Source organism: Robertkochia sediminum (assembly GCF_016786255.1).
Lineage (GTDB): Bacteria > Bacteroidota > Bacteroidia > Flavobacteriales > Flavobacteriaceae > Robertkochia > Robertkochia sediminum.
The window spans coordinates 173015-230685 of the sequence record NZ_JADMKT010000062.1; the positions used below are offsets into that span (position 1 = coordinate 173015).

A 57671-nucleotide genomic window follows, 5' to 3' on the forward strand; every position below is an offset into this window, starting at 1 on the left:
CTGAGATTGCATAGGATCTTTTCGCTTAGATTGCTCCTTCGCTTCAGATGACAAATCAACCTGGTCATCAGACGGCTCCTCCAAAGATGCATTCAGGTCAGAAACGATCTCGGTATTTGGCTCTTGAACCACTTGCAAAAAATTCCCCTCTTCGGGTTTTTCGATTTTTTCCAATAATTCCCACAGGGGTGCCATGGCCTTTTCCCGGTCCACATAGAAGGCATAGCCGCGAACCCGGAAGAACTGCCATCCACAACGCTCAAGCACCTTCTGTCGCATCATGTCACTTTGATACTTTTCCGGCCCATGCCAGCGATCGCCATCACATTCCACGGCCAGTTTGGTGCCATTAGGTAACACTATTGCCAGGTCGATAAAGTACATCCCATTGGCAACACTGTATTGAGGGATTACCGAATAGCCCTTAGCTACGATTTCGTTGTATACATGTACTTCAAACCAACTGTCAAAGGGGTTTGGAGGTGCTTCTTCTGATTGTTGTATTGGAGTATTAATAATCACGTCTTCCCGCGGACCATCCATAAAATGCCGTAATAACTTATACCGTAGATCCTCCTGATTTCCTAAATGATCAATTGTTACCGAGTGAAACAACCACATCTGCTCCTTTGCCCGACTCGCAGCCACATTAAATCTTCGTTTATCAGCGTCTGAAGAAAGCGCCCTTCTATTATGGTCATGCGCAGTTACCAGACTTAAGAACATGATATCGCGTTCATCCCCCTGAAAGGATGCCGAATTACCACAAACGATATTACGCTCCTGATAAGCCACCTCACCTATTTCCTGAATGAGAAGATGATCAATAAGCTTTGCCTGCTCATTCCCCTGTAAACAGATCACCCCAAAGGTCTTCCCTTCGTAGGCATCATCATCAATGAGTTCTTTGATCTTATCTACAATGGCTTGTGCTTCTGGCCTGTTGGTAATATTCGACCTTGATCCCGTTACATGCCCGTTTTCACAATACACACTTCGTAGGGGCTCTAATCGATTTTGGCTGTATTGTTTTAACGCATACAACGGCTTATTCTCAGGGGCATAAAAGTGTCTGTTGGAGAATTCAATAATTTCAGGCATACAGCGAAAATGCTCCCGTAAGACGGTCATTCCCCGACAAAAAGCGTGGGCATGATCAAAAAAGCTGAAATCGACGTTGTAATAATTCGAATAAGGAATATCGCTGAGATGATCCTTGATAAAAGGTTCCATGGTATCGTGACTCACCCCTACATATTCCGGAGAGGTTTGCTTGTCGTCTCCTACAATAATTATTTTTTTAGCGAGGAAAAACAATAAAATAGCATCGGGACCAAGCTGACTCGCCTCATCAACGATAATATAATCGTACAGCCCTTGTTGTGGGGTTACTGTTTCCACCACTTTATAAAGCGGCATGATCCAACACGGCACAGCCTCACGGCATTTTGGCATCTCTTTTTGAGCTTCCTTTCGGAACCTTAAAGCACGTTTTCCTCTGCCGGTCTTCCCAATTCTGCTCACTGCCTGAGACCACCGGGTAAGGCTTTGGCTCAATGCTGGTTTTTTACTTACCGTTTCTATAATACCCAACCATGATTTTATAGAAGCAAGTTTGGAGATCGTATCCTTTATCTTCAGCTCGATGGTTCGAATCTCACCCTCAATCACCGCACTCGGATTCGAAGCCGAGTAGTCCTCCACAAAGTTTTTGGCGTGGTTATGCAATATGGCATCACCCAATTCATCCTGATATTGTTGTGTATATGCTCCTTTTTCAATTAATCCGATTAGGGAAGGTGTCTGTTCTTTAATTTGGTCCTTGTCGTTCTTATAATTATCCCATTGCTCCTGGTGCTCTTCAAGTCCCTCCACTTCTTCAAGCAATGTCACGTAGGTATCCTTATCAAAATTATTTATCGCGCTAATGAGTTCATGTCTGATCTCATGTTCAACCTCTTCATTTAAATACTTAAGCACATCTTTTACAATGCTGTCAAACTTTTTCTTTTTCTCCTTAATATTGCTGTAATCCAATGCGAAAAGAACTTCATCTACATCCCCTACATTCCATGTATTAAAGGTAATCGCAGATGCATATTCAATTGCCTGCTTTCGTTTATTGGCCTCCCTAAGCACTTCAAGAAGTGCGCTAAGTTTAGCACAGAGGTCATCAAAGAAGCCTATAACCTGATGAGGCAATTTATCTTCGGGGTATTTAGACCATGCCTCCTTTAATTCCTGAAGATCCATTTTGATCTCCAAATCCTTTAACACAGCCTCAAATTCTTCAGTAGTATCGCAGGGGCTTCCATTGACCTTAACCTCTTTGATAAAGTACAGCCGTTCTTTAATTTCCGAAGGCCAGAATAACCGGTTCAGCTTAAAGCTTATCCCTTCAAAAGAATTCCCCTTTTTAAGATGCTGATACAACTTCATGGCATCTTGCTTTAGGTGCAGCAGCTTTCGTCCCTTAGGGTATTCGATATCTGTATTTCGATAAAAATCCTTAACCTCAAGATTTTTAAGGCGATCCAAAGGTTCTTGTAAATCCTTAAGTTTATTTTGCCATAACTTGAATTTGCCTTTTGCAATATCTTCAAGCACCTCATCCTTAAAACTCAGATACAGGGATGAAATTTGTTCCACATACTTCCGGAATTCCTCCAGCATCTCGATCAGGTCTTCCTTTTTATCAGCGGGAATATCATAATTAGCAACCTTGTCGGGATCTACCTCCTCAAGATGCTGATTACATTTTATATAATCGGAAAACTGCCTTTTGGTAAGCAGTTGAAAGGACTCCGGAATCGACCTTTTCAGGTTATCAAAGCCTATGGCATCTAACTCCTTATGTAACTCCCAAAAATCAGCTACTTTTTGAACCAATCCTTCGGGTGCATCGCTAGCGTAGGTGTCAGTAAACCATGAAAACTGTTCCCGCTCCTTTTCCAGCGTTTGGGCAATATCAGCGAGCTTACCCTCGTACTTTTGATTGATTGAAAATTCTCTTATAGAGTCTTCCTTAAGAGTGACCAATCGATTATTCTTTCGCGCCAAAGATTGTTTTAACTGCTCCAATTCAGCCTCAAGGTTCAAAATGCTTTTCTTATATTCTGAAACGCTGGCTCTTGAAATGGTATCCTGTATGGTGCTTACACTAGACTTCAAATCCAGCACCGAATCGCTATCGCCTCCCAGTAAATTCACGGAAAGCGGTTTAAAGTCATCGGGGAGCTTTTCCTTTAGGACTTCCAGCGCCCTTTTAGTATAGGCCGTAACTAAAACCTTATTATTTTCGGCCAGCAAATGACAAATAATGTTGGCAATGGTGTGTGACTTACCTGTTCCGGGAGGCCCTTGGACCAAAACCTTATCATGTATCAATGCTTTCTCGATAATCTCCCGCTGTTCGTCGTTGTATTCCAGGGGAAAATAAATGGTTTTATCTGCAATTGCATTGGCAAAGGCCTCATCAAAGTGTGGATTACCCCCCTCTGCTACTTTGGGATCTTTATAAATGATATCGTTTAGAATCGGGATATTCAGATCGTCTTCAGCAGCTTCCAGATTAGCAATAACACCCTCGAAAAAAGCCGTATAACTCCGCGTATTGCGCTTTCGTAAAATAATTGAAGGCGTATAACTTATGGCCGGAGTAGCACTGACTCTTTGTGGAAGATTAATCGTATGCGTATAAGTCCCATCAGAAGCCACCCGCTCTATAAACTTCTTTAGTTCTTCTTCGGGGATCTTAAAAATATCACCCGATTCCAAATCAGCAATAGCCTTCCCAAGTAGTTTCTCAGCCTCAAGCAGGGGCTCCGTTGGAAAAAGCTCTTCAAGATCCTTAATGGCCTCGGTTTCTATCTGAATTTCCGCTTCCGACAGGGGTTCAAGAACGATTTGAGAACGCCCTAATTTATGTTCATATCTCAGGTTGGCCTTTTGAGTAAGAATAGGCCTGTAAATCTTGTGGTGATCGGGACCTTTCTTGTAGTGCAGTAATCCAAGGCCCACAATGAGTTCATACTCTTCCCCAAACTTTTCAAACAAATTAGCCGTTTTGAATAAGTCGGCATAAAATTTATCTACAATCTCGTATTGCTTTCTATCTGCCAGGTACTGGAATACCTCTTGAGCGAAATCATATGCAATATCCTGCCACCTGCCCTCCTTGAAATCCTCAAAAGCCGCTTCAACTTCGGGATGATCCTCTAGCAATTCTCTCCTATTGCCCGTGGCTCGCAACTCCGACTTAATCTTCAATTCAGGAAATTCATTAAACAGGGCAAGATTATCAATCCAAGGTTCTAAAACCTTAGGTAATCCGCCAATTTTTGGCACCGCCGGAGGGGTCGGTTTTTTTATTTTCAGCCAGGTGTCATCAGTCTGCTCCTCATCGCCCAACACAACGTTGGCTATGCTGTCATCATCCGGAAACTCATGAAACCAAAGGGTTTTGGAATAGGTGGTAGCGTTTGTGATATCTCTTACCACCTTCGACCTCAGGTTAGAGAATTCCTTGAGGTATTTAAATATTTTTACGTACTTCTCCTTATTCGTCATTACACTATCAGGAATAGGTTTTCAATCTCATTTATGCTTCACAAAAGTCACCTCTGTGCCTTTACACCTTCTTCGTTCCTGTAGGTATTCACCGACATCAAACAGGCCTCCGGTTTTTTGCCAGATATCGAGACCACGGCCAAGGACAATTTTCCAGCCGTTATTCATGGTGATGGAGCGGTCGTGAATAGTATCGTCAAATTCGAAGGTAAAGTTGATGCCCAGGACTTCCATAGACTGGCCCATCTCTTCAAAAGATTCCTGGGCCTTATCCCGGTACTCTTCATCACTGGAAGTGACGAGATGAAGCTTAATCTCATGTCCTGGTTCCTTCTTCTCAGAAATGAGTTTGACGAACTCCATAAAATTACGCATTTGATATGGGAAACGAATGTATGGGTCGACCAAAGTATAGTCTGTTGCGCCAAGAAGATAAGCCCCGATCAAATTGTCGTAAGAGATCCCTGTCTGATTGTCGTGCACCAGTTTTTGACCTTCCTTTAATATTAAAGGTTCATCGGGTTCTGACGGAACAACTTCCTCTTTCTTTTCTTCCGCAGGAACAGGGGTAAACACCGCAGGCCTTGGGTTTCCAAATTCGATCTCCTCGAGGGTTTCCACCTCTACGCGTCTTCCGGTAGACTTTACCGTATAACTAAAATCGACCGCCTCAAAAGTCTCGTCCATCTTCTGGAGTTGCTCTTTAACCCGCTTCCGGTTTTCAATGGCAAAATCCAGCAGTTCTTTAGCTTCGGCTTCCGTCATATTCCCACCGGGATAGATCACCTTGGCCAGGCCGGAGAAAGTTTTGGTAATCGACGTTTTATCCCGGGTAGTAATACTATCCGACAGCTCAAAGAATTCAGCATAGTCGTGATTCCGGTCTTCCTTGCGCTGTTCTTTCAACACCTCTGCAAGGTAGTCTACAATAAAGCCGTAATCGGAGGTGAACATCTCATTACGCAGCTTCTGCACTTCCCATCCGGGAAGGTAGGCGTGGATACGATCCAGAAAGGCCGTATCGTAATAATCACGCGGCAAGGCATCAAAAAGGTTGGAGTGCTTCAGCATATAAGGCACCGAGTGGTCGGTATTCCCCACAAACACCATAGAAGCCGACGCCCCATAGATCTGGGTACCCCTGGAGAAGGACTTATTGGCCATATAGTTCTTCATGATATCCACGAGTCCGCGGTCGGCCTTTTTGGTTTTTCCTGCAAACTCATCATAGGCCACCACATCCCAATACCCTACCAGGCCGATATTGCCTGTACTATTATTCACAAAGAGTTTGGCCTTAGACACCTCCCCCCCTGAAATCAGGATGCCATGGGGTGACATCTCCGAATAAATATGCGATTTCCCGGTTCCCTTAGGGCCGAGTTCTATCAGGTTATAATTGTTTTCTACAAAGGGCACCAGACGGGTAAGCTGAAGCAGTTTGGACCGATCGGTAAACTCCTCCGGATTCAATCCGATGGATTGCAGCAGGACATCTATCCACTCTTCTTTTGAAAAGCCTTGTCTGGCCTGCTTGTACTCATCGACATCCACATTTGAGATCTGTATGGGCTTCAGGGATTCAATCACCCAGGGCGAACTGTGGTTATCATCATTCGAGAAATACCCTATCGTAAGTATGCACCATACCCCACCGGATAGCAGCTTTTGGTGTGCCTTTACAATCTCTTCGCCTATGGGGATCTTATTGAGCCCAAGATTCGCAAAACTGGCTTCATAGCGGTCCAGCTTATCATTGAGTTGTACCGCGATCTTATCAATAATACGGTGGGAGCCACGTTCCCTTATGGTCGATTTGATGATCTGCGCCTCGTCCCGGTGTACAAAGTGTTTTGCGATAATGCTTTTTACCGTTTCCACCCCCTCTTTAATGGTCTCCTCATCGTCGGTGGCGCAGTACTGCCCAAGCAGGTATTCCAATACGTATGTAGGTACAATGGCGTTCCCCTTAACCAGCTTGGTCAGGTCTTTACGCACTACTTTCCCTTCAAAATACCTGTTGAGTTTGGTGTCTAATGCCTTCATGAATTAAAAATCGTCAAAATCGTTGGTGAATGAGATGCTAAGCGTAAACGGGAAGGATTTATACGCCTTCCATTTGGAGGTGCCTTCTACGGATTCTTCAAGTTTCAGATGCACTCTTTGGTTCTTATACTTACCACTGGCTATGGCCATAAGCTGAAAACGATGCTTCACTTCCCGTTGCCGTTCAGTGCCTTCCTCAATATCAAAATTGTACTGAAACTGATCGCTCAATACGGTGTCATCGTCGGCATAAATGGCCGCACGGATCGTTCTGGGCAGGACCTTCTCAGAGATCAGATCACTCTGCAGGAAAGACACCGGCATGATATTGGTCGTGATTTTGTCGGTGGTTTTTATAATATCAATATCGACCTTAGTCACCGTATCCTTTTTCTTTTTATTGAGCTTAATCACGGGGACTACGATCTCCTGAGGCGAAGTACCTCCATGTACGAAACGGGAACCTGCCCCTTTTACCCGGAAGCGGTTAACCGATTTCGGGAAGAGCACTTCAGCTTCCCCTGCCAACCCGACCTGAGACGCTGAGAATTCCTTGGTAGAATTTTCTCCTTTAAGCCCTTTCCCCAATACAAAACGCCTGTTCTCTTTCCAGCAATCACCTTTGTATTCCGAAAGGGTAAAATCACTTTCCTCCAAAGCCATATGCTGATACAGGAATCCATGATCTGCCGTCACGAGGATGTTCGAGCCATTCACATTCATCACCTTTTTCACCACCTCCTTGAGGTGTTCGAACTCCTTTTCTACCGCTTCAAATACTTTCTGTTCAGAAATCTTATCATCGCCGGTTTTATCAATGGTATTGTGATAGATATAGATCAAGTCGTGCTCCTTGGCAAAAGTCCGTCCTTCAGATTTTGTTGGCATACTAAGAAAATCTTCAGCGGAGATCGCTGTAGACCGCACCCCGGAATTGGCTTCGAGGACTTTTTTGCGGTTTGGGGTGCCCGAAGTTGGCATCCCATCGGCCAGCACCTGATCGGTGCCCTCCTGCCAGCTGAGCTCTTTATGAGGCAACAAAGCAGCCATTCCCATCTGGGTGTAAGAGGGCACTGCACTTACCATATAATCCAGCTCGGCTTCTAAACGCTGAGCCCCCTGAAACTGCAAATAGAGCTCCTGAGCGCATTCATAACGCAGGGCGTCAGAGATGATTACAAACAACCGCTGATCCTGATTCAGATAAGGCTTTACGCGTGTGTCAAAAAATTTATGCTGACTGTTTAAGTTATCCGCCGGCCATGCTGTGAGGGTGTCTATCGATTTTTGCCATTGGTCGTTATAAGGGAGGAGCCAGTCATTGGCATACATTTTCCCCACCTTTTCCGTGAGGGCTGTAAGAAGGGGGTGTTGCTGACTATTACGCCAGAATACAATGTATTTACGATAATACTGATCGATAAGGTAGAAGGTGTCTGCATATCGCTTAAGGCCTTCTTCCATATCTTTAAAAGCCACCTCCTGCCAGGTGCGAATAACTGCTATCAGGGCAGAAGCATGGGACAACGCCTGATATAAATCGGCATATTTTGCATACCAAAACTTATTCTCGCGTTGTTTTACGTATAGCTGCAATTTATCGTCGGATATCTCTCCAGTACTAAGCAAGGCAGCGAGTTCGACAATGATTTTCTGCTCGGTGAGCTCGAAAAGGTCATTATCCATAATATCGGTGAGCTTTGCCTGTTGCAACATGGCTTCTACGCCAAGGTCTTCGGCTATTTTCCCGGACACTTCCTTAAAGCCTTCTTTGAATGCCACCGAATCTTTCCAGAGCTTCAGCATTAAACCCGCCTCTAGGGAAAGGTTGTGATTTTTTCCTTCACTAAAGTTATGCTCAAATACCTCCAGCATCAATTCATAGATCGAGCGGTTTTCGTCCTCCGCATTAAACTTAGCGGCGATCTGCTTCCAGTAAAAATCCTTGAGGTTATAGCGTTCGAGTTCCTTATCATACGTATCGTCGCCACCAACCGCTGCCACCACATGAGTTTGCAGGTAGTTATTGAGGTTAATATGGTCACTTTTAAAAAGTACTGCCAACATCTTAGAGCGGATCTCGTTTTCAGGATCATCCTTCCCGAGGATGTCTTTTAATTTTTTGCGGCGGTCTTTAGCCTTAAAAAATTCGAGGTGCTTACTCATAAACTCCTTCAGGTGATAGCCCAACCCTAACTCTTGCAGGTATAAGGCCTCCTGATCGGTAAAGAACACATCATGTGCCAGTTCAAGGTCCAGCAGCCAGTTGTCTTCATGCGCCGGTACGGGATAGCCCAGATACAAAAGGAAACGCCCATCCGGGGCCTCCCGAAGCACTTTGTGTTTTACCTCAAATTCATTCCCCTCTACAGCGATCTTCTCCACACCGTCCAGTACGAGTTCTTCAAAAAAAGAGGCAAACTCCTTTTTTTCGTCATACCAAAACACCAGGCGGTGTTTATCAAATTTCTGCAGGATGGCGCTTTTTATGTTTTCCACGTCTTAAATTAACTTTGATAGTATTACCGTAAAAGTAATAAAGACTGTAGCCCCAATCACCGTATACTGGATATTTCTGAATTGCTTCTCCTGTCGTTCTATCTGTTTTTCCTGAATCTCAAGCAAATTACGTTCCTGTAAAGCCAGGGCTTCTTTTAACAGATCTTGTTTCTGTTCCAGGTGCTCGAACTGTGCTTGCAGATCCTTGAAATTTTTCTCAAAATCTAATTCACTGATCTCATCCTTGGCCGCCAACAGATCTGTTTTTAAGTCTCTAAAACTGCGCAGTACGTCCTCAACACTTTTTTTCTGATCAGAGGCCCATCCCTCACTTTCCCTTTTAAATTTACCAGCCGACATTTCCAAAGAAGCTTTAAACGACTTCAACGACTTCTCAATATTAATCTGTACGCCGCCCTTTTCTTCATCGTAAAACTCCTTGATGGCTTCAACATTTTTCAATAGCGCAGCTACGGTAGTTACCAATTTATCGGTCTTCATCGTAACGGTCTCTACCTGTGACCTGGCTGAAGAAAGGTTTTTTAAATTCTCCTCCAGTTCTATTAAAGATTGGCTAAGTGTTGTATTATGCATATGCCTCGGTGTATTTTTCTGTTATTCGTTTGGTTTCTTCCAGGTGAACCAGGAAGTGAATTTCTTCTTTTAATTCGCTAAATCGAGTCGACTCTATATAATTTGCCAGCGTATCGGTAAAGGTGTCAAATAACTCCCAAAAGGCTTTGGGAGACTCCGATCTTTTCTTACTTTCCAGCATCCCTTCCCTTAATTTTATATAGAGTTGTTCTTCGAGATTTTTATTGTTCTTGGTTCCCATATATGCCAGACAAAAGACCTCCAGCAATGCGAGAGCGGGGTTACTGTCTGTTAGAGACCTGCTAATTAAACGCACCGCACCATAGAGGTGTTTTACATTATCTAATGGAGTTCCTGTACCTACAATTTCATCCTCAATTACCCGCAGATATTTAAACAAAACTTCAGGGGCACTAAATTTACCCTCATCGGTATCCACCACCAGGGAAAAGGGTTCTCCGTTATCGGCTATATAATCGTTTTTAGCATACTTCGAGTTGAAGTAGTAATAGATAAAATCTTTTAATTTTTCATTGGCTTCGATCCAGCTTCCTTCATGACTAATCCCTTCAATGCAGAAGTTTCGCATATCGTCCAGGGCCCGCTTTCGCTTTTCAGAGATCTTATCGTAAACAAATTCGGTGAGGTAGGCCAGACATCGATAGATCTCAGATTTAATTTCATCGGACTCCTCTGCTTTTAAGGAAATGCTTTTTACTTTTTCGATCTCCAGATCGGCTCGGTCGGCCGTGTAATACCTAAGCAGGAAGTTGCGAAGTCCTTTAAAGTAACCACCGGCAGATTTTCTTCGGGCAATTATACGAAACTGGTTTTTAACGTAATCCTGGGTAAAGTCTTCTATCAACTCTATACAGCACATCCTATAGATGGCCTTAGACAGATCGGCATAGTTCTCTTCTGTATAAGGCACAAAGACCATAACCTCTTCATCGGCCTCCGCTTCAGACAGACTCTCCAAAAACCCCTTTTTAAAAACTAACTGCTTGTTATCAACCACCTGGACTTCCGATAAATTCAACAACTGATGCATATAGGTTTTCTCCACCACATCTCCCTTAAAGGCGCCATTAAAGAAATACATCATAGCCTGATAGTCCGGATTGAGGTATTGGAAATGCTTTCGGGTAATGTTCAATTTTTGCTCCCGGATATCGTGAAGTAGTTCCGACTCCTGTTTCCAGCCTTTGGTTTCGGGCTTTACCTTTTTTAGATCACACCCTTTAAATCCACTACAATTTGCATTACACTTGCCAAAGCCGAACATCTTATTATCTGTCGCGCAGTATAACTTGGCAATATCATTGGCCGGAGTGGCTCTTAAGATATACTCTTCGGGTATATTCAGGTTATAATGAGTAAGAATAGTCTCCAGGTCTTCGCTTCTAAACCATTTATTTTTTAACATGGCTAAAGGAAAGTCTGTTAAAGGGCAATCTCTTCTAATACTTGCCAGGTTATAATCGGATAAGAGAATGGTTGAAAGTGCCATTTTCCGATCTCGACCCGATCGTCCGGCCTCCTGTACAAAGGCTTCTAATGAACCGGAATAGTTCATGTTTACGGTATAGCGTACATTAGGCTTATCGATCCCCATCCCGAAAGCCTTGGTGGCCACCATAAGCGGACTCCGGTTTTCTCTAAAAGCCTCTAAACTTTCAATTGCACTTTGATCATCATCCTGACCCGAAAACGATCTCACATCCTCAACGCCATTTGACCTCAGAACTGACGTGTTTCGTTCTACCGAAACCCCTGTTTTCCTCACATGCGGACAAAAGACAATTCCCGCCTGTTCGTATTGAGATTTTCCTGTATAATAATCTTCGGGCATCTCCGTAACCAGGTCAAATTCGGCCCCAATGTCATTCTGCTGTCGATCTACAAATTCCTTTTTTATATAGGCTACATTTTCAGGCTCATTAAGCTCGTTAAGGTATTCAGGGGTTTGTTTGTAATACGACCCTAAATAAGCGGCCTTAGTATCGTAAGCCGACCAATGATTGGTAATGTTCACCGCCATTGGCAAACCAGGGGCAAGCGCACCGCCTTTATCAAAAAATCCATCAGGTTCAAAGGATATAGGTACCCGCTCTACCTTATACTGCAATTCCAGTCTGTTTGTATTTTCGTATCGCACAATGGTATCTGCATCCAGGGAAAAAGCCCCGTTACCGGAAAGCTCCCGTTCTACATCGGCGAGCACATCGAACGAGGCAGTAGCCGTAAGTCCGAAAAGTGAGATCTCTCCTTCTTTTGCGCGAACGTAATTGTATAAATTTCGTCCCAGATGCAAATAGCTAAACCTAAAATCGTGTCCCCATTCTGATACACAGTGCACCTCATCAATAACCCCATAGGAGAAATACACATTGTAGTCGTGCATATTTCTTAATCGTTCCCGGAAAGAAGCAATGGAAAGCCGTTCCGGAGAAAGGAAAACAATGAGTAATTGAGAGCCTTCCAGTTTGGCCTCGTTCGTTTTCTTTTCTTCTGCAGAAAGAGAAGAATTAATATAGGCCACACAATCAATACCGTTAGCGATCAACCCATCATGCTGATCTTTCATCAAGGACTTTAACGGATCAATAACCATTGTAATTCCGGGCTGTAACATGGTCGCCAACTGATAGGTTAACGATTTACCGGCCCCTGTAGGTAATAGTCCAATAACGGCTTCATTCTTAAGCGCTCTATCAAGTATAGGCACTTGTCCCGGTCTGAACGCCTCTTTTCTGAACAGCAATTGCAGGAAGTAATTGAGGTGCTCCAGATTTTCTTCAAGCTCCTGATAATTGCCCTGGGCATCTTTGGATACCAGATCCTTATAAGTAATCAAGGAAGAGGTATACATAAGGCGATCAGCACGTACCTGATTGATCGTTCTGACCTTAAAATAGCAGTTGTTAAGACATCGATACTTACTGAAATTCTCTACGGTTTCAGACATTTTAGTCACCATCGATAAACTCACCACCATATCGAACTCCCGGGTTCTTTCAGCAGGAGGGAGTGCTGTAAGCACCTCCTCAGATTCATGAAGGGGAGAATCTTTAAACCGATCGTTACTGATCACCGTTAACGTAATTTCAGGAAGTTTGAACAACTCATACTCCCTTGAAAAGTCAGTCAGATGGTGGAACATTTGTTGAAAATCGGTAACGGCAAGACGTGCAAAGGGAACGTCCTTTTCTTCCACCAAAATATGCCATTTCTCCTTCTCCATATCCAAATGCCCTGTGATCAAGGCCTCGATCATCACCTTTTGGAAGCGGGCAATTGCAATAGGAGTGAGCACCGTTTGCAGGGCAAGCTTATCGGCCGCTGAAAGAGTAGAAGCATCCAATTCTTCGGTAGCTAAAAGCTGCAGCATTACTTCCTTTTGGGAAGTATCTTTGGCTTCAAAATCGATAGACCCCAAATAAGATGATCTTTTAGTCATTCCAAAAGCTCGTTCAAAGGCCTCCTCTATAAACACACTGGATCGGGTGGGCAGGCCACGGGTAATGATGTTATTGAGTACCGCAAGCACCGGATGTACATCATCGTAGATACTACCTCCAAGGTCAAAGGGCGCGGCGACTTCAAAATGAGTAAGATGTCCCTTTAAATCAAGCTTTAGTTTTCGCCTTGATTGCCTAACCATATCCAGCTCATGAGCCGCCAAAAACTGAACCGGCGGATAGTATTCGATAGGGATAAGGTGGCCTTTTTCGTTGTATTCTAACTTATATATTTTCCCTTTATAAGTCCAAACTGTCCCATGTCTTGTGTAATGGAAAAAGGAATTTTGATCCTCATATAGTTTTTTGATCAGGGTGTCATCGAAATAATCAAAAAAGTGATCGAGTCTATGATTATTAGGCTCTAAAGGCCCAACACATACCAAAAAATGATCGGAAAAAACCGTGCTATCTACCAGTTTGGATAGCTTTTTCAAATCAATTTGCGCAACATCCAGGATATTGGAGAAAATATGAATTACCGGTAAGCCACTATCACTTTTTAGTTGAGCCGGATCAATATTTTCGAAGAAAGAATTAATGCACACCACTTCAGCATCTTTTAAACCATAGGCCTCCACGTGTAATTGCCCCCGGTCTAATGCCATTTTTGAGGGTTCTATAAGAGTCACCCTTTTTACGAGATCTCTGCGCTCTTCCCCTAAATAATCCAACAAATTAATCGTGCCCATGGCCTGCCCACAACCCCAATCAATAACATCAAATGGCTGAGATAACAAATCTGCGGGTAATTGCCGGTAGGCTTCCAGCAATTTGGCCTGATGCATCCGGCCGTAAGATTTAAGGTACTGACATAACTTTTCATGAGAATCCAACAAAGCCAGGCCCCTTTCCAACTGATCATAAAGCTGATTGCGATAGTTCTCGGGCAATCCGTCCAATTCTGAATTAGCTACTTTTCGTATACCTTCAAAAGACGGTGGATTAAGTTTTAATAACTGATTTTGGTAGTTGGTCATAGATTAATCCTTAATCACTCTAAAAGTTAGGTTGATACGTTCACGGGTTACCCGTTTGGACTTAGGAATCTGGTGTTGCCAGAAATGTTGAAGGGCTCCTTTCATAATTAAAAGGCTTCCGTGTTTCAGAGGGATATCGATGCGCTCTTTGGTATGCATATGCCGAAGCTGGAATACCCTTTCGGCACCGAAGTTTACCGAGGCAATTACAGGGTTCCTGCCTAGTTCTTTTTCAGCATCGGTATGCCAGGATATAGAGTCGCTCCCGTCCCGATAGCGATTGAGTAAGACACTATTAAACACCTCATATGATAAGGCTTCAATCTCATTTTTAATTTCCAGCAATTCGGGTGTCCAGGAATGCGGATTAAGGGTAATGCCCGAAAAAGAATAGGGTTTATCGCTATCGCCATACCAAGCCGTCAAACGGGGAAACTTGACCTCCCGCCCATACATCATCATGGCTTCCTGTTTCCAGGCAATCTCCCCCATCAATTTTTTAAAATAGTGATCGGCCTTTGCCCCATTATAGAAATCCGGGATGTAGATGTATTCTCCATCCTGGATTTTTATAGTCGCGGTGGGGTCTTTAGGTTCTTCAAACAGGTTAAGCTGATCCATAAAATTTTAAAGTTGTTCGGTTTAGATGTAATTAGGTTAGACTACTTATCATTTCTACAAGTTCCGGCACTTTACTCATAAGTAACTTTTGGGTCATCTTTCTTAAAAATTCTACTCCCTCATCCGTCCCTTTATCCTTTGCTTTCTTGAATAAAGCTGCCATCCCTTCTTCAAAAACAGTCGGCGACAATTCCTTTTTATTTTTTAGAGCTTTCTTTATCAGGCTTTGTTCGTGCGCCTCATAAATTATGGTCTTCATTAACCTGGAATAATCATCTCCGGATATTTTCACAACTTCCGCGTTAAAAGAGCCATCGAAAAAACTACCCCCCTCTTTTAATGCCGCTTTAACAGTATCAAGCAAAACAGGGTCTTCAATTTGCATATACAACCATTTCCCTTCAAGCTTTAATATTGGGTCCTGAAAGTATTCCTTCATCCGATTTCTTAAATAGGCGTCATCGGTCAAATCTTCCTCCCCAAACCGAAGCACTGCCTCATACTTCAGGTTCTTGATTTTCCCGGGAGTGGTCTTCAACATCCTTGCAATCTCATAATTCGTTTTGTTTTCAAAAACCTTTTGCTGTTGAAGCAAATAAAAAATAAGAACATCCAACTCCCGTTTGGGCATATTTCCAAACCCTCGGGATAGGTACTCCTTTAAAAACTGATCTGAAAATTGTTCTTTTTGGGTTTTGTTTTTTAGCATAAACTTATCGTATCGTACTGGTATCTATCCAGTCAAACTTTTTGACCTTGGCTTTGGTTTTTTTATCGTTGAGTCCGCTAACTTCTTTGATGGCCTGGGCGAATTTGTTGTAGTTTACCAACACGCCATCATCCAGGTCGATGGCGATACGCTCAGTAGCCAGGGGATAGAGGATCTCCCGTTCATATTCCTGGAGTTCGCGGAGCACCTCCCGGATCTTATCCATTTCTTTGGTGGCTTTGGTTTGCTCGGAGGAAGAGCCGGTGGTGGCAATATGCTCCAAGTGATCCATACGTCCTTTTAGTTTTTCCCGGTATTCCTTGAGATAGCCGTTCAGGATATTGTTAAGGGTATCCGGGGTGTAGCGGTGCATATAGATAAGTACGTTAAACGATCCCTTGGGGGAGGAGAACATCCAGTAGATCGGACGCTTTTTATAGCGTTTAATATGGTCTTTATAAAAATCTTTGACGAAGTATTTGCGAATGTCTTTCCCCAAAGATTCTTCTACAAAAGCCAGGTTCTTTTCAAAGTTTTCCTCTCCAAAGCTGGCTTTAAGGAAGGCATAGAAACGACCCACAATATCGTCTTCAAACCACTCATCGTCGAGTACGGGGATAATGTTGTCGTCATCAGGCACAAACTGCAACTCAGCCTCCCCTTTCCCGACCTTTTTCAGGTAGTCTTCCAGGGTTTCTCCCTGATTAGCCAGGATGAGTCCTTCTTTGTCTAAAGAGTAGCGTCCAAACATACAGCCTACGGCATAGCTCACAAACTGGGCAAAGACCTCATCGGCATGGAAAACTAGCTCGCCATTTTCTATGCTGGTTTCTTCTTTAAGGATGGTGATTTCTTCAGGTGTTACTTTTGGAAAAATCTGATTGCTTAAATTATATATACGTATGAACTCATTATTGATTAGCTCTTCAAGTTTAAGCAGTTCAAAAAATAAGTTTCTCCATTTAGTTTTATATCTGTCAAGAACATCCCCAATATCATTACAATTTCTTACGACCAGAGAATTTCTGTCGAAATCCCAAAACAACTCCCTTTTTCTCCATTCATTCCTTGAAATTTCTACGCACCCTTTAATTGCATCTTCTAGTTCGACACTTATTTGTTTTAGAAAGGGTATCTTATCAATATCAGAAGTTTTAATATTCAAAGTAGGGGCCAATAATTCTAAAATATTAATTGAAACCCTAGAGTTCAATAATCCTAAAGCAAAGTATTTGTAATTTTCATTAATATACAAGCATGGGCTTGCATCTCCAGGTATTATACCTGGCTCATGTAATCTAAACGAAGGATTTCCCGATGATATTTTTGACCATACAATTCCACCCGTAAAATATAAATGTTCACTAGGAACAATAGGATTATGTCCATTTTTTATTTTGAAGCCATTATTCTCCCAATCAACAATAGATTCCAAATTACCATACCACTTTCTAGTTGAACCCCCACTATCAAAACGAAACCACTTTTTACGGCTTTGTACTGAATCTAATCTTGAATTCGATTCTAATTCTATCTTATCCAAAGTGACTTCATACCATTTACGAACAACTTTAGGGGTGTTCCCTGGTTGCAAGCCTCTTTTACTATTTCCATAATCACCGATCTTCTCTGATTCAAAAGAATGAATAAAATTCCCATCCAACCAATACCCAATCGGACTTCCCGGAATTTTCTGAAAGTCGGTTTGGGAGGCGGTATAGAACCAGCCGCAATCCATGTTTTGAATGGCTTCCAGGGTTTTGGTTCGCTTTAACTCCGTATTTCCATAATCCACCAAACGTATATACTTCCCTTCTTTATTGGGTTCTTCATTAACAAACGTGAAAGCTGCATTTTGAACTACTTCTCCTCCGATTTCCGGGAAGGTGCGCGTGCCCAGGTGAAGCATGGTATCAAAATGTGTATTTTCTACCAATTTGCCCCTCAGTTTTTCATAACTGCTCAAGAACATCCAGCTATGCTGATTGATCATTCCCAACAATCCTTTTGGCAACAACATCCTTAGTCCGGATTCCATAAAACAGGCCATCAGATCGGCCTTACTATCCGGATAATTCGTTTTAACGAAATCTGAAAGTGGTTTGTTCATATTTCCCCCGCCCATATAGGGCGGATTGGCCACCAGACAGGTGTACTTTTTACTAAGCAGGATTAATTGCTCCAGAGCCGCTATTATTTGATCCATGTCATACGCCATAAAGGCATCTGCTGTTTTACGAGCTTCCAGTACTTTTTCATATACTCGTTCTACTTCCTGAGGTTTCGACTTGGGTATAATCAGTGACCCCAGGTTGGTAGCCTGTTGCATGAGTTTGAGATCATGTATGAGAGCCTGGGATATGGTGATGTCGGAAGCTTTAAAAGATTCTTTTATTGCCTCCTCTTCCAAAGCAAGATCCTGATAACATAAAATATTTGGTTTCACCGCTTTTTTAAGCAGGCGGCGGTAAAATTCCCGGGCTTTCATCATCAGCGCAAATCCAGCTAACTGAGCGGCACGTTCATCAATCTCATACCCGAATAGGTTTTTTTCAATGATGAGTTGTGGAATCTCGCTAGGGTTGTACCCCTGTTCTTCATAGATCTTAGTTAACAGCTCAAAACCATACACCAGAATGTGTCCGCTACCACAGGCTGGATCGAGCAAAGTGATCTCCTCCGGGGAATTTATTTTTAGATAATCTCCATCATCTGAAGGTGACTCCAGATAATAGGGCATATGCTCTTTTATATTGGAATTGGGATTGTTTTGCAACCACAGTTTCCCGACCGTGTTTTGCACCATATACTCTACAATCCAACGGGGCGTAAACAGCTGGGTGGCAGCAGGTATATCTTCCTTACGCACCTTGCTTTTAGAAGCAAAAACCTCATCTTTGCGTTCAGAGATGTAAAACTGATACAACCAGCCCAAAACCTCTACTTCCTGGCAATCCTCTGTGGTCATCCCATCGCGTATATCCTGAATCACAGAAAACTCCGAGATCAGATCGTCCGGCAACAGGAGTTCGGTATAATCATTAATGCGTTCAAAAAGGAAGGGAAACACCTGATGCAGCTGATTACAGGCGGCGATGAGTAGTAACCGAAAGGCTTCGTTCTGAGGATCTGCTCCGGGGACTTTTCCGTCCAGCAGGTTGTATAAACGGTCTTTATCTACCTCAAGCTCCTCCGGCACATGGCCCTGCTTGGCTTCGTCCAGCAATTCGGGGAGGGTATAGCCCTCTTTCGGACTGATCACACTTACCCCTATGGGTTGGTAGGCATTGGCATCCATAAACCGGAGGGCTACCAGTCGGTTAAACCATGTATAGGCCACCTTATCGGCTACGGCTTGCTTTCCCTGAGCAGCAATGGCTTCCTTAAGTTGGCGCAAGGCCTCGGCCCGCTCCCGTAGTTCGGCACTATCGGTTTGCAGTACCCGCTCAAGTTTGGCGGTGACCTGTTGCAATAATTTTTTACGGGTTTCCTGGGCGAAGCGTTTGAGTTGGTTGGTGTTCATATGAATTATAGAGAGATTCTTCGTTTATCCTGAATATGTTTTTTAAGGGTTGCTCTAAGGGCTTCCACGTAAGCATCGACATCTTCTTCGGTACGTAATTCGGTTTTGGTAAATTTCACCGGAATATTCTTTTTGTCGATATAGTGTACTTCGGGTTCGGCTACTTTGGCCGTCTCCTTTTGGGGACTCTCCCCTCCGGATACCGGGACGGGCTCTGGTTTAGGCCGGGCAAAAACCATCAGGGCATTACGCTGGCTGGTAAGCATCTTACCACTCACATCGCTGGCCAGGGTACGCAGGTTGGCAATATACCTTTGTGCAGCTACCTTTTGCCGTTCCTGTTCAAAAGGTTTGAGCACCTTTTCCTGATATTCGTCATCCAGTTTGTCAAATTCTTCCATCTGGCGAATGGCCTCTATGGCCTGATCGATGGCCTGGTTGGCATTCTCCTTAGCCTCTTCAATCTTTTCGAGCACCTTCTTACTTAGGGCTTCCTGAGCTTCTTTTGCCTCCCTTAGTTTATTATCGACATAGGGCTTTGGGTCGTCCAGCAAATCTTTCAGGCTCTTCAACTCTTCTCCTTCCACATAGTCGAAGTTGGAAGTATCGGCCCTTAGCACTTTTTTCACCTCATCGTAAATCCTGAGTTGACTTCCATTCATAAATCGCATTACAGGCCCCAGTACATCTTCTTTGGCATCCAGAAGAGCGTCCTCAAATTCGGACTGATTTTGTAAAAACCAGGTATACTCCTTACCCGACCATCTCCCTAACTGTTCAGAAAATGGTTGTAACTCCTTTAAAAAAGGATATTCAGACTTGCGATACAAAAGTTTATCAACCTCTTTACCCATGTCCTTGAGTTTCTCTCTAAAGGCCAGGGCCACTTCTTTGGCCTCGTTTACCGGGCAGGATTCATCAAAAGCCTCGGCGTAAATGTCCCTGAGGCTTTTTACCAGGCGCGGGTCGATATCTACCTGAGGCTCCAACAAGGTATTATTGTGATGAGCACTATTGATGATAGCATTAAGAACCTCCTCATCTTCCAGGAGGTTTCCGTCTTTTTTGACCTCGATCTTACCGCGCTTGTACAGCTTAGCCGCCACGGTCCATATGGCATTGGGATACCACCCATAGGGTTTCTTCGAGAAATAATCTTTAAGGTCGGACAGCGTGGTGCGGTCGGATTGCATCTTCCTTCTTTTGATCTGGTTCAGCACCTCATTCTCGGCCTCTGTCATGGTTTGGTCGTCGGCACCAAAGAGGTCATCCTGCCGGCTGCGAAGGGTTTGCTTGATGGTATCTTCCGAATATTTTTCGGTACCCAGCATGCGCAGGTTGGTATATACCATTTTCACCAATTGCTGAAAGGCATTAATCACATAGGTTTTGGCATCGCTGCTTTTACTCACCTCCTGTTTGCCCCCATTCATGTAGACCGTAGCTTCTTTGAGTAAACGGCTGGCATCATTGAGCAGGTTGCGTTTGCGTGTGGCATTGAGCTGGCCCTTTTCTCCGAGGATGCGTTTGCGCTCCGGAGTATTTGAAGCGGTGCTGGATTGTTTGAGGTATTTTTCGGTTTGCAGATAGAGTTTAAGGTCTTTGGAAAAGGCAAAATCGGACGGTAAAACCATCTTCATTCCGGAAGTCCCCATGGTGTGGGAAGCCAATACCGTAGGATTGCCATGATCGGCAGCATTTCCGGTAACGATCTCTATTTCCAGTTCCTTTTCGCGGCCCATGACCACCCCATCGATCTTGTTGGTAAAATCGTAGTCCTGTTTGTTCTCCTGAAAGCGGATCTTATTGTCTCTGATGATCTCGTCAAAGAAGAGCTGTCGCAACAGTTGATTGGTGGCCTGGTCGTCGATATCAACTCCCTTGATCTCCTCTTCCACATCCTTTTCGTCGTCGGTAAGGAACTCGAACACCTCGCCGTTACGCTGAATGTAGCTCTGTCTTTCGAGAATTTCCAGGGCTTTTTCAATACGGTCGCCATGCTGTTTCAGATCGGCGTCCATATGATCGAGTAACAGGGTAGCAATATTGCGTTTGGTGGGTTTAAAGTTGCTGTAATACTTTACCATAAACAGGGTTTTAAGCACCCTGATGGCCATGGCATCATCCAGGTTCCTCTCGGCCAGGATGATGGCACTTTGGATCTCACTCTTTAATTCGTTGCGGATGCCTTCGAACATCTGATCGAAACTCACCAGGGTTTTCACTCCTTGTTCTTCGATATGCTGTATAACCTGTTGGAATACCCCCAACATGGAACGCTCTCCGGTAGACATCTGCTTTCCCTGGAAGGCGTTGTGGGTAGACAGTGCCTTGCGGCACTGCTGAAAAAGATCGAACTGATACGGGAGAAACGGATATTTATTACCAAAATCCTGGTCGCTTTTAAACCCTTTAAACTGCACGCCTATATCTGAAAAAGAGATGAGCGTTTCCAGGTGTGATTTCTCCTTTTTATAGAGATCGGTAAGGTTGCCTTGTACCTCACTTGTCTTTTTAAGCAAGCGCTTTTCGATTACCTCATCGACATTGGCCGAAGTGAGGGGCACCTTGATCTTAAAACGCGCCTGAATTCGGGAGAAGTCGTTTTGCTGTTGCTTGTTCATATCGCCCACAATGGTCTCCATGTCTTCCTGAGAGGTTACCAGGATCCATGAGCCCCCCTGGGTCTTGGTTGCCAGGGATTCGGCTATGGTTTGCAGGTTGAGCATGAGCTTGGTGTTGTCGCTGATGTACTGCCCCACCTCATCGACAAAAAAGTTCAGGCGGCACCCTTTGGGCTTGGTATCTATATATTCCTTTACCTTGAGGCTGAAATCTTCAATAGACTGTTTTTGCTTGTCTTCCAGCTCATCGAGGATATCCTCGTATTTTTCAGCCTGGGTGTTGTTGATCTCTGCCAGGGCTTCGGCCAGGTCGTCGGTCACCAAAGGGTCGAAGTAATCTCTTCGGGCTTCTTCCCAGGACTTGCCGTGAATAGCGGCGAACTTTTCTTTAAAAGGCTGGAATTTCTCCTGTTTATCCAGCCACATTTCAAATTCGGCAACATGAGGTTGGAAGCCGTAATACCCCAGATGGTCGTAAAACACCTTGTAAAAAACGGCCAGGATGGCATTCTCGTCGGTCTTGCTTTTGATCTGCGACTGTTGGTCGATGTTGAACAGGATGGATTCTGATGGAATGCGCACCGCATTTTGCACATCACCGCGCAGCAGGGCATCGTTTTCAATTTTACCGGCAAAAACCTCACCACTGTGCTGGCCGTCGAAGGCTTTGTTCTCTAACACATAAGAAAGGATCTTAAGCAGGTGCGATTTACCACTTCCGAAAAATCCGGATATCCACACCCCATTGGCGCCAGAGTAGTCGTTATACGCCTGGAAAAAATTCCGGGTCTTTTTAGCGATCTCATCAGTAATCACGTATTCAGCGACCTCGGTAGCTACATGGTCGCGATCGTCTGCCTTAATAACCGTTTCAATATTCCGGTTGATGTCCTTTTCAAAAAAATCCTTGATCTGCATGGGTGGTTAGGCTTTAATGTTTTCTATGTTAAATGCTCTGTAATAGTTGTCGTCTTTCAGTTTCCCGAACAAGTTCAGGGAGTGGCCGTTGTATTCACCGGGAAAGAAGGTCACGGTGGGCGCCTCCTTTGCAATATTCTGCAGGTTATTCAAAATGGTGTGCGAACGTATAAAGGGAAATACCTGTCCGATACCGGTTAGGAAATACACCTTAGCTTCGCCGTGCTCGGCAATCTTCGCCTGAATGGCTGGCATAAGCACCTCGTGGATGTTCAGGGACGATTGCAGGGCCCTGAGAAATTTATCCTTACCCTTTTTCCGTTCTACCCGAAACAGGCGGTCTATCAGGCTGCGTTCTTCCAACAGCTCACAAGAGAGGCTGTATAGGTTAATCTCCAGCACGGGGATGCCCTGGGTTTCCAGCTTGTTTTTAAGATAGCCAACGTTCCGGGAAATATCCAGTTCCTGCCGTGCATCGTAGGCTGCAATAAAGAAGGGGATCTCTCCGCCAAGGCTTTCCATTTTCAGGAAGCTGTCACGGGAGATGATCTCAAAGAGGTGGTTAAATTTATCGTTCAGGTTTTCCATGGATTATTGGTATTCCTTGATTTCAGCATCACTTAGTAATAAGACCTTGAGCCAAGAGGGGTGATCGGCTGCGATCTGGGCCCGAAGTTCCGGCCCTAAAAACTGAGGCGCTATATTTTTATCATTACGGTTGTCTATAAGCCCAGACTCAGCCATCATGTTAAAGGTGACCTGCCGGATCTTCTGGCGGGTGGAATCGGCCAGGGATTCAATTTCCGGATGCAATTCTGCTTTGGTTCTGAGAAAAGTGATGAACTCTCCCTCGGTGAGTACGGTATCATAAACAAAGGTCTTTTCGCGCACCACCTCGATCATAAAATCACGGATAAAATGATGGGCCTTACACACGGCATAAAAGGCCATGGCGTTTTGCTCATCCAGGCCCGTATTCAGGAAATACTCCATTTGTTCCGGACTTAATTGCTGCGCTCTTTTGGTTAGTTCAAGGGCCATACGCTTTCCGGTGGTAGATTTACCACCCCCTAAGGCCGATGCCAATTGATCTTGTTTCCCTGCTGTGATCATTTCAATGGTTGTCCTAAATTCTTTCGTTCGCAGCGATGCCGCGGTAAATCCAAAACTGTACGGTTTTTCTTCTATCATAATGCCATCTACTTTCCTTGCAGAACACAAGCAGCTCAAGGGTTGGGAATCCGTTAAGGCAATTTTCTCAACGGGACATAATATTACAACTCTAAGCTGCGATTTGCAAGGAATGTTTCCCGCAAATTTACGTCATCTTCCCCCATTACCCCGGGGTTCATGCCCCCTACTCTCCATACTCTTGTATATCAAACCCATACTTTTAAACCGTTATTTCAGGCTACGTAAAAATCTGCCTCATCTTCTTCCTGTTCCTTTCGGTACATCGAAGGGGACACCACACTTGTTTTCTGGCTTTTGTACACTGGCGATCCCGATTGCAAAACCTTCACCCCGCAAAACCCTTTAGGATTGCGGTCATCATGAGCAGGGTAATTGCTGATGAGCAGTCCGTACTCATACTGTTGCTTTTTAAAGAAGATGTTTCCGAAATCCGCATTCATCGTACACTCCCAATTATTGTATACCCGGTTGCTTTTGGAGTTGTAACTCGAAGCGATACGCACGGTTACCCCTTCTGTCTTAAAGCGCTCCCCTTTGGTATTGCGCTCATAGAATTCCGGCTTGAACATAGCCAGCAACCTGTCGTAGGCCTCTTCATCTAAAAAATACAGGGCTTCTTTCACCTTTTCGGTTAACAGGTCCTGGTAGGTGTACTGCTCCATCTTTACGATCGGGGTAAACATGCCCTGTTTTTGCTCCTGCTGGAACTTTGTGTGGGTACTTAAACCCTTTACCTTACCGTTATAGAGTCCGTTGCGCCATTCATCTTCTGCAAAAATCTCCCAGTCCTGTTCAAATTCGGCATAGTGTTCTAACAGGTGCACACTGGCCATGAGTTTAAAATTGCGGTTGTTATGATATCCGCAGAGTCGGCCGGTAATGCCCTGGGCACCATTGGCCAGCTGCTTATCTCGGGTCTCAATACCGAAACGCACTTTTTCTTTTAAAAGCTTGAGGTCTTTTCCAGCCGTGAGCGCTTGCACTACGATCAGCACCACGCGTTTCCCTTGCTTGGTGATCATCTTTTTTACCTCTTCCAGGCCTTCCTGGATTTTGTAATTGCATCCGGCATCCGAGCCAATAGCCACACAAGTAATACTGCGTTTATACATCTTGCGCAACTGATCTCTCAACTCCAGGGCTCTGGTGGTATTTGAGGTTCTGATAATTCCGAGTCCGTCTTCAAAGGCGAGCAAATGATCTACATATTCATGCACCTTAGGGTGAACGGTAAAGACCTCCTCGCCATCGACCATTTGGGATTGGAGGGGACGAAAGTTTTTTGGGTAATCTTCTACCACCCCTTCTTCCAGCATTTCGGTGATACCATAATACTGAGGCGGACGTTCCCCTTCCACAATATCGACATCGTAATGTTCTTCAGAAAAGTGCGCCTCCAGAATATCGTAAGGCGTAGCACTCACCGCCAGAAGTTTAATATCGGGCATGCGTCTTCGAAGCTCATCAAAAAAGGCCATCTTAAAACTGGATTCTTCCCCAGCCCCATACTGGTCCTCATCACGCACAATGAGCCGCACATCAAAATCGTTGACCACCTTATGAGGATTGGGATGTTTGAAGAACTCATTCATTTTGATCACCTGAATATATGAGGGCTTATGTTCCTGTGAAGCAAAATCGAAGAAATCGGCTTCCAGGTTTTTGCGGTTCTGTTCATACAGGTCGGTATCGCGCATGCTGGTGACAAAAAGGATGGATTCCTTCTCTTTGATAAACCCAATCTCTGGCAACACATAGTTACACAACACATAGGCCGTACCCGATTTACCACTTTGCATAGGCGCTACGAAGCCCACGTTTTTATGTCCTTCTTTGATGGAGAGTGCGATACGAAGGGCGTTGATGACCTGGTTGGGAAACACTCCGGTGAGCATGGAGTTTTGCAGCACTCCGATGATGTTGGTGCGCAAGCCTTCAGAAGCATCGATAGCGTTAAGGAGTTGGGTAATGGTGGTGTTCCAGTATTTTTGATAAGCCGTCATAAGCATTGGATTTTGATTACCCTACAAATATCCAATGTTACTGTGCAGTTTATTTGCACAGTTAATGGAAGACTGAATATGTGGCACCACTGAAACACCCTGTTGGTTTTAGGCCTTTCGAAATTACGGAATCCCTTACAAGATTAATTACGGGTTTCCGTATTCCTGTCTATCGAAAGACACTTATATTTAAAGAACCATAAATAAGCGCTTGACAGGACGAACTAACTGTGCAGCAAGACTGCAAGGCCCTATACTATATTTGTGGCCTAACCCATAAAAACCCTGCTATTATGAGCACGCATACCACCATACAATGCCCCGAATGTGGCAGCGATATTAATGTAAACGACATTCTGAAGCATCAGATCGAAGACCAGATGAAGCAGGAGTTTGCCCGCGAGCGCAAAAAGTTACTCGACGAGCAAAAGGCCAGGGAATCGATCCTGGAAAAGGCCAAACTCGAGCTCGAAGCCAGGAAAAAACAACAAGATGAATTGTTTCGCGAGCGCCTGGAGAAAGAAAAGCGCGAAGCTACCTTGGCAATTGAAAAACGACTCAAAGCGAAGCTGGAGGAAGACAATCAGGAACAGCTGCGTTTGATCCAGGAAGAGCTCAAGGAGAAATCAGAAAAAGTAAAAGATCTACTCAAAAAGGAGGCTGAGATCGAAAAGCTCAAGCGAGAAAAAGAGGAAGCCATGGAGTTGGCCAAGGTCGAAGCCCAAAAAGAACTCAATGCTGAGTTGGTTGCTCAAAAAGAAAGGATCAAAAAAGAGGCGGCTGCCGCTTCGGAACTACAGATTCTGGAACTCAAAAAGCAGTTGGAGGATCAGAAAAAGCTCACCGAAGAGATGAAGCGCAAGCAAGAGCAGGGGTCTATGCAGCTACAAGGAGAGGCGCAGGAGCTCGCCATTGAAGAATGGCTAATGACTAAATTCCCGTTAGACACTATTGATGAGGTCAAAAAAGGGGCTTTAGGAGGCGATTGCCTTCAGGTGGTGAATACCAGGGAGCAGGCCAACTGTGGCACCATCTACTACGAGAGCAAACGCACCAAGAATTTCCAGCCTTCATGGATCGAAAAGTTCAAGAATGACATCCGTGAGAAAGGGGCAGACATTGGTGTTTTAGTCACTGAGGTTATGCCTGCCGATATGGAACGTATGGGCATGAAGGAAGGCATCTGGATCTGCACGTTTGAAGAGTTTAAAAGCCTGTGTAATGTGCTGCGTCAATCTGTTGTGAAGTGGAGCACCTTAAAACTCCACCAGGAAAACAAGGGTGATAAGATGGGGATGCTTTACGATTTTCTCACCAGTACCGAATTTAAATTGCAGATGGAAGGGATCGTCGAAGGTTTTTCCCAGATGCAGCTGGACTTACAAAAAGAGAAAAACGCCATGAAGCGCATCTGGAAACAGCGCGAAAAGCAGATCGAAAAAGTAATCGGAAATGCCATTCATATGCATGCCTCCATAAGAGGCATTGCAGGGAGTGCCGTACAGAGCATTCCGGCATTGGAACTTGACAGGGAAGAACAGGAAGCTTTGGCGATCGAATCATAAAGCCCCATCCAGTATATTTATTTTCCAACCCTAAACCTCCAAAATTGTAAAAGGCCACCAACCTTATGAACAACCCACCTACTTCTCCATATCGATTTTCCCTGTTTGCAAATCTTAAAAGCTCCAAAACTCCGCAAGGAGAAATGGATATCACCAGCCTTGTGCAAATAATTAAGAACGGGAAGTTCAAGGAGGTGATCTCAAGATTGCGCAATACAAAGGATAAAAAAGCTAGAAATACGATCAAAACGTCGAACATCCCGGCGGTGACCCTATCGGGCATATTTTCTGAGCGAAGGGGCACAGGCTTGATTTGTCACAGCGGACTCATGCAGATCGATATTGACGACCTTTCTGATTACTTTGAAGCGTTCAGAAAACTAAAAGCAGACCCTTATACCTATGTGTGCTTTCGCAGCCCAGGTGGTGAGGGGATCAAGGCGATCGTAAAGATTCTCCCTTCAGATTCCTCTCACCGGGAACAATTCCTTGCCCTGGAGGGCTATTATCGAGACACACATAACATCACTATCGATCCATCCTGCAAGGATATTACCCGGTGTATGCTGCTCTCTTATGACCCCGACATTTACGTTAATGAAAGGGCTCAGGTCTTCACCAAACGCAAAGAAGCATCAAAGTCCGCTAACAGAAAGGTCGCGTATGCAAGTAATGTTATCACTCCTGGCAGTCCGGAAACGCGAGCAAAAATACAGGAGCTTACCAAAAAAATCGAAAATGATGGCCTTGACCTAACCGACAGTTACGACAACTGGATGCGCATAGGCTTTGCCCTGCACACGGAACTCGGGGAAGAGGGTCGGGAATATTTTCATCGCATATCCCAATTCCATCATGACTACAACGAGAGTTCCTGTGAAAATTTTTACACAGAACTTGGCTTAAGAAACAACGGTAGCATCACTGCCGGGTCCCTTTTTCATATCGCAGGCGAACAAGGTATAAAGATCAACCATGAACACGACAAACAGCCAATCGACGCCTCAGCCCCTGCTATTGCTGCAGAGCCCGATCCGGCCTATGAAACTCCTGATCTTAAGGAGGAACTTCGTAAGTTAAGAGACACCCTCAGAAAGGAGCAGGATTGCCTGGCATTCCAGATCTACAGCAATAAAATTCTGGACGCTATTGCCGATAGCCGCCCTGCATCCAAAGCAGAACTCATTTCGATCAAAGGGATCAGTGAAAAGAAAGCCGATGCGTTTGGAGATAGAATACTTGAAATCATGCGTCAGTGCCGCCCCAAATGAAGCTCCGCTTAAACATTTGTACAAACTGCCAGAAACCTCGTAAATGAAAAAGTATCATGGGTAAGGAAAGATCAAAAGGCAGAAGTCATATTTATTCAGGGTGATTCAAAAGCTTCGCAAACTTACACGATTGTCCGTTTTCGAAATCCACATCAAGAATCAGATTGAACTTCCCCTGGGTAAGCGGCGTTTGGCGATCTACCTTTTGGATGATGCCTAACCCTAAAGGATCGAAATACACCTCATCGCCTATAGCGTATTCATCATTTTTAATGGGCAACTCCAAAGAAGCCCTCATCAGATCTACCTTTTCATTGGATCGTATTAACACATACTTTCCCGATTGTATTTTCTCGATCTTATCCGCCATATTGCGCAGATAATCTGCATCCTGTACTCCGCACCATTGCTCCGGGATCACTTCATCATCATGTAAAGCACCAAGGAGTCCGCCGGTAAAAGCCGCCACACTATCGGTATCGGTGCCGATGGCATTGACCGCCACGAGGATTCCCTGCTTCGGTTCTTTAGGGTATTTCAGCGCCAGAAAGAGTCCGCCAACCACCGTAGCGATACCGGAACCTTTGGTTTCGGGAGCAAAACAGCCCAATTTTCTGAGCACCAAGGTATCGTCTTCCTGATCTCTCAATCCCATAAAGACCTGGCGTAAATGCACTACGACCTCCATTACTGTTTGGGCATATTCATCAGCAAAGCTCCTTCCCGCTTCCTTATCCCAGGTCAACATCCAATCCCGGATGGGCTTCTGATCAATATTGGAAAGCGAAAGTCTGTCACTTATTGTCTTTCCAAACCCAGTCAAAAAGTTTAGGGAATCAAAATCTTCATGGTTTTGCTTATGCAGGTCACTCACTGCCAAGCCGTAGAGCATAGCGCCAACAATAGCCCGAGGATGCCCATGGGTACTAATGCTATTGTAAAAGATCTCGTTTAACAGCTGGTTTTCCCTTTCACTATTAGCCAGGGCAATGGGCAGAATGCGCATGGCGGCTCCATTGGCCCCACTATCGGCATACTGCAAGGTGGTTTTACCCGCTTTATAACTAAAGAAATTATTATTCCAGTCGGCCGACTTTCGCTCTATTTTCCTGGCGGCATTTTTAATCGTTCGGCCGGCACCACGGGCATAATGCAGCCAGGTTGGCAATTCTGTTTTAGCAAAGTAGTGGTGATCCATGCTGCCATCCAAATTCAATGACCTGCAGACAGAAAGAATAAGCTGGGTATCGTCGGAATAACTTCCTGCTTTAATATAATCTACATACCCATTGAAACGGCCTCCAACAGGCTTTTGCCAATCCCTGAATTCTATAATTTCCGAAACACCGTAGCGCTTATAGAGATCCTCTTTTGAGCGTTCAAACTCGGTAATCCACCCCAGGGCATCACCTATAGCAGAAAGGAACAGGCTGTTATGTATTCTTTTATTCATGGTTAGGTTTTTCCGATCTGACCTACCTTGGGTAGAATCTGAATTAAGAAACGTTTGTTTTTTCCTTCATCATCTCCCATATATCTTCCGGCTCCGAACCAGCCACTGCCGGCCAGCATGATCTCGAAGGTATCTTCTCCGAAATCGATCCCCCTGGATTCCCAAAATTCATAGAGGGCTTTGGCCCGGTTATAGCTTAGGATATAGGTCCGTTGTATATACCCCGGATCTTCATTCTTCCATTGTTCTGAAGGGTTATTATACCTCGCGGCCATCCCTTCAATAATAACCAAATATTTAATATCCTTATGCTTTACGGGCACATTATCGATAAGCCGTTTTAATTCAAGACCCGCCTGATATAAGTCTTCCTTACTCTTTTCGGGTATTATCGAACTCCCTGAACGAAAAAGCACATCAACCACCAGCTCGTGGCGTTTGTTTATAGAATCGTACTCAAAGTACCTTTTATCCAGGTTGTTCAGTGCAGCTTTGATCTCTTCCAGCTTTTCAAACTCTTGTAATTTGATCTGCAGCCGGTGTTGTTCGTACTTCATGATCGAGAATACCAGTACAAAGAGCACCAGCATTACAAAAAACATACTGGTCATGAGATCGGAATAGCTCATCCAGAAGAGATCCCCACTTTTCTTCCTACTCATAAGACACCCCTTTTTGATGCGCCATGGTTTGTGTTAACTTTTCCAGGGCCATTTTAATTTCCACTAAATTCTTGTTCACCATTAGGAGGCTGTGATCATCCGACAAGAGCTTCGCGATATGTTCGAGTCCGCCTTCCACGTTGGTATAATGGGTGTGCGTCATTTCTGAATGGGCTGTAAATTTATCGAACAGCTGTTCAACAAACTTGAAATCCTTAAAGAATTCTCTGTTTTCTCCAAAGGCTTTTCTCAACCCTTCTTCCTCGGCAGCAATGTAATTTTTAAGTGCTTCTGATTCTTTCTCAACATATCGGGTGAGGACGCCAAAGACATTGGCAATATCCCCATTGAGTTGATCAACAGTTGAACGCCATTGATCATCCATAGCATCCTGCTGGGACAGTGTTTTTTCTGAGATCTCCTTCAGTTTTGCAGTAAGCACCTTATCGATCTGCTCCATGGCGCCGGTGAACACATTTTTACGGGCTTCCACTTCAGAGAAATGCGACTCCAAAAAGTCTTTAAACTGCTGGTAAAAATCAGACGACTCGATAATATGTCCTGAGACGAGCTCCAGGTTTTTATTAAACCCTGAAAACTTCTCAGAAACCTCATTGTATTCCTTTAGGATCCCTAATGATGCGCTGATGTTTTTATTGAGCCCAGCCTGATACTTTTGAAAATGATGAAAGTCGTTAGAAGCATCGCTGATCTGATCGAAAGTTTTCACTATTTGGGAAGAAAGCTTTTTAAGGCCTACCTGTTGAACGGCTTCGAGGAACTCCTTTTCCTTGGTCAGGTTATCATTAAGCAACTGAAAACTATCCTTATAGTGAATCAAGTTATCACCAAAGGCATTGTTAAAGTGATCGAGGTTGCTTTTGAGGGAGTTCAAACTATCAGAAACATCCTTTGAAAGTTTAGGCAGCAGACTACTTTGGAGAAAGTCGTAATAGGCATTTTTATCCACCTCGTTCCTGAATAATGCCGCCTTATAGGACCAAGCCGAATTAATTAGGGTAAGTATTAGACCACAGGCACTGGCCACCATAGCCACAATAACTCCATCGATCATGAGTCCAATACTTTCTGAAGAGATCACCGAACCACCGGGAGTCGAATTGATCGCCGCCTGAGTAGCTTGTGTAGCAGTGTCAGAGGCAAAATCCAAGAACGTAAGTCCGTAGATAATCCCGAAGAAGGTCCCAGCAAGCCCCAGGAAAAGCGGTACAGACACCGTGCTATTAATGGCATTGATAATGGTATCTACCTGCCTTTCGGTAATATCTTTCAAAATATTAAAATCGGCAGCACTCCCTTTATTATTAAAAAGGTAAGAATTGGTGGAGTTCAGCACTTCCTTAAATCCGGAAGATGTTTTTCCTTTTGCCTTCACCAGATCAACCTTGATGTTACCCCCGGGATGTTCAAAATCGGCCGCCTCAATGTAAAGGTTTGACTTTTTGGGGAAGTAATTCTTTAAGGTAGCGATTCTGTTATATACTTTAACAAAAACGATGATTTGCATAATGACAATAGCACCGATAATCACATATTCCATAGGGTTGTTGTTCTTTTAAAAAATCTACATTAATCTAAGTTTGTAATATATTGTAATGGCAAGTGTTGCTTTACCATAACCTCAGCCTGATAATAGGGGCTTTTTTCCTGGGTTACAGGATCCCATTGATTGGGTTGTTTAACGATCTCAAACCGAATATTGTTTTTAAGGAAGTGGTAATCACCACCTGTTTGATGTCCGTTTTTGGTAGCATTCATATCCGAGAAAAGGGTTGGTTTTAGTGTCGCGACCTCCGTATCTATTTCCAACCATTCAATCTTGCCAATCCTACCTTCCTTTTTGGCAAAATAAGACATGGGATGCTGATCGTTAAAGGCGAGGCGAACGTAATCTTCAAGGCCATATTTAACATCGTTATTACGTGAACTTTGATCGCCACCGAATCTTACAATCGGAACCCCCTTTTCTTCGATATATTTCCACGAAAACAATCCACCATTTTGGATGATCGAATTCAAATTGGCTGCATCGGTAAAGTGGTAAAACTTATGAATTCCTTTTTCTTTGAGAAGGGATCTTATCTGTTCGGCATCTTCCTTATACTTTTCGCGAAGTCGTCTTTGTTCTTCTGCCGCTTTTCTAAGCTTTTCTTCCAGTAATTTTTTCTGCCGGATCCGCTCTTCAACCTCTTGCAGCATGGCAGCCCCCCTTGAGGTATAGGATGCTATTTTTTTGACCTCCAAAGCTGCATTTCTTGCAGCCTCCCAGTTATTGGCTTTTTTGTATTCCTTAAAACTATTCCAGAGCGTTATATAGCGATTCAGATCCCGTTTAAAATCTTCCTGCTGCTTGAGCACTCCCTTTTTTAAGGCCTGGAATTCCCCTTTGCGCTCCGGTACCCAATCCGTAAGCTCATCGATATTAGTGAGGGCCAGGGCAAAATCATTTTGTTCAATGAGTTTGGTGATCTTTGCTATCCGGGCATTGACCTTGCGTTTTAATGCTAGCTTCCGTTTGCGCTCCTCCTCAATCTTACGAGTCTCCTTGATCTGAGTCAGGGCCCCAAAAACTTCCTGCTCCAACCGCTGATAATTTTTATCCCGTTGTCCGCTAAGTTCCCGCTTTCGTTCTTGCAAGGTAATAGCTACTGAGGTTATTTCATCTGGTCTGCCGCTTTGCTTAGGCAGTGAAAAAGGTCTAAGGGCTCGCTCTAGAATTATTTTTTCTGTGTGAGTAAAAGGCCTTGACACTGGATGCTCAATTTCCTTTTCCAGGCGATGCAGTTCCTTTTTCAGGGTGATATAAGCCGGAGATGGTGTAATAATAATAGGGGCGGGAGAAGATATGTCTTCATCGTATGTCTGTTCGACACCGATCCATTCTTTTAGCGTGCTTACCAGCTTATCAAAAAATCCCATGGCCACCTTTTAGCTTGAATAATGCAGAAATCAGAGCGTATCAAATGTAAGAAATATACGCCTGGCCCAATTACGGGTTTCCTCATTTTAAACATCATTTGTTCAATAAACAACACCTGCCATAAAAGCCTTCAGCACACCTGAGGATAAAGTATTTTAAACTGTGCATTTCCCATGCACATCTCCCGTTCATATTTGCCTCAGAAATGACAATGAAATTTGTTTTGTAGTCATTTTTTTACGCGAAATAATTTATAGCTTAGTACAGCAAAACACCCCAAATAACCCATGCATTCTATAAAAAAACTTTTGATCAATAACTTCAGGATCTTTAAAAACGAGACCAAATTTGATATACGCCCCATCACCTTACTTACAGGCCCGAATAACAGCGGAAAAAGTGCTCTAACTAAGCTCCTCCTACTATTAAAGAACGGAACAGATAAACTGGATTTCGAAAAAGGGATCCATAATCTGGAGAATTTTGAGGGCGTGGTCAACTGGGTTTCCAAAAAGAAGGAGTTCGAAGTAGGATTCCCTTTTGCATTGCCTTACTTCCATCAGGAGGTGATATCCAGACTAACCTATACAGATAGTAAACTTAAAAAAGTTACGGTTGAAGACGCAGAGGGTCCGATCTATTCTGTAGAAGAGATCAGTGATGAATTTTATGCCTCCCTGAAATTAAGCATCGACATTGACAAAGTGATAAAGACCTTGTACAAAAAGGAGATCAAGACCCCTGAGTACGTTACAAAACATGGGGTGATCACTCCAGATAATGGCAGATGGGCAAAACTTAAGGACATCCCAAAAATAGCGGTTTACGAAGATCTGACATTTGAAGAAGCCAAGCATCTCTCCGACGAAGAGATCTCCAGTTATTTTCATGCGATCGCCCTGTACAATGCCATAGATGATCTTGATAAAAACGGTTTGCTGTACCAGCTTACAGATCCATCTATAGAATTGAACCCTGAAAACCTTTATAAGATCCAATGTGGGGTTTTCCATGATCTCCATGTGGAGAATCAGGCTTTTTTCTTTCCGGATTATACCCTTCAAGGCCTGCGGTGGGATGATGAATTCAGGAATAACATTGAGCTCAGCTTTCAACAGCAATTCTTAAAGGCCATCGAAGATCGCTATGAGCTTAGGAACATCTCTTTAGAGCGAACCGCTTTAGGCGAACTATTCTTCAACACCCCAATGAAAGCTGGCTACACCTTACTCAATGACCCCGTGTTTACCCTTTTTGAGAAGCTGATCTCAAAACCTGTCCCTCACGAAACCTTTTTGAAAGACCTGCATTATGTGTCAGCACAGCGTGGAAGCCAGAATCGGGTCCTGATGAATGATTCAGCTAATGATATCGATCGGATCGTAGTGGACTACAGCAAAGCTTCATTAGACGACATTACCTTTCTCGAAAAAGCGCTTAAGATCCTCAACATTAAAGGGGAATTGGTTGTAGAGCGTTACCAGAATTACATTTCGGTGATCTATTTAAAGCAGGGGGATAAAAAGATCGCATTAGCTGACCTTGGATTTGGGTATGCACAACTTATTCCCATCCTGTTAAAGATCATCACCATCGAACCGCCGATTTCTATCCCCGTGGTTTACTCCCAAAATAAATACCTCATTCTGGAAGAACCCGAAGCCAACCTGCACCCCAACCTGCAATCCAAACTCGCTGATGTCCTGGTACTCGCCAGGGAACATTATAAGAACATTCATTTCATTATTGAAACACATAGTGAATACCTCATCCGAAAACTCCAGTACCTCACCGCAAAAGGAGCGGTAAAACCAGAAGAAACGGCCATTTATTATTTCAACGCAGATGAATATGTGAGTACCCTTGAGCCCAAGGTTAAACTAATCGAGATCACCAAAACAGGGAACCTGACCGATACCTTCGGGCCTGGTTTTTTCGATGAGGCTACCCAGCTGCAATTCGACCTGATGAAATTAAATTCCACCCAACTTAATTAAGTGCTATGCGTTTATTATTTGAAAAGGAATTCCTCGATCAGTTCTATCTGGATTTAAACGAAGAAAACCCCTCTCAGGGCCAGGCCATACTACTACGTATTATAAAAGTTTATCCCGAACTGGAATGGGGCATCGACGCTTCTATTGAAAGTCCGCGGGACCTGGAAGCCCTTTATCAGGAAAATCCACTTCTACGCCTGCTCGGGGTACAATATCCCCCTTCGCCTTATACAGATCTAAAGACAGAGTTTGAACGCTCGGAAGCATGCAGGCAACTGCTCATCTTTGCAGTAAAGGAACACGATTGGTTTTCAAAAGCCCGGGAACAGGGAGCCCTTTGCTTTACTTCAGAAAACTATGACCAATTGCTCATGCAGATTGTGCAAAAAACCTCCCTTCGATTCGACCTTTTTGAGCCCTTTGCCTGGAGTGCTTTTAAGAATTTTGCAGACATTCCTTTTAAAGAGATTATTGTGGCCGACAATTATATTGTAAGTGATAAGTCAGGGCAAAAAGTTGATGATAACCTGGTGCCTATGCTTCAAGAGCTGCTCAGCAAAAAGGAATCCACACCGTGTTCTGTGGCGATCTATACCAAAGATTTTAATCCGATTCGGGAGGAACCGGAAAAGGTGAAAGAAAAGGCAAAAAAGGTACATTCCAAACTGAACCGGGTCTTTGCCAGGCACCGCTCAAAGTTCAAATTGTATTCTACCGATAAGACGAATTTTAATACCCAGATTCACGACCGGCAGTTGCTCACAAATTACTTCATGGCCGAAAGTGGTGTGGGATTCAATTTGATCCCTCACAAGCCCTCGAATTCAGAGATCAAATGCGATTCGATCTTCGATCTGTATACCTACAAAAGGATGAAGCGATTGTTCCGGATGTTTGATGAGTTCAACAACTACCAACAAAAGCGAGAAACGCTGCAGTTTGTGAGTTATCCGTAATAGTAATTAATCAAGGGAGATTGCTAATTCGTATGCTCACTCCTGCTACGGATCTCATGATCAATATTGTCTACCTCTTCTTCTGAAAGTACCTTGGAACAGGTTTCAAAGGGCTCATTAATATTGTCGAAGATCTCATTTGCTAAGGCCTCTTCAAAAGATCTTACCGGCCAATACGCCTGATCATCGGCAATAACCATATACCAGCCTCGGAGCTCATACATCCAGATATAGTCCCCCGATTCCGGGTTATCACCATCGAGATCGAGGTAAAAAAGTACGGTTCCATGTTCTATAAATTCATGTAGTGAAGGTTCTTTAGTCATGTCCTTTGCATTTTTTAGTTTTATACCTGCAAGGTAGATAGACGGCATGCACTGATTTTGCACAACCCAAACTAACGGTAACTCTCAAGAAAATGTTGCAGGAACGATTTAATAACATCGTGAAACACTACTGCTTCTTCCAAACTCAACAGCGATGGATGTGCGGCTTTATTTCTAAAATCCTTCGTTAAACTTTGCAGAAGGTCCAGGAACTGATGATCATAAAGCACTTCACTGAAATACATTTTCACAAAAGAGCTGAAATCCTGAACTATCGGACTTCCTTTCAGATTGGGGTCAGTAATCATTCGGAGCGCCCGTTCCATAGCTCCCAATTCAAAGAATACTTCAAAATCCGGATTGGCCAGGTACAGACTTATCGTCTTCGCCAGCTTATACGTCTTGCTATTTACGGAGTCCCCGTTGACGATCTTCAGGTCTTCCTTAAAAACCTCATTCGCATAAAGACCTCTTCCTTTCACATTCTCGAAATAAGACATGAATACTTTGTGCAACAGTTCGTTTTCAACCGCCCTGCAGTATTGAAGTACAAAGGGGGAGAAGTCGGCCTGTTTTAGCCTTTGAAGATTGTCGTACAGGAATTCAGCCTGCGGCAAATAGGCCTTACTTTTAGGTTCCAGTTTGTCCCAGTCAACAAGCCACATTTTAATCTCGAGGAGATATATATCCAATTCCTTCTTCAAATTCCCCTGAACCTCATCTAAGGTGTTGTCCAGCTTGTGATAAAATCGAAGCAATTTCCCCTCCTGATCACGATTGGATTCACTTATGGATTTAAACGATTCTGAAAGTCCGCTAAGCGATGCCAATACCTGATCTACCTTCCCTTCGATACGATCAAGGCTCTCCTGCAACTTCTTCAGACGCTCTTGCAAGAAGGCCTGTGAATCGAGCTGATCCTGAAGGACACTCTTTTCATCACGAAGTGTTTCCAACTCCTTCTTTAAGGCCGCTAACGCTTCCTTTTCGGCATGCTCCAAATAGGCATCCGAGAGCGTATAGAGCTGTTCTACCGGCAAGATGGGGATGAGTATGTCTGATACATCCTGAATCGTGGCCGTAGGCATCACAGTTCCTGTAGCCACCCTTTTTAATTGCTCTGCAAGCACCTTCTTTCCTTCCCTGGTATTCAAATAGGCCGCGAGATAACCCGACTCCTCGGAACGCACTACGATGACGTCATTTCTTTCAACACCCGAGGTGTCTTCTTCTCCGTAGATATAGATCCTGGGGTAGAACTTAAATCGGCGTGGAATTAGAATATCTCCGGGTTGTAATTCGTCACTTTCCTCTGTTATTGATTGGGATTTGTCAACTTCTTTCGCCAACTGATAATAGACCTCACCGTCTACAGGCTTAACAGAAAACTCTTCACTATCCTCCAGGATTGGAATATCTTCTTCTTCCAGTTTTTGAAAATATTCTTCATCCTCCTCTAGTGCAGGGAAGTCCTCCTTCAGTGTCTTAAGGAATTCTTCCCTATCCTCCTTCTTTAACTCAGCATTTTCTTCCTCCGCGGACCTACTAAACTCCTCTTCATCAAGAATCGAAAAACTTCTTAAAACCCTGGATTCATTTATATCAATCCTGTTGTGCCTTACATCCGGTTTCTTCGCCTTTATCTCAGCAAGATCACCGAGGGTCTTGTAGCCCCCTGAACGTATCCTGGCCTCTCTGACCTTTTGTTCCGGATCGTGGTATTCAAAATCCCAACGTTTATGGAGGTCGTCCCTGGAAACCCAATAATAATCCTCTGCTCGAAATGGATCTGCGACATTGGAAACCCTTTCGAATTCCGTAATTAGGGTTGGAGCGGTATTAAATGTCTTTTCTACAACGAGTACAGAAGTTTTAATAGTAGAGGCTTTCAAGGTACCTGGTGGCAGGGAAAACACCGCCTTAAGGTGATGCTTTTCTAATATCTGTTTTCTCACTTTCTTAAATGACTTCCCCGAGAGGAAATCTTCCGGAACCAATGCAACCAGGATTCCGCTATCGGATAGCAGTGAAAGCCCCTTTGCCACAAATAACGCTTCCAGCGGTTGAGATTTACCCCACCAAACTTTGGTATACCCTGTCGGGAAGAAGGATACGATGGCGTCATACTGTTCATCGCTTTTAAAGGCAAGGCTATCCCCCTGAATCACCTTTACTTCAGGCATCATATACCGGGTGATGGCAGCAATATTCGGATCAAGCTCAATGCCCGTTTTCTCAATCGCCGGATTAAGATAGTACAGAATATTCCCCAGTCCGCAGGTAATGTCGATCACCTTTTTCGCCCCTCTGTTGTTCACGATACCCGCCATGAAAGCAGCGATCTCATTGGGCGTGCTGTGGTATTTAAGGTGACGGTTACCGGCAAGGTGATGGATGAGGTCGTCTTTATCTAATGAGATATTCAGCTTTTTTGATGTGAGGAGTATATCCTTGAGACTGAAGGGGTCTTTTCCTTCCTCCCTTATCTGCTCCACTAATTCTTCTAATACTTCCAATGATTCACATTTTTGGATTACCATTATGGAGTCCCTTTACACCTTGAGTGGTCAAAGGGGTGCCTTTATGTTCGTAAATTAAGCGCAATTCTTCATTTCACAATACGCTACTCCAACTTATAAACCATAGCTGAATACTGTTCCACCTTCAGGATACATTCTGTGCCGTAGCCTGCATACCCGAAATAGCCCATAAATGTAACGTACAGGTTAGTGCCCTTTATTTCATAGAGGTCACCATCGGCATCGGTAAGTTCGATCTGGTAATCCCCGGGATCCACTTCGGTTCTCACATAGATATGATCGATGGGATACCCATCATCATCAAGGGTTCCGTAGTCCAGATCGATCTTCTTATAAAACTCATCAACCCGGTATTGATCCAGGTCCTGAAGGGATTGTGCATACGTGATCGTTCCGGCGAAGCACAGCAGGAACAGGGTGTATATCATTCTCATGATCTCTTGTTTACCGGTTTAAATTTTGACCTCCCCTTTCTTATAGCGTTCCTTCCGGAGACGCTCCCCTGAGCTTAGGTCAAACACCTCTGTTGTGCCATGGCGTACACCATCCTTTACCGAACGCACCTCCCTGGTATTTGATTCCTCATCTACATAAATAAAATCGCCTGAAAATGGCGCTCCGGACAGTGTCAGGTACTTTTCAGTAACCAATTCATTATAGTACCCATATTCCTGAATGATCTTAACATCCTGGGGATAATAGTAATGTATCCATTTGCCGATCTTGTTTTCCTTGTACAGGAAACCTTCGACCACCGGGTCGCCGGAAGTATTCTCCACTTTATATGCCCCGTCAGGATAGAGATAATCCGAGTCTTCCTGAAGCATCCCTAAAATAACCAGCATATGGAACGACCGGAAATGCGGTTCGCCATCCTGATTCATCCGATATACCTTGTACTCCGTTTGATCAGGCCTGTGAAAGATCATTCGGAATTTTAAGTGATCGTTATTCACCTTTAAAATATCGAATTCCAATTCAGGGCTTTCTCCCAAGGAATCCAAAATAGCAATCCGATCGAGAGCATCATCATCAAAATGAACGATCTTTTCCAGATTACCATTTAGTGCATACCATTTCCACTCCCCCTCTCGCTTGTCCTTCACATAATTCCCTTCCATATAGAATGACTCCTCACGTAAAACGTCATTGTTATCAAACCGTTGCTTCCATTTGCCATTTTTCAGTCCATATCTGAACTCTCCTTTCGCCACAAGTTGTCCTAAAGAATCCTTAACTTCTAAAGGGCCATGAAGTTCGTCATTTCGATAGGATACCTTTTCAAAAACTTTGGTGTAAACAAATTTTGAACATGAATCCTGAACGGATTTTTCTTGTTCCTCCTTACAGGGGAAGTACTCCCGGTTTACATAGGAGTATCGCGTTGAAACACCATTCAACTTTCCATTTTCGTAATTCTCAGTGAGGTAATGTTTCCCGGAATAGGGGAGGTATTCATCATTCTCATCCATGTACTTGGAATAGTAGTATTTCCACTCTCCTGTCTTTGATCCGTTGCGGTAACTCCCTTCATTCTGAAGTCCGCCGGTGAGATCATAATTCTTCCAGTATCCTGTTTTTTCATCATCGGCATAACGCCCCTCCGAAACCAGGATGAGTTCTGCAGGATCTGTTGAACTGATCATACCCCCAAAAAGATTGGTCTTAATGTCAATATATACCTTATAATCGCCATGCAGCTTATCTGCAGCATAATTGGCGATGATCAGACTATCACCCTGTACATCCTGTGCCGGGCCATATTTCTCACCCTGCTTGTAGTTAAATTTCCGCAATACTCGTTCAGAGGCATCCTCGTCTATAAATGTCAATTGCCAGAGCCCTTCCCTTTCATCATCCATATACGATCCGAACTCCTTAAATCTCAGCTGCCCTTCATCGTAGTAATAATCGACAGACTCCCCCTGTGCAATCCCATTGACATAGGTGATCTCCTGATCTATTCTGTTGTCAACGTATTTGATGAGTTTCCCGTTTCGTTCCCCCTTCTTCATGGTCCATTCGAAAACCAAATTCCCAACCTCATCGAATTCCTGAAATTTACCATCAGCCAAACCGCCTCTGTAATTCCCTTTCGTCTTTAGAGCACCATTCTCATGATACATTTTAGAGGCTCCCTCAATGAGCCCGTTCACCAGGGTATATTCCGAGCTTATGGTGCCATCATCATAATAACTCACCTTTTTACCATTGAGCGGATCGTAGACACTGGATTTTTTAACCAACAGGAATCTGTACGCGGTAACACTCTTTTCCCAACTGTTTTCCTGCTCGCGTTTTTCGGTGGTGATGGTCAAAATAAACTTGCTGTTGGAATAGGTGGAAATGATCTCATTGTTCTCTATTTCACTATTATCCAGGGTGTAGCCACGTGAATTCAGGGCTTTCTGAATCAGGGTATACGCCGGTTTGTTGAAAACCGAATACCTTACCTTTACCGGGGTTTCATCATGGGTGTAGAGGTAAAACCATGCCTCTGCCTCATCGTTGTATGATTTGTTTAAAGACCAGACAATTGTACTGTAGTGATCGGAATCTCCCTTTTGAGATTCGTGGTATTCCCAATTCTTGTTCATTAGAAATTGGTTGACGCTGGTCCAGTTCGCCTTATTACAAATGGCTTCCATGTCTGCCAGGCTGATCTCCTGGCCAGCTCCACTAAAAGAGAGAAGCATCGACAGAATTAGCAGGTAATATTTCATGATTTTGGTGTTTATACAAAGTTCTTAAAATGGGGAAGAATATTCTTACGGAAAACCGTAAAGGGGGAAGGTCGTAGAGTGACATTTAAACAACTCGTTTCTTACCCTCAAATGGGGCGTGATTATTCTGATCCAAACCGATTCTCCCCATCCCACGTCGGAAGGTATTCTTCGATATAGTCGAGCAGTTCCGGGGCCATTGGCCCGATACGCCGGCATTCGTATTCGGTGACCTTCCCTTCCTCCCAGGCAATACGCATGAGCATAAGGGGCTTTTCATCGTTATTGATCAACAGTAAACATGCGGCCGGTTTGTAGGGTCGCCACAGGTCGGTGATCTTCCCTCCGTACCAATCGAAGGTAAATCCGTAGCCATCATTCTTATACTCCGGCTTGCCGAACTTATGGGTTACCCGAAAGCGCCTTACCATCCCATTTATGGCCGTGTCTTTTGCCAGTTCGGCTACCCTCAAATAGAGATCGCCTTCCTTTTTGTAAAAGCTCAGCATGGTGCTATTGAGAATGGCTTTTTTGGTGATATCCCTGCCATCGCGGGTCACCTTGGTCACCCCGTATTTGGCAAGGATAACCTCTTCTTTTTGGGCGTGACACAAAAGAGGAAGCACAAATAAGAACACTAAGAGTGTCGATCGTGATCTGAGCATAGCTTTGATGATTCAGTTATTAATCTTCAATACGTGTCCTGGGTTATTGGTCATTGGGGCGGATCTCTCCTTTCGGCATGCTGCTGCCAGTTGAAGATCATATTGTCCCATGCTTCTGAGCCCTGTACCAATTCCGCTTCCATGGCTATGTCGGGATACCACTCACCCTCGCTGAACAGCTTGAAGTGCAAAAAAAGAGGGCGATCCTTTCGCTGCAATAAGGCGATCAAGGCTTTGGCCGGGATATCCGCTCCACTGAACTTTTCACCCCCGTATTCATCGATCTGCATTTGCCAAATGAACTGAAAGGAGAGCATCCACTTTTCGTCGGCCTCACTTTCCATTAAAGTCATCGTACCCAAATGCTCCACATATCCATCGATCTCTGATTCCCCATTCAGACAGGTCCGGCTTATGCGTAACTGTCCGTTCCGTCTATGAAAAATAATGGCCATGTTACAATCCTTAGCGAATGGTGATATATCTTCACCCCGCAATTCGGAATAGTCGACCCTGAATATGCTGAGTAATTCCCTTTCCTGAGAAAGGGCGAAGGTGTTTGCCAGGAGCCCTAATAGCAAGCTTAAAAACAATCGCGTCCGGGAAGACCCCTTAACACCTAAATGATCAACCTTACACATCATTGCTATCGTCGTTGTTTTGTGCCAGCTGCTGTTGTTCTGTATTCATCTTACGCACCCATTCCGGTAGTTCGCTATCCTTTTTCGCCTTCTCATACCACACCAGGGCATCCTCAAAGAAATCGGTACGGCGGTACATTTCGGCCACCAGGTATTTATAGATGGCACAATATTGCGGTTCTGTACAGCTATTCTCGGACACCGCCTGTTCGAAAAAGCAGGCTGCCTTTAATTGCATTGCCCTGCGTTTTTCTTGCTGCTCCTTTACCCCTTTCAAGAAATAAGATGCCGTAAGCCAGTTGTCTGCAATCTCCTGTGGCGGATCGTTATAGAACTCCTTGATCCCTGCGTGGATCGCATATTCATCGGCTTCGTCTTCGGGCTTTCCGGCATTGGCCTTTAAATAAGCGCGAAGGGCTGCTTTCTCCGTTTCGGTATACTCCTTCTCAAAATCTTCCACATAGCCCGAAAAATAACAGGTAGGGCAACTGTTCACCAGTTCTTCATAATACGTGCCGATGGCACCGTAGAGCTGCATATCCTTTTGGCGGCCTTCGGTATACATACTTTTGGTGACACAGAAAAGGACCTCGGTGCCGTCCAGCGGACAATGATAGGTTTCCATATCACAACTGTGGGCAAAGACACTCTGAAGGGCACCGGCAAGCAACATGGCGGGAACCAGAAAATAGTGTTTAAAGGTGTTCATGTCTGATCGAATTATAGGGTTGTGTTTTAGTATTGTTTTCCTTGTTTCCACCAACCGGCTACGAACTCCTTCCAGACATCAGAGGTGGTCATATTGTACGCTTCGTAGGAAGCGAGTTCACTATCCCTGAAGGTATTGGTCATGAGCAGGTCGGGAAGGGATCCCCCGGTGTTTCCCGTGAGCATAAGCGTGACACCCAATTGGCCGTCATAATCCACACCGCGTATTTCCCAGTCACACTCCAAAATAAGCATCCAGGACTCCTCCATCGTTGTTCCCCTGGCATCGACTATCCGGATATTGGTAAGGGCACCCCAGATCTCTTCTTCTTTAAATACCCTTAATCGGGAAATGCACAGCTCTCCGTTCTCCTCAAAGAACATGAGTACCGTACCGTCCTTTACCGCATCTTCAGAAACATCACCATCCAGAAGGGTTTCCTGAGACACCTTATAGACGGACATTGGCGGTTCTTCCTGAGCGTTGAGGGGGAATGAAACAGCACAAAACAGAAGAAAAAGCACATGGCGCAGCGAGGAAGCAGGCATAAGATGAAAGGACATTGAAGGTTTTTTATTCACGGTTCGGTCAGGGTTTATAAAGTTAGTCAGAGCTGTAAGAAATACTTTACGGCTTCCCTCAATTGAGCACCTTTTATTTCCTCAAAAAGGAAACTCCGGATCGGTCGGTTTTTGAGGGGTATTGGTGCATTTACTGATGTTGTAATTCCCCATTCCGTCATGGGTGATCACCTTGCGCATTACGAACTCCTCCTTTTCATTGTAAAAGCTGAGCGCCGTTGCACCGGGATGACAATGCCTGCAGATATCTCCTTTGACATCGAGTTCGTGTATGCCCAGCTTTCGCAGAGCCTCAAACTCCCTTTCCAGTTCCGCTTCAAATTCCTTTGGGGTATTGCTGTTCACGCTCATGAGCGGCCGGCAGATGAGGCGGGCCACATAACTGTCCAGATCGCAGTAGGCTAACGCCACATAACCGATGAGCAGGTTCATGGGCATGATGAGTCGGCCCATGAGCTGAGGAATGCCCCTGCCGCGCTTGTGGTAGTCGGGTTCTACATGCCGGAACCAGTGAAACAGGCTGTCTGATCGTTCGTATTGGTAATTGAACAAACTCAGGGAGGGATCGTACCACGGATTATAAGGGTCAGTGGCCATGAGGAGCGAATAATTATCGTAAAGACTGTTTTCCGGATCGGGATTGAAACCCAGCATGATATCAGCTTCCGGATACAGGCGGTGCAATTGCTTCAAGCGCTCATTATCGAAGATATCATCTTCATAGGCATTTATAAAAAAGTATCCACCAATCCCTTCATTCACCGGCTCCATAAAGAGGTGCTCCAATACGGTTTTCGGGTCTTTGATGAGTTCCGGTAGTTCGATCATTGTACTGTAGTTTGAAGTTGAATATCAGGGTCGAGTTGTTCTGTGGTTTCAAGGAGCAAGGTCTCCTGCGGAAAGCAGATCACCGCACGGAGCTGTTCCAGTTCGGCCATCAGAGCGCATACGAAACTTTTGATGGTGCTGCTCAGAGTCGCTTCCTCCTGAGGGAATTTGGGATACTGAATAAAATGTAGCGTGAAGCAGGGCTCCCGCTGACCCAGGAAAAGGATCTCACTGAAGCTCAGCCTTACGCTAACCGGCACCCCGGTGGTGGCATACACATGACGCTGCACCCGCTCCACAGCACTCCTTACCTCCTCTTCTGAAAGGAGCAATTTGGTGAAACTTCGATAGCGGCCGAGGGTGGCTTCCACAGAAAATGAGGGCTGACTCAACACATTCACGATCATCGCTTAGGCTTTTTGGTCGAATTGGTCCATATCTTCTTTTTTCATAAAGGCATTACATAGCCTGAGATCCAAAAGCGCTCCATCTTCAATTCGACAAAGGATGGCAAAAGAGCGCCGCCTGTGTACCAGGTTATGAGGCTCCGGAGCGCCCGTGTGGTGATACGTATTGGTGTATACGGTAACGTGGCGACCGTATTCACATACCAAACAGCGGCTGGCATGGGTTTCATGGTCATATGTCCTTGTTTCCCATTCCGTTTTTTTCCAGGAATTGATATCTGCCCTCATGAGTTTATAAAACTCCTGAATGTCCGGATGATCGTAGATCTTAAATTGCCTCAGAAAAACTTCGAATCCTGCCGGGATGACCAGCCGACATACCTGTCCGAGCATTTTGCGGAATTTGGCTTCTTCTTCCGGGGTGAAGGTGCGAATGACTTCTTTCGCTTTGGTTTTCGGTGTGTTGTTCATGGTTTAAATTGGTTTTAGGTTGTAATGGCTATTATTTCGGTCTACTTCTGCACTATGGGTGCAATGACTTTTTGCTCATAGTCGATAGCTACCGGACTGTCAAAGCGCATATAATTCCTTCCGATAAAGGCACTGCAATCATAGCCGGTTTCCAGTAGCGTCTCTATAAGTTTCCTAAGGTGAATACCCCGCGTGCTCGTCCAGCTTTTCAGGGAAATCTCCTCATTATACACATCGACCAGGTAGGGAATATCCTTTTCCGGATCGATAATGCGGAAGCGTTCATTTGCGCGTATATGACTCTGCTCACGTGTCAATGGGATCTCCAGAAGGGGTTCCCCCTCACCTTCCGCAGGGAAGGTGAATGAGGAGGGAAGCATAAGCAGGTAGCGTATTTCTTTTTCCACCAGGTTGAAATCTAACAACCGGAGAGGATCTACTGATACCGGACGGCCTTTGACATTGAAGAAAAATAAGCCTCCTTTAACCTCCCCAAAGTCGGTTCCGGAAGTATCCTTTATGCCCCAGAGGTCGATCAATACCGGTTTCAGGTCTTTCAACACGTGCACCTCATCAGGAAGGCTTTGCATCCAGGGCCGCAGAAAGACATAGGCCGCACGAAGGGGTTTCAGGCTACCTTTGTTGAGGAGATTAATCGAAATAAATGGGGTCATAAAACAAAGATTATCGGTTAACAGGTACAAAGATGAAAAGAAGGTGTGCAACATATTTACACACCACAGTGGTCCGGTCACTAAGACTGCATCAGGGCGTTTACCTCCCCCCTTTTACAGCAGTATCCGCAGGTCCAGGTTGCTTTATCGGCCTCGATATACATATGGTGGTTTCCTCGCGGACATTTCACCATCAGTACGCGTTTAGATCCGCTTACTGAAATGGCGTGGATCCCGGCGGACTTCAACTTTTGGTACAAGGGATGCTGCTCCCAGAATTCTTGATCTGCCCTGGCTTCTGCCTCAAGGCCTTGCAGCACCTGTTCGTAATCTTCTTTTTGTGCAACACCCGGATGGCAGAATCGGGTTATACGATAAAAGCCTTTGGTGCCTCTCACATACACCCCCCACAATTGCAGGGCCTGGGTAACTTCGGGAAGGTCATTAAGCCTTTCCTGGGCAACAATATGAGGCGTATCCGGCCAATCCATTACGCGGTGCACCAACTGCAGGTATCCGTCGTCGGTGACCACCCAGGACACCTCGATCGTTACCAGCTCAATGGCCTGGATCTCCATGTCGACAGAGAACAGTGTTTTTAGTTGGGCATCCGGATGTAATGGCCCGAAATGTCTGGACATTGTAATTCCGGTTTCCTGAATAGTGGTAGTGATCATGAATTACGAATACAGTTTTACCGTTTCCTCCAGACGTTCTTTGAGGCGCTCGCGTAAGCTCATCGGCGCCAGGACTTCCACGCGTTCACCAAACGCCAGAAGGATACTTTCCAGTTCGTAATTAGGCACCAACTGCAATTCGAAGATCACGTGCTCCCCTTCTTCCCGCCCCAGGGTTTGAGATCCGTGGATAGGTTTGGTACGGATGTAATCTGCCTGTTGCTTCGTGGCCTTGAGTACGATCTTCTCCTCTTTATCCTCCGGATACCGGGTTACCCCTACGATCTCATCGAAGTAATCGGTAAAATCAATATCGGTATTCAGGATGTAGGCATCATCGGCCTCGGTGATCTTTTCGATACGATCCAGGCCGAGGTTGGTCATGTTTTCATATCCCGGACGATGGCCGAATACAAACCAACGGCGGTTGTACTGTCTGAGGTGCCAGGGATGAAAAACAAAGGTCTCTGCTTCCTCCCGGCGGAAGGAACGGTAAGTCACTATGACTGCCCGGCTGTTGTTAATGGCATTGAAGAGCGTTCCCGTATGGTCATTCCCTTTGAGGTAGGCACTGTGATCGAAGCTCATGATCGGATCCTTATGGGTCTCCTGTGTGGCCATGCCCTTATTTACCTTTTTCAGGAGTTCACTCACCCATTCGAACTGGGGCATGCCCTCGAATCGGCCCAACACCTGCATGGCTGCCTCCAGCTGTTGCATTTCGGCATCGTTCAGGGGTTTGTTATTAATCGAGAACTTTGGATCCTCATAACGGATATAGGTTTTATGCCCTTTCTCATACCGATAGCTCTGTATGGGCGCCGACCATCCCTGATCTGACTTCATAAAGCGGATATCCTCGTAAATGATGCGCTTCTTCACCCCATCCGATTCCGGGTCAAGCTCCCAAAGGGCGTTGTTACAGGCATCCACCAGATCGTCGATGGTGTAGGTGCGACCGAAATTACTGAAGCATCGGTCGAGGACGTTGTAGCGTAGTTGGGCGTTTTTATTCTTAGGCATGGCGGTTGGTTTTTATTCGCTTTTGCTATGGCTTTAGAGGAGCTCATGAGCGCTTTGCAGTTGATTTCAGGACAAATGTAGAAAATAACTGTGCGTTTTATTTGCACAGTTACTATTATACTCCCTTTAAAGATAGAATGTAGCCCTTAAGCATCCTTGAGGTTAGCCGTAATGGGATGCCAAAAATTCTTAACGAAAACTTGCTTTAACAGCTACTTTTTCTTTAAGTCAACGATACCTATATTTATACATATAAAAAAGCCTCACATGAATACAGCTTCTACCTCTAACCTCAGCAAAGCCCTGGTATTATTCATTCACGAGATCAGAACCTTTATCACAGAAGAATTAGGAGAGCATTGGGAAAGGAAATATGTGATGTCACTAGCTACCCAACAGCAAGAGTTTTGGGGTAAACAGCGAGCAGAATACGATGATCCAAAGTATTTAATTGATTTTGGGAATCTCAAATCGTTCGCCCTGAACAACAAAGATTTCTTTTGGAAGTATTTCGATGTAAAAGCCCATAATCTCCCCTCCAACTTTGATGAGATCGCGGAAGCCCGGAATATGGTAGCGCATTACTCCCCTTTTGATCGGGATAAAGCTGACCTGGCCTTTAATCATATGGTTCGGATCACCCAAAAATTAGGCCTGACCACATTATCTGAAACCATTATAAGCCTGAAAGAAGACAAAATGCTTATTACAAGCAATAGCCCTGTAAAACCTACTCCTGCCAAGCGGAATGCTATTCAGGGTAAAAAGGTGGTTAAAAACTTCTCATTAAGTAGAAGTAAATACGGTCAAAATCTTACCCTTTGCTTTACAGATATTCATGGCAATCAGATAGAATACGATCATGACGCTGTACTAGATCAATTAGGTGAAAGAATTACAGGCCTGCCTTGCTGGCATAAGTACGGTACCTATACGAACTCCAAAAAACTACCCAAGTTTGTCGAAGGGCTAGAAACGGTGAAAATTATTTATAGTTCATAATCTCCCTAAAGAAAATTAATTTTCACAAGACCCAACTCAGTGTTCAATAGTATTCACCACCTTCCCCCACTGGTCGTATTCATGTATGGTAATTCGCCTTTGAGTCTCCTCTTCATAAAACCGATGCACGTGTATTGGGCGATCTTTTCTACCTTTTTTAAAAACGATCTGGCCTCCACACGAATGCTTCACTATTGGAAAAGCATAAAAATGAACGGCGTTAATCTCCCTGTTATCATCACCATGCAGAAGCACCTCTTGCCAATGATCGAAAGGTGTTGCCAATGCATCTTTATGCCCACAACCCAAACATCGCGGAGCTGGCTTTAGATCCTCATAAAACTTCTCTGATTCAGAAACATTCACGTCCATCCCGGGAGATGATCTAAGCTCTTTCAACTGATGCTCTAATTCCTGCAACTCCGACATACTTGCTGGCACCGGCCTGGTTTCAGACCTTCGCCGTCTAAAATACCCCGATCTTCTGTCGACAGAGGATGTGTTATATTTTTTCTTTAACGCTACGATTTGTTCTTCCAACACCCCGATCTTTTCAAGATGCCCCCGGAAAACTTCAAAATGTACAAATCCGCTTCCCATGAACCATGGGGTAAGATCCTCACATTTTTGGCAATAACAATACTGAATTAAAGAAGGCAACACCCCTTCAACAGGGTGATATTCCACCGTGTGCAACCTCACCGTTCGAGTGGACCTGTATCTGGAAAAATCACAATTGGAACACGAGAGTTCTCCGAGAGGCCCATCGTTGATGTTGCCATCTGTAAAGGTGAAATTATTTTGTCTGATCATAACTTTAATGGATTGGTCGATAATAGTTTATAACGTGTAGCACCTTAATGCTCCAGATAAAGAAAGAACCCTTCAACAGGCTTATGCTCCGGGGTGTTGACCACCTTATTGCGCACCCCATTCAGGTTGGGGATCACCACCCAGGGGTTGTCCTTATTCTTTAAGAATTCCCGAACACCATGCAGCCTGGTGTCTCCATTTAAATAGTATTTCTTGCCACCAAGAGTCAACCACAAAACGGCCGTATTCCCAGTGGCTTCCTGTCCAATTTCTGCGTCTTCTATCCCATCCTTTCGCATAACCATGCTCCATGCTTTTAAAATATTGAAGAACGCTTCTTTGGAGGTTAAAGGCTTTGCCTTACTCATTTTTTTGATATGCCGGCCATCGCTCGTTAAAAACCGGCTAAAGATTTCCTGAGTTATCATAGGTTCAGACTTTGTATTAATTACTGCTGTCAGCTTCTGCATTATTGGCATCCATTGCCATAGGAAGCTCATTAATGATCTCTAAGAGGTCCGGATGGATGGCCCCCTCAAAAAAGGTCTCATATTCGAGCTTATATTCCGTAAACTCGGCGATAATTCCAAGATTAGGAGATTCGGCCTTCTCGGGCACCAGAAGTAGAAAGCCCTCTGCTGTTCCGGCTTCTTCCTCCATGCTATCCGAATATTCCCATGTAAAAGCCACTTTGTAGAAATCGAAATACTCTTCACTTTTAGCGATCTTTCCTATCACCTCGGTAAACGCGATCGGACCAATACAACTGCCTCCGTCTTCCAGCCAGATGAACTCCAGCCATATCACTTCGGGGGCATCTTTAAAACGGAAGATCTCAATGCGGGTATCCGATTCCAGGGTTTCCTCCGTATAGTCATAGCCGTTGATCCAGCCTGCCTGAACGGTGGCTTTGGCAAGGAGCTCCCGTTCCCGCTGGGCATGAAGGGAAACAAATACAAGAAGAAGGATAATGGTTACGTGTAGTCTCATGGTATTAGTAGATTATGATTTTTCAAACCGATCTGATCAGGAAACACTATCGCATCACCTTCAAATGCTTCCTCAACCCGCGGTGCTTTCCGGAGCTATACAAAGCAAATCTATAAGGGCGTAGTGCAGTGAATTTGCACGATCCAGATCACTCCATACACATCTGCTTCAGGTCTTCAAGTTGCCCCTTAAAATCGTTCCCATCAACAGTGGTTCCGATACCCTTCACCCGCACATGCTCTGTGAATTGATGGAACGTCCACGCTTCATTCTTTAAACGGTGCTTCCCGGAGTACGCTGCGATCCATAGTGGATAATCGTCTACATGATCTTTGAGGATGTCCTGGTAAAAGGTGAGTCCGGTATAGATCATAGGCTTCACCCCATAGGCTTCTTCGGCGAGCTTTAACCAATTCAAAACGCCCTTTACCAGGTTCTCCCTCCCGTAAATGCTTTCCTTTTCCACATCGAGAATAGGAATGAAGTCGCCGGTTCCCAGTGCTACCTGCGAGCGATAATTTTCAAATTGCCTAGTCGAGTTCTCATTAGGGCGGTAATAGTGGTATGCTCCGCGGATATAGTTGTGCTCCTTCGCCTTTTTCCAGTTCTCCTTAAAGTGCATATCGCGACCATCGGCACCCATGGTGGATCGTATAAATACATACTCAATAGGATGGCGGGAGGTTCGCACTTCCTTCCAGTTGATCCTGCCCTGATAATGGGACACATCGATTCCAAAAATGTATTCTGAACTGGAGATAGAGGTATTCTCTGCAATATATGCCAAAGTCATTCCGTCGTGCACTTTCAGGCCCACCAGCCCCAATATGATCAAGACCTGGATGACAATAACCGGGAGTAATACCTTGCGGCTTGCTGTCCTGGATCCCAATAACTTATTCTGCTGCGGACCATAAAGCCAACGTAATAAGAAAGCAAGGCCAATGATCAAAAGCACCAAGCCGATGGCGATCGCCCAGAATCGGAAGGGGTGGATGGCTTTGTAATCGATTAGTGTGTAAGAGAGGTTGCTCAAGGGTGGTTATTTTAAAATGTATATTGGAAAGGTGAGCACTCTCATCTTAAGAAACCACCTTCTCCGTCAGATACTTCTGCACCTCGTACACATCAATGCTTTTGTTGAACTTCTTGCTTACCGAAGGCGTGTTTTCGCTGGAGATCCAGATCTTGAGTTCGGCATCGAGGTCGAAGGTGCCAGCAGTCTCCAAAGAGTAGCGGGAAATGCTTTTATACGGCAAGGATTTGTATTCCACCTTGCTGCCGGTTAATCCCTGAACATCGATCAGGATCAGGCGTTTACTGGTGAACATGAACACATCGCGGAAGAGCTGGAATCCCAGCTCGATCTCCTCGGTATCAGTGAGAAGTCGTCCGTATTTTGCCTTAAGTTGCTCCGGGGTGACCTGACTGGCATTGCCCAGAATCTTATTGAAGAGTCCCATATTTCAGCAATTTTTAAGGGTTTTCGTTTATAACGTTAAGAAAGTGCCTGGATATAAAAACACGATATACAATCCTTTACTGTCGTAAGAATTCTGTCGTAGAGGCCTGTTTCCAAATAATGACGTTATCCCTTACCAACTCAAAACTGTAAACAACAGTTTGTCCGCCCGGAATATTCATCTTCATTTCATAAAAGGTTTCGGTACTTGTGTTTTCTACACTCACCTCTTCCCCTGCATTAACATAAAACTCTCCCGCCTCCTTAAGGCTGTATTCCAAAGTGGGCTGAAGGCTGATCACATCATCCGATGTAAACCGAAATCCCTGATCAGGACCACCAAAGGTATCTTCAACCAACCAAGTGCCCTGGATCCATTCCGGCGGACGAATACCGACGTCACCACCGGAAGCGTCGTCGTCCTTAGAACAGGAAACAAGGGTAAGCACAAAGATGAACAGAAAGCTAAACGTAATTTTTTTGATCATAGTCAGGTAAATTTGGAAGCACAAATTAGAACATTTTCTATTGCTTTCCTTGAGGAAACCCGTAATGATTTACCTACGCTGTGTGTTATTTTTGAACTGGGTTTCCGCTATCCCAGGAAAGCCCCAAAACCACCAACCTATGCAATCTGAAAAACTACTGACCCTTATTAACGGAAGTAACCGTATCACGATAAACGAATTAACTCTCGGAGACACTCATTATTACTTTTGGTTTAACGGCGAATTTGACCACGACCTCCCAAAACGAGGAAAAGGATCACTCTACCCCTGTTTTGAAGCCCTGTGGGATGCCTTTCCTTTTGATCCGTTTCAATGCACCCCGGAGATCGAAGCTCCCCTACCAGGTCATATTCGGGAGTTTCTATCTAATAATCTCGCTATTAAAAATGCCATCGACATGAAAGAGGTGCTGCACATGGATGCATGGGAGTCCTGTTTATCTGCTCTCGTCGCAATACCGGAGGCACATATCTGAAAAAACTTAAGCCAACGTCATCTCCTCCTTTGGGTTTGGCCCCCATTTATTGGTACCTGAATGCCCCTTGGTTATATACAGCACGAATAACCAGATCGTCCCGATCACAGGAATGACGCCAATTAACAACATCCAACCGCTTTCACCAACATCGTGTAATCGCCTTACCCTTACAGCTAAAGCGGGGATGAAAACTGCAAGCAAATACAACACAGAAAACACCCCGTACAAATTATCGGGGCTGCTGGTTCCCACAACATGATCGATCATCAGAGCCAAAAAAATAAGGATCTTATTGATCACAAAAAACATCCAAAATTCTGTTCTTCCCGCCCTGCCGGAAAAGTCGGCATATTGTTTAAAGCATTTTAAATACCAGTTCATCGTGTCATGTTCTTTAGGATCTTGTTAAAAGTTCTTTGAGTTGGATTTCAACCTGCAAGGAATACAACCGCATAGGATATCTGTTTCCTGATCTTATTGAAGCACCGCCTTTTTATTTATTCAGCGTTTAAAGTAAGAATTTTTATTCATTATGACGGATCCTTCTTGACTGCCGATCAGATGTTTACGGCAACGAAAGCAACTTCTCGCATGGACTTCTTCAAATAGGGCAGCTTCCTTTAGGGATTGATCTTTTCCTGTTTCAGAAGCTTTATTTACTCCTCCTTAGACGCCGTTGTAGACCATCAGTATTAAGAATATTTTCTTAGCTTAGACGAACACCAAATAAAACCACCATTACCAACCACTATCATGATAACCCGTACCCATTCCTTTTATTTGCTATTTCTTACCTTTTTTGCCCACGCCTCCCTGCTCATTGCACAACCCGCTGCAAAAGCGCAACCTGTTTTCGAGAACGGGGAAGCACAGATCGTCGATGCTTTTAATGATCCTGAGTCGTGGATCCGCCATGAGCTCTGGGTGGAAACCTCCTTTGATACCGATGGCGACGGGAAACCGGACCGCATGCATGTGGCCGTGACCCGCCCGGAACAAACAGAAACGGAAGGACTCAAATTACCCGTGATCTATGTGACCAGTCCGTACTTTGCCGGTGTAGCAAGAGGTTCCGACTGGTTCTGGGAAGTAGCACATGAGCTGGGCGAAATAAAAGAACGCACCTTCCACCCGGAAGTGACTCGCGTGGAACGTCCTTTTATCTCTAAATCACACATCAACAAATGGGTGCCACGGGGTTATATCGTGGTACACTCCTCCTCCCCGGGAACAGGTCTGTCACAAGGTGCACCTACCGTGGGTGGCGATAATGAATCCCTCGCCCCAAAAGCCGTGATCGAATGGCTTTGCGGCAGGGCTAAAGGATATACTGCGCCCTATGGCGGAGAACCTGTAGAAGCCTTCTGGAGCACCGGAAAGGTGGGAATGACCGGAACGTCCTATAACGGGACCCTGCCCCTGGCGGCAGCCACCACAGGAGTGGAAGGACTGGAAGCCATCATCCCTATTGCGCCCAACACCTCGTATTACCACTACTACCGCTCCAACGGACTCGTACGATCGCCTGGAGGCTATTTAGGGGAAGATATCGATGTGCTCTACGACTTCATTCACAGTGGTGAGGAATCAAAAAGACCCTATAACAATGCTACCGTAAGAGATTCCATCATGAAGAACGGTATGGATCGCATTACCGGAGACTATAACGACTTTTGGGCCGATCGCGATTACCTCAATGAAATGGCGCCCATGAAGGCCGCCCTGCTCATGTCGCATGGCTTCAATGACTGGAATGTGATGCCGGAACACAGTTACCGCATCTATAAAAAAGCAAAGGAAATGGGACTGCCTGCGCAAATCTATTATCATCAGGCTGGTCATGGCGGACCGCCACCGATCACCCTGATGAACCGATGGTTTACCCGCTACCTTCACGGCGTGGAAAATGGGGTGGAGAACGACCCTAAGGCCTGGATCGTGCGGGAAGATGCTCCGCGTGAGCAACCTACCCCCTATGCCGATTATCCGCATCCTGATGCTACCCCGGTTACCCTGCACCTGGCTGCAGGAAATCCTGAAGCAGGAGCTTTAACGCTTTCAGAGCCTAAAGAAGCTGCCACCGAAACCTTGGTGGATGACGTTACCTTTTCAGGAGCTGAGCTGGCCAAGACCGAAAGCTCTGCACACCGCCTGTTATACCTTACCCCTGAACTGAAGAGCGACCTTCATATTTCAGGGACGCCACAGGTTACCGTAACCCTGGCCAGTAATAAACCGGCTGCCAACCTTTCGGTATGGCTGGTATCCCTGCCATGGGAAGAAGGAAGCGATGTAAACATCTATGACAATATCATCACCCGCGGATGGGCAGATCCTCAGAATCACCAGTCGCTAAGAGAAAGTGAACCCCTGGAGCCCGGGAAATTCTACACCCTTACCTTCGACCTGAATCCGGATGACCAGGTGATCAGGGCGGGACAGCAGATCGGACTCATGATCTTTTCCAGTGACCAGGAGTTTACCCTGCACCCAAAACCCGGAACGGAACTTACCATTGACTTGAATAAAACCTCGATCACCTTGCCTGTTGTTGGTGGGGTTGAAAACTTTAAATAGAAAAAACCAACTATGAAAAATATTGCATTAACCCTTATTGCCCTGGCTACCCTCGGGGCCTGCGCTACACCTGAAGAGCAAAAAGAAGTGGTCCTGATCGAAGGGATCGATAACGCCATTAAACCCGGCGATAACTTTTTTCGCCATGTGAACGGCATCTGGTACGATTCCATTCAGATTCCGCCCTCTCAATCGGGGGTAGGTGCCTACCGCTTTATGAACTTTCCGCAGCGCATCCGACTGATGAACCTGTTGGACAGCGTTTCCAAACAGGAACATCCCATGGGAAGTATGGAGCAAAAAGTAGGTGACTTTTTCGCATCGGGAATGGATACCGCTACCATCAACAGCAGAGGCTATGAACCCGTAAAACCGGTATTGGAGCGTATTGACGCGATCACCGATGTGCCCTCTGTGATGCAACTGGTTGCTGAGGAATTCAAGGCCTACAATTCCTCTATTATGAGCATGTATGTAGGACCGGACGATAAGAACAGTACCATGAATATCGCCCATGCCACCCAAACCGGACTGGGTATGCCCGACCGTGATTATTATTTTAAATCAGACCCTACGGCCCAGGGCATTCAAGAAGCCTATAAGAACTACCTGGCCACCCTCTTTGAGCTTACCGGAGCAGATGCTGAAGCTGCTGCTGCCCAGGCGGAACTCGTATACGCTATCGAAAAGCAAATGGCCGAAGTACACCGTACCCGTGTGGAGCGTCGCGATGTAGAAGCCAATTACAACAAATTCGCAGTAGCCGACCTGGAAGCTAAACATCCGAATATCGGGTGGGAGGCCTTCCTAACCAACCTGGGAGCGAAAACTGATTCGATCGATGTGGGACAGCCCGACTATTACGACGCCCTGAACACCCTGTTAACCGCGATTCCGGTAGACCAGTGGAAGGTGTATTTGAAGGCGCA

At 44.8% G+C, this 57671-nt stretch carries 45 protein-coding genes (2 of these 45 running past the window's edge); 8 read left to right on the forward strand and 37 right to left on the reverse strand.

Annotated elements, in window-relative coordinates:
- The 12 genes from IS446_RS01070 to IS446_RS01125 all read right to left on the reverse strand — a co-directional run.
- Window positions 1-4413: the 5' portion of an AAA domain-containing protein gene (locus IS446_RS01070; RefSeq protein ID WP_203057403.1), read on the reverse strand. Its footprint begins 966 nt before the window's first position; only the first 4413 of its 5379 coding nucleotides appear in the window; its start codon is at window positions 4411-4413; its stop codon lies beyond the left edge, outside the window.
- Between the two features lie 183 nt (window positions 4414-4596).
- Entirely contained in the window at window positions 4597-6615 is a 2019-nt protein-coding gene (brxL, locus tag IS446_RS01075) for a BREX system Lon protease-like protein BrxL (RefSeq protein WP_203057414.1), read from the reverse strand.
- 3 nt (window positions 6616-6618) lie between these two features.
- Window positions 6619-9114, reverse strand: a complete 2496-nt coding sequence (pglZ, locus tag IS446_RS01080; RefSeq protein ID WP_203057424.1) for a BREX-1 system phosphatase PglZ type A — start codon at window positions 9112-9114, stop codon at window positions 6619-6621.
- A 3-nt stretch (window positions 9115-9117) separates the two neighbouring features.
- Window positions 9118-9708 carry a hypothetical protein gene (locus tag IS446_RS01085; protein WP_203057426.1) on the reverse strand — a complete coding sequence of 197 codons (591 nt, stop codon included), beginning with the start codon at window positions 9706-9708 and terminating at the stop codon, window positions 9118-9120.
- Window positions 9701-14209 (reverse strand): DEAD/DEAH box helicase, encoded by a 4509-nt coding sequence (locus IS446_RS01090; RefSeq protein ID WP_203057428.1) that lies wholly within the window; start codon window positions 14207-14209, stop codon window positions 9701-9703. Before IS446_RS01090 ends, IS446_RS01085 begins: the two co-directional genes overlap by 8 nt.
- Before the next feature lie 3 nt (window positions 14210-14212).
- Window positions 14213-14830, reverse strand: coding sequence for an alpha-ketoglutarate-dependent dioxygenase AlkB family protein (locus tag IS446_RS01095; protein ID WP_203057430.1), 618 nt, complete (start codon window positions 14828-14830; stop codon window positions 14213-14215).
- A 31-nt stretch (window positions 14831-14861) separates the two neighbouring features.
- On the reverse strand, window positions 14862-15539 hold the full coding sequence (locus tag IS446_RS01100; RefSeq protein ID WP_203057432.1) for a hypothetical protein: 678 nt from the start codon (window positions 15537-15539) through the stop codon (window positions 14862-14864).
- 4 nt (window positions 15540-15543) lie between these two features.
- The gene (gene pglX, locus IS446_RS01105; protein ID WP_203057442.1) at window positions 15544-19062 is read right to left on the reverse strand and encodes a BREX-1 system adenine-specific DNA-methyltransferase PglX; all 3519 of its coding nucleotides are present in this window, start codon (window positions 19060-19062) and stop codon (window positions 15544-15546) included.
- Window positions 19063-19067: 5 nt separating this feature from the next.
- Window positions 19068-22604 carry a BREX system P-loop protein BrxC gene (brxC, locus tag IS446_RS01110; protein ID WP_203057453.1) on the reverse strand — a complete coding sequence of 1179 codons (3537 nt, stop codon included), beginning with the start codon at window positions 22602-22604 and terminating at the stop codon, window positions 19068-19070.
- Window positions 22605-22610: 6 nt separating this feature from the next.
- Window positions 22611-23192 (reverse strand): DUF1788 domain-containing protein, encoded by a 582-nt coding sequence (locus IS446_RS01115; protein ID WP_203057455.1) that lies wholly within the window; start codon window positions 23190-23192, stop codon window positions 22611-22613.
- Between the two features lie 3 nt (window positions 23193-23195).
- A complete protein-coding gene (locus IS446_RS01120) occupies window positions 23196-23795 on the reverse strand; it encodes a DUF1819 family protein (protein ID WP_203057457.1) in 600 nt (199 codons plus the stop codon).
- Window positions 23796-24010: 215 nt separating this feature from the next.
- The gene (locus tag IS446_RS01125) at window positions 24011-25801 is read right to left on the reverse strand and encodes a DEAD/DEAH box helicase (protein WP_203057459.1); all 1791 of its coding nucleotides are present in this window, start codon (window positions 25799-25801) and stop codon (window positions 24011-24013) included.
- Between the two features lie 293 nt (window positions 25802-26094).
- Here IS446_RS01125 and IS446_RS01130 point away from each other — a divergent pair, with 293 nt between their 5' ends.
- Window positions 26095-27366 (forward strand): DUF2130 domain-containing protein, encoded by a 1272-nt coding sequence (locus tag IS446_RS01130; protein WP_203057461.1) that lies wholly within the window; start codon window positions 26095-26097, stop codon window positions 27364-27366.
- Between the two features lie 143 nt (window positions 27367-27509).
- Window positions 27510-28637, forward strand: coding sequence for a BT4734/BF3469 family protein (locus IS446_RS01135; RefSeq protein WP_203057469.1), 1128 nt, complete (start codon window positions 27510-27512; stop codon window positions 28635-28637).
- A gap of 91 nt (window positions 28638-28728) precedes the next feature.
- On the opposite strand, the gene IS446_RS01140 is transcribed toward IS446_RS01135, so the two are convergent.
- From IS446_RS01140 to IS446_RS01155, 4 genes are read right to left on the reverse strand one after another with little or no spacing between them, the layout of a single operon-like run.
- The gene (locus IS446_RS01140) at window positions 28729-30090 is read right to left on the reverse strand and encodes an ADP-ribosylglycohydrolase family protein (protein WP_203057471.1); all 1362 of its coding nucleotides are present in this window, start codon (window positions 30088-30090) and stop codon (window positions 28729-28731) included.
- Between the two features lie 2 nt (window positions 30091-30092).
- Window positions 30093-30752, reverse strand: coding sequence for an OmpA family protein (locus tag IS446_RS01145; protein WP_203057473.1), 660 nt, complete (start codon window positions 30750-30752; stop codon window positions 30093-30095).
- Complete coding sequence (locus tag IS446_RS01150) at window positions 30745-32313, reverse strand: hypothetical protein (protein WP_203057475.1); 1569 nt, start codon at window positions 32311-32313, stop codon at window positions 30745-30747. The genes IS446_RS01145 and IS446_RS01150 overlap by 8 nt, the downstream gene beginning before the upstream one ends.
- A gap of 29 nt (window positions 32314-32342) precedes the next feature.
- On the reverse strand, window positions 32343-33692 hold the full coding sequence (locus tag IS446_RS01155; RefSeq protein ID WP_203057492.1) for a DarT ssDNA thymidine ADP-ribosyltransferase family protein: 1350 nt from the start codon (window positions 33690-33692) through the stop codon (window positions 32343-32345).
- A 288-nt stretch (window positions 33693-33980) separates the two neighbouring features.
- On the opposite strand from IS446_RS01155, the gene IS446_RS01160 reads away from it, so the two are divergent.
- Window positions 33981-35690: a DUF3696 domain-containing protein gene (locus IS446_RS01160; protein ID WP_203057494.1), complete on the forward strand. Its 1710-nt coding sequence runs from the start codon at window positions 33981-33983 to the stop codon at window positions 35688-35690.
- A gap of 5 nt (window positions 35691-35695) precedes the next feature.
- The gene (locus IS446_RS01165) at window positions 35696-36646 is read left to right on the forward strand and encodes a hypothetical protein (protein ID WP_203057496.1); all 951 of its coding nucleotides are present in this window, start codon (window positions 35696-35698) and stop codon (window positions 36644-36646) included.
- 23 nt (window positions 36647-36669) lie between these two features.
- Here IS446_RS01165 and IS446_RS01170 read toward each other — a convergent pair whose 3' ends face one another.
- The 14 genes from IS446_RS01170 to IS446_RS01235 form a co-directional block, all read right to left on the reverse strand.
- Window positions 36670-36972 (reverse strand): hypothetical protein, encoded by a 303-nt coding sequence (locus IS446_RS01170; protein ID WP_203057498.1) that lies wholly within the window; start codon window positions 36970-36972, stop codon window positions 36670-36672.
- A 71-nt stretch (window positions 36973-37043) separates the two neighbouring features.
- Window positions 37044-39488 carry an N-6 DNA methylase gene (locus IS446_RS01175; RefSeq protein WP_203057508.1) on the reverse strand — a complete coding sequence of 815 codons (2445 nt, stop codon included), beginning with the start codon at window positions 39486-39488 and terminating at the stop codon, window positions 37044-37046.
- Between the two features lie 107 nt (window positions 39489-39595).
- Window positions 39596-39946 (reverse strand): hypothetical protein, encoded by a 351-nt coding sequence (locus IS446_RS01180; RefSeq protein ID WP_235996358.1) that lies wholly within the window; start codon window positions 39944-39946, stop codon window positions 39596-39598.
- Between the two features lie 18 nt (window positions 39947-39964).
- Complete coding sequence (locus tag IS446_RS01185) at window positions 39965-42235, reverse strand: toxin-antitoxin system YwqK family antitoxin (RefSeq protein ID WP_203057510.1); 2271 nt, start codon at window positions 42233-42235, stop codon at window positions 39965-39967.
- Window positions 42236-42357: 122 nt separating this feature from the next.
- Complete coding sequence (locus tag IS446_RS01190; RefSeq protein ID WP_203057512.1) at window positions 42358-42900, reverse strand: hypothetical protein; 543 nt, start codon at window positions 42898-42900, stop codon at window positions 42358-42360.
- A gap of 50 nt (window positions 42901-42950) precedes the next feature.
- Complete coding sequence (locus IS446_RS01195; RefSeq protein ID WP_203057514.1) at window positions 42951-43544, reverse strand: hypothetical protein; 594 nt, start codon at window positions 43542-43544, stop codon at window positions 42951-42953.
- Window positions 43534-44250, reverse strand: coding sequence for a DUF2225 domain-containing protein (locus tag IS446_RS01200; RefSeq protein WP_203057516.1), 717 nt, complete (start codon window positions 44248-44250; stop codon window positions 43534-43536). Before IS446_RS01200 ends, IS446_RS01195 begins: the two co-directional genes overlap by 11 nt.
- A gap of 26 nt (window positions 44251-44276) precedes the next feature.
- Window positions 44277-44813, reverse strand: a complete 537-nt coding sequence (locus IS446_RS01205) for a hypothetical protein (RefSeq protein ID WP_203057518.1) — start codon at window positions 44811-44813, stop codon at window positions 44277-44279.
- 99 nt (window positions 44814-44912) lie between these two features.
- Complete coding sequence (locus tag IS446_RS01210) at window positions 44913-45659, reverse strand: hypothetical protein (RefSeq protein ID WP_203057520.1); 747 nt, start codon at window positions 45657-45659, stop codon at window positions 44913-44915.
- Window positions 45656-46066, reverse strand: coding sequence for a hypothetical protein (locus tag IS446_RS01215; protein WP_203057522.1), 411 nt, complete (start codon window positions 46064-46066; stop codon window positions 45656-45658). The genes IS446_RS01210 and IS446_RS01215 overlap by 4 nt, the downstream gene beginning before the upstream one ends.
- Window positions 46067-46069: 3 nt before the next feature.
- Complete coding sequence (locus tag IS446_RS01220) at window positions 46070-46537, reverse strand: hypothetical protein (RefSeq protein ID WP_203057524.1); 468 nt, start codon at window positions 46535-46537, stop codon at window positions 46070-46072.
- A gap of 41 nt (window positions 46538-46578) precedes the next feature.
- On the reverse strand, window positions 46579-47211 hold the full coding sequence (locus tag IS446_RS01225; protein WP_203057526.1) for a hypothetical protein: 633 nt from the start codon (window positions 47209-47211) through the stop codon (window positions 46579-46581).
- Between the two features lie 80 nt (window positions 47212-47291).
- A complete protein-coding gene (locus tag IS446_RS01230) occupies window positions 47292-47888 on the reverse strand; it encodes a hypothetical protein (RefSeq protein WP_203057528.1) in 597 nt (198 codons plus the stop codon).
- Window positions 47889-47891: 3 nt separating this feature from the next.
- A complete protein-coding gene (locus IS446_RS01235) occupies window positions 47892-48911 on the reverse strand; it encodes a helix-turn-helix transcriptional regulator (RefSeq protein WP_203057530.1) in 1020 nt (339 codons plus the stop codon).
- 267 nt (window positions 48912-49178) lie between these two features.
- Here IS446_RS01235 and IS446_RS01240 point away from each other — a divergent pair, with 267 nt between their 5' ends.
- Window positions 49179-49913 carry a Swt1 family HEPN domain-containing protein gene (locus IS446_RS01240; protein ID WP_203057532.1) on the forward strand — a complete coding sequence of 245 codons (735 nt, stop codon included), beginning with the start codon at window positions 49179-49181 and terminating at the stop codon, window positions 49911-49913.
- 36 nt (window positions 49914-49949) lie between these two features.
- Here IS446_RS01240 and IS446_RS01245 read toward each other — a convergent pair whose 3' ends face one another.
- The 6 genes from IS446_RS01245 to IS446_RS01270 form a co-directional block, all read right to left on the reverse strand.
- Window positions 49950-50726, reverse strand: coding sequence for a hypothetical protein (locus IS446_RS01245; protein ID WP_203057534.1), 777 nt, complete (start codon window positions 50724-50726; stop codon window positions 49950-49952).
- Window positions 50727-50770: 44 nt separating this feature from the next.
- Entirely contained in the window at window positions 50771-51094 is a 324-nt protein-coding gene (locus tag IS446_RS01250; RefSeq protein ID WP_203057536.1) for a hypothetical protein, read from the reverse strand.
- 76 nt (window positions 51095-51170) lie between these two features.
- The gene (locus IS446_RS01255; RefSeq protein ID WP_203057538.1) at window positions 51171-51716 is read right to left on the reverse strand and encodes a hypothetical protein; all 546 of its coding nucleotides are present in this window, start codon (window positions 51714-51716) and stop codon (window positions 51171-51173) included.
- A 148-nt stretch (window positions 51717-51864) separates the two neighbouring features.
- The gene (locus IS446_RS01260) at window positions 51865-52752 is read right to left on the reverse strand and encodes a glycoside hydrolase family 25 protein (RefSeq protein ID WP_203057540.1); all 888 of its coding nucleotides are present in this window, start codon (window positions 52750-52752) and stop codon (window positions 51865-51867) included.
- Between the two features lie 46 nt (window positions 52753-52798).
- Window positions 52799-53179 (reverse strand): PH domain-containing protein, encoded by a 381-nt coding sequence (locus tag IS446_RS01265; RefSeq protein WP_203057542.1) that lies wholly within the window; start codon window positions 53177-53179, stop codon window positions 52799-52801.
- A 76-nt stretch (window positions 53180-53255) separates the two neighbouring features.
- Window positions 53256-53666, reverse strand: a complete 411-nt coding sequence (locus IS446_RS01270) for a hypothetical protein (RefSeq protein ID WP_203057544.1) — start codon at window positions 53664-53666, stop codon at window positions 53256-53258.
- Window positions 53667-53805: 139 nt separating this feature from the next.
- Here IS446_RS01270 and IS446_RS01275 point away from each other — a divergent pair, with 139 nt between their 5' ends.
- A complete protein-coding gene (locus tag IS446_RS01275; RefSeq protein WP_203057546.1) occupies window positions 53806-54162 on the forward strand; it encodes a hypothetical protein in 357 nt (118 codons plus the stop codon).
- Between the two features lie 6 nt (window positions 54163-54168).
- Here IS446_RS01275 and IS446_RS01280 read toward each other — a convergent pair whose 3' ends face one another.
- Window positions 54169-54546 carry a DUF805 domain-containing protein gene (locus tag IS446_RS01280; protein WP_203057548.1) on the reverse strand — a complete coding sequence of 126 codons (378 nt, stop codon included), beginning with the start codon at window positions 54544-54546 and terminating at the stop codon, window positions 54169-54171.
- Window positions 54547-54918: 372 nt separating this feature from the next.
- On the opposite strand from IS446_RS01280, the gene IS446_RS01285 reads away from it, so the two are divergent.
- Both IS446_RS01285 and IS446_RS01290 read left to right on the forward strand, forming a co-directional pair.
- Complete coding sequence (locus IS446_RS01285) at window positions 54919-56742, forward strand: Xaa-Pro dipeptidyl-peptidase (protein WP_203057550.1); 1824 nt, start codon at window positions 54919-54921, stop codon at window positions 56740-56742.
- A 12-nt stretch (window positions 56743-56754) separates the two neighbouring features.
- Window positions 56755-57671, forward strand: partial view of a M13 family metallopeptidase gene (locus tag IS446_RS01290; RefSeq protein ID WP_203057552.1) — the start only. 1099 nt of this gene lie beyond the right edge of the window; 917 of the gene's 2016 nt are visible here — the first part of the coding sequence; its start codon is at window positions 56755-56757; its stop codon lies off the right edge, out of view.

Bases quoted from the DNA above. Each gene is read 5' to 3' on its own strand.
- brxL (WP_203057414.1), bottom strand. From the start codon at position 6,615: ATGAAGGCATTAGACACCAAACTCAACAGGTATTTTGAAGGGAAAGTA.
- IS446_RS01085 (WP_203057426.1), bottom strand. From the start codon at position 9,708: ATGCATAATACAACACTTAGCCAATCTTTAATAGAACTGGAGGAGAAT.
- IS446_RS01090 (WP_203057428.1), bottom strand. From the start codon at position 14,209: ATGACCAACTACCAAAATCAGTTATTAAAACTTAATCCACCGTCTTTT.
- IS446_RS01095 (WP_203057430.1), bottom strand. From the start codon at position 14,830: ATGGATCAGCTTAACCTGTTTGAAGAACCTAAAGACCCCACCGCGACT.
- IS446_RS01100 (WP_203057432.1), bottom strand. From the start codon at position 15,539: ATGCTAAAAAACAAAACCCAAAAAGAACAATTTTCAGATCAGTTTTTA.
- pglX (WP_203057442.1), bottom strand. From the start codon at position 19,062: ATGAACACCAACCAACTCAAACGCTTCGCCCAGGAAACCCGTAAAAAA.
- brxC (WP_203057453.1), bottom strand. From the start codon at position 22,604: ATGCAGATCAAGGATTTTTTTGAAAAGGACATCAACCGGAATATTGAA.
- IS446_RS01115 (WP_203057455.1), bottom strand. From the start codon at position 23,192: ATGGAAAACCTGAACGATAAATTTAACCACCTCTTTGAGATCATCTCC.
- IS446_RS01120 (WP_203057457.1), bottom strand. From the start codon at position 23,795: ATGATAGAAGAAAAACCGTACAGTTTTGGATTTACCGCGGCATCGCTG.
- IS446_RS01125 (WP_203057459.1), bottom strand. From the start codon at position 25,801: ATGACGGCTTATCAAAAATACTGGAACACCACCATTACCCAACTCCTT.
- IS446_RS01130 (WP_203057461.1), top strand. From the start codon at position 26,095: ATGAGCACGCATACCACCATACAATGCCCCGAATGTGGCAGCGATATT.
- IS446_RS01135 (WP_203057469.1), top strand. From the start codon at position 27,510: ATGGATATCACCAGCCTTGTGCAAATAATTAAGAACGGGAAGTTCAAG.
- IS446_RS01140 (WP_203057471.1), bottom strand. From the start codon at position 30,090: ATGAATAAAAGAATACATAACAGCCTGTTCCTTTCTGCTATAGGTGAT.
- IS446_RS01145 (WP_203057473.1), bottom strand. From the start codon at position 30,752: ATGAGTAGGAAGAAAAGTGGGGATCTCTTCTGGATGAGCTATTCCGAT.
- IS446_RS01150 (WP_203057475.1), bottom strand. From the start codon at position 32,313: ATGGAATATGTGATTATCGGTGCTATTGTCATTATGCAAATCATCGTT.
- IS446_RS01155 (WP_203057492.1), bottom strand. From the start codon at position 33,692: ATGGGATTTTTTGATAAGCTGGTAAGCACGCTAAAAGAATGGATCGGT.
- IS446_RS01160 (WP_203057494.1), top strand. From the start codon at position 33,981: ATGCATTCTATAAAAAAACTTTTGATCAATAACTTCAGGATCTTTAAA.
- IS446_RS01165 (WP_203057496.1), top strand. From the start codon at position 35,696: ATGCGTTTATTATTTGAAAAGGAATTCCTCGATCAGTTCTATCTGGAT.
- IS446_RS01170 (WP_203057498.1), bottom strand. From the start codon at position 36,972: ATGACTAAAGAACCTTCACTACATGAATTTATAGAACATGGAACCGTA.
- IS446_RS01180 (WP_235996358.1), bottom strand. From the start codon at position 39,946: ATGAGAATGATATACACCCTGTTCCTGCTGTGCTTCGCCGGAACGATC.
- IS446_RS01185 (WP_203057510.1), bottom strand. From the start codon at position 42,235: ATGAAATATTACCTGCTAATTCTGTCGATGCTTCTCTCTTTTAGTGGA.
- IS446_RS01190 (WP_203057512.1), bottom strand. From the start codon at position 42,900: ATGCTCAGATCACGATCGACACTCTTAGTGTTCTTATTTGTGCTTCCT.
- IS446_RS01195 (WP_203057514.1), bottom strand. From the start codon at position 43,544: ATGATGTGTAAGGTTGATCATTTAGGTGTTAAGGGGTCTTCCCGGACG.
- IS446_RS01200 (WP_203057516.1), bottom strand. From the start codon at position 44,250: ATGAACACCTTTAAACACTATTTTCTGGTTCCCGCCATGTTGCTTGCC.
- IS446_RS01205 (WP_203057518.1), bottom strand. From the start codon at position 44,813: ATGTCCTTTCATCTTATGCCTGCTTCCTCGCTGCGCCATGTGCTTTTT.
- IS446_RS01210 (WP_203057520.1), bottom strand. From the start codon at position 45,659: ATGATCGAACTACCGGAACTCATCAAAGACCCGAAAACCGTATTGGAG.
- IS446_RS01215 (WP_203057522.1), bottom strand. From the start codon at position 46,066: ATGATCGTGAATGTGTTGAGTCAGCCCTCATTTTCTGTGGAAGCCACC.
- IS446_RS01220 (WP_203057524.1), bottom strand. From the start codon at position 46,537: ATGAACAACACACCGAAAACCAAAGCGAAAGAAGTCATTCGCACCTTC.
- IS446_RS01225 (WP_203057526.1), bottom strand. From the start codon at position 47,211: ATGACCCCATTTATTTCGATTAATCTCCTCAACAAAGGTAGCCTGAAA.
- IS446_RS01230 (WP_203057528.1), bottom strand. From the start codon at position 47,888: ATGATCACTACCACTATTCAGGAAACCGGAATTACAATGTCCAGACAT.
- IS446_RS01235 (WP_203057530.1), bottom strand. From the start codon at position 48,911: ATGCCTAAGAATAAAAACGCCCAACTACGCTACAACGTCCTCGACCGA.
- IS446_RS01240 (WP_203057532.1), top strand. From the start codon at position 49,179: ATGAATACAGCTTCTACCTCTAACCTCAGCAAAGCCCTGGTATTATTC.
- IS446_RS01245 (WP_203057534.1), bottom strand. From the start codon at position 50,726: ATGATCAGACAAAATAATTTCACCTTTACAGATGGCAACATCAACGAT.
- IS446_RS01250 (WP_203057536.1), bottom strand. From the start codon at position 51,094: ATGAGTAAGGCAAAGCCTTTAACCTCCAAAGAAGCGTTCTTCAATATT.
- IS446_RS01255 (WP_203057538.1), bottom strand. From the start codon at position 51,716: ATGAGACTACACGTAACCATTATCCTTCTTCTTGTATTTGTTTCCCTT.
- IS446_RS01265 (WP_203057542.1), bottom strand. From the start codon at position 53,179: ATGGGACTCTTCAATAAGATTCTGGGCAATGCCAGTCAGGTCACCCCG.
- IS446_RS01270 (WP_203057544.1), bottom strand. From the start codon at position 53,666: ATGATCAAAAAAATTACGTTTAGCTTTCTGTTCATCTTTGTGCTTACC.
- IS446_RS01275 (WP_203057546.1), top strand. From the start codon at position 53,806: ATGCAATCTGAAAAACTACTGACCCTTATTAACGGAAGTAACCGTATC.
- IS446_RS01280 (WP_203057548.1), bottom strand. From the start codon at position 54,546: ATGAACTGGTATTTAAAATGCTTTAAACAATATGCCGACTTTTCCGGC.
- IS446_RS01285 (WP_203057550.1), top strand. From the start codon at position 54,919: ATGATAACCCGTACCCATTCCTTTTATTTGCTATTTCTTACCTTTTTT.